The organism is Sphingomonas sp. Leaf5 (assembly GCF_001421155.1).
Taxonomy (GTDB): Bacteria; Pseudomonadota; Alphaproteobacteria; order Sphingomonadales; family Sphingomonadaceae; genus Sphingomonas.
Window position 1 is genome coordinate 1 of record NZ_LMJZ01000001.1, and the last position, 56,291, is coordinate 56,291.

The following is a 56,291-nucleotide window of genomic DNA, read 5'->3' on the forward strand; positions in this document are numbered from 1 at the left end:
CATGCCGCGGCGCTATCCGGACTATCCGGACGCCTATGCCTTCTACCGTCAGTTATCGCTCGAGGAACGGTGWTCGATTGCCCGGCTTCATGAAGCCGGGCAATCGAACACCGTTCCTCGAGCGATAACTGACGGTAGATGGACATGGCAGCACCTGTCTCAGGTGTTGCACTTCGTTTGTGAACTCAGAGGGGTCCCGCTTTCTTTCCACCGGCCGAGAAGAAGCGGGACCCCGGATCAGGTCCGGGGTGACGATTTTCGGACGGTCGGGTAGTTTTCCTTACCGCAACCGCTCGCCATGCCAGCGCACATGATCGGCCATGAACGTCGAGATGAAGTGGTAGCTGTGGTCGTATCCCGGCTGCATCCTGAGCGTGCAGTCGATACCGGCATCGGCACACGCCTTCGCCAGCAATTCCGGCCGCAGCTGTTCGGCGAGGAACGCGTCGGCATCCCCCTGATCGACCAGAATCGCCGGGACCCGCGCGCCATCCTCGATCATCGCGACCGCATCCGCCGCGCGCCATGCCGAGCGGTCGTTGCCGAGATAGCCGCCCAGCGCCTTCTCCCCCCACGGCACCTGCGACGGCGCGACGATCGGCGCGAAGGCGGAGACCGAGCGGAAGCGGTCGGGATTGCGAAGCGCGATGGTCAGCGCGCCATGCCCGCCCATCGAATGGCCGGTGATCGACTGGCGGCTGCCATCGAGGATCGGAAATTCGCTGACGAGCAGCGCGGGCAGTTCGTCCTCGACATAGGAGCGCATCCGATACCGCTTCGCCCACGGGTCTTGCGTCGCATCGACATAGAAGCCCGCGCCGAGCCCGAAATCCCACGCCCCCTCCGGATCGTCGGGCACCCCTTTGCCCCGCGGCGAGGTATCGGGCGCGATGAAGGCGATGCCCTGTTCGGCACAGGCCGCGCGAAACTCGCCCTTGTCGGTGACATTGGCATGGGTGCAGGTCAGCCCCGACAGATACCACAGCACCGGTACCCGCTGCCCGGGTTCCAGCGGCGGGACGAACACCGAAAAGGTCATCGTCGTGCCCGTCGCGGTCGATTCGTGAGAATAGACGCCCTGCGTGCCGCCATAAGCGCGGGCGGTCGAAACGGTCTTCATGGGGTCGCTCTCCACCGATGGTCGCGATAGGTTATAGGGGAGGGACGGTTTGGCGGGATAGTCGGTTCCCGTTGGCTGTGGGGAAGGGGCGACGATGACGCGACGCAACTGGATTGCCGGATTGATGGGTCTGTTCGCGACGGGTCGGACCGCGGCGCAGGTTTCGCCTGCGGTCGAGCGGGAACCGTCGATGGACCAAAAGATGCAGGCGGTACGAGCGAAGCTGCGCGCCGCCTTTCCCTACCCGGTCACCACCATTTCGGGCGCGCAGGCGCTGGCCGCATGGGAGCGCATCCGTGCCGGGGGCAAGGGATGGCCGGTGATCGTCGGCGACGACGAGGGACTGGATGCGATCTGCGACCAGTTCAGCATCGATACGCCGTCGATCTTGTCGCCGGGTGCGGCGGACCTGCCGGTCCAGCCCGTCGAACGGATCGTCGCGACCAGCCGGACGATCGCCATGCCGGGCGATCTGGCGAAATGGCAGGGCTATGACAGCAGCCTCGTACCCGCGAACGGTCCGTGGCCGGCGCGTACCGAACAGGTCGAAATGACCGCCGCCACCGACCTGTTGACGGGCCAGCCATATGGCAGGGTCCATATCGTGACCCTGCCGACCCGTACGTCGTGGGAAGTACCGGCCTATCTGCGATGGGGCGGCTGGAACGCCTGTCCGCCGGCCGACTATCAGTGCGCCATGCTGCGCCGCTGGCAGGAACGCTATGGTGCGGAACTGGTCGGGATCGACCGCGACACCATCGAGCTGCGCGTAAAGCGCCGGCCGAAGGATCGCGCGGAAGCACTGGCACTGGCGCACGAATGCTATGCCTATTGCCCGGACACCGTCGATCAGGGCGTCGACACGATCGAGGCGCTGGCGGCGACGTTGATGGCGAGCGACTGGTGGTTCTTCTGGTGGGATTGAACGCGCTGGACAGTGCGCCCGCGCGGGCCGACAGGGCGTCATGGCGCGGCTGATCCTGCTCAACAAACCCTATGGCGTGCTGTCGCAATTCACCGATCGCGGGACCGAGGGTGCGCGGGCGACGCTGTCGGACCATGTCGCGGTGCCCGGCGTCTATCCGGCCGGGCGGCTGGATCGTGAAAGCGAAGGGCTGCTGCTGCTGACCGACGATGGCGGTTTGCAGGCGCGCATCGCCGATCCCCGGTTCAAGCTGGCCAAGACCTATCTCGTACAGGTCGAGGGCGCGCACGACGACGCGGCGCTCGACCTGTTGCGGCGCGGGGTGACGCTCAACGACGGCCTGACCCGCCCGGCGGAGGTCGCCGCGATCGATCCGCCCGATGTGTGGGAGCGGGTGCCGCCGGTGCGCTTTCGCAAGTCGGTTCCCGATCACTGGCTGTCGATCACGATCCGCGAAGGCCGCAACCGGCAGGTGCGCCGGATGACGGCGGCGGTCGGCCTGCCGACGCTGCGGCTGGTCCGGTGGCGGGTCGGGGAATGGAGCGTCGAGGGGCTGGTGCCGGGGGCGTGGCGCGAGGTGGTGGTGTAGCGGTTGCGCTGGGCGGCACCGTCAGTTTTGACGCGCAACGTCTGCCATTCCCGTCGCCCCGGACTTGATCCGGGGCCCCGCTTCTACTTCTGTCCGCGAAGAAGCGGGACTCCGGATCAAGCCCGGGGTGACGGGTTGGAGGTGGTGCAGTATCGAATATCAAGCCGCGCTCTGGTCGATCCCCAATTCGCCCAGCTTGCGATACAGCGTCGACCGCCCGATCCCCAGCCGCCGGGCGACTTCGGTCATGCGGCCGCGATAATGACCGATGGCGAGGCGGATGACGTCGGCCTCGATCTCCTCCAGCATCCGCAGATGGCCGTCGGGACGGAACAGCGTGACCCCGCCCGCCGTGTCCTGACGCGGGACCAGCGACACCGGTTGCGGTGCGTCGCCCTGCGCGATCTGGGCGATCTGCGGGAAGTCGCCTCGGGTCAGCGCGTCGCCGTCACACAGCACCGCCGCCCGGAACAGCGCATTCTGCAACTGGCGGACATTGCCCGGCCAGCCATAGGTGTTGAGCAGCGCGATGGCGTCGTCGGTGATGCCCAGCTGCCGCAGCCCCGGCTGTTGCGCGATCCGCGCCAGCAGGTGGCGGGCCAGCGCCGGCACATCGCCGCGCCGGTCGCGAAGCGGCGGGATCGTCACCTGCACGACGTTCAGCCGGTAATACAGGTCCTCGCGGAACCGCCCGGCCTCGACCTCGGCCATCAGCGTCTTGTTGGTCGCGGCGATCACGCGGACATCGACCTCGCGCGTGGTGCGCGCGCCGACCGACTGGATCTCGCCCGATTGCAGCACGCGCAGCAGCTTCACCTGCGTCTCGAACGGCATCTCGCCGATCTCGTCGAGGAAGATGGTGCCGCCATCGGCCTCCTGGAACCGGCCGGCCTTGCGTTCGAACGCGCCGGTGAACGCGCCCTTTTCATGGCCGAACAGCTCGCTTTCGACCAGATTGGCGGCGATCGCGCCGCAATTGACGCGGACCATCGGTTTGCGGGCACGCGGGGAGGCGGCATGGATCGCCTCGGCGACGACTTCCTTGCCGACGCCGCTCTCACCCTCGATCAGCACCGGCACGCGGGCGCGTGCCGCCTTGGCGGCGATGGCCAGCGCCGCGCGGAATTGCGGGGCGGAACCGACGATCTCGTCGAATGCCAGCGAGGCCGACAGTTTCTCGGTAAGCGGACGCAGTTCGCCATGGTCGCCCGCCCCCGCCGCCGCTTCCAGCGCGGAAAGCAGACGCTCGGCGGCCAGCGGCTTGACCAGAAAGTCGGTCGCCCCCGCACGCATCGCCGCGACCGCGCCGGCGACCGATTCATTGGCGGTCAGCATCAGGATCGGCAGCAACGGCCGTGCCCCGCGCAGATCGGCGATCAGCGCCAGGGCATCGGCATCGGGCGTCCAATGGTCGAGCAGCACCGCATCGAGCGCCAGCCCGTCCGGCGTGTTCAGCATCATCAGCGCCGTTGCGGCATCGCTCGCGAACACTGTCCGCCAGCCGCGCCGACCCGCGATCGCCCCGACCAACCGGCGCTGCGCCGGTTCGTCGTCGATCACCATCAGCACTCGCTGTCCGTCTCGCGTCATCGCTGCTCCCAAGTCCCTGTCGTCCCGGATCGACATCCGTTTGCGCCAAGGGGCGTAAAGTTCGCCTTAAGACGGTCATGAAAACCGTCAGGGGCGGTGCGGGGCTTGTTCTTGGTCCAACCTGCGTTAGAGTTGTCTGAACGACGCAGTATGGAGAGGTTCATCGATGGCGACCAACGGCCGCACCCCCGCCCATGCCGGGACGTACAACAGCTTCATCCGCTGGTTCACTTGGGGCACGGTGATCTGCGCCATGCTGGCCGCGCTGGTCATCTGGCTGATCGCGGGCTGACGTGCAGGTCGCGCTCCTCGCCGAACAGGCCGCCGGCGAGCGCCGGGTCGCCGCGACCCCCGAAACCGTCAAGAAGCTGATCGCGCTGGGCGCGACGGTCGTCGTCGAACAGGGTGCCGGCACCGGCGCGTCGATCGACGATGCCGGCTATACCGCCGCCGGGGCGACCATCGCCGACCGGGCGGGCGCGCTTGCCGATGCCGACATCCTGTTGGGCGTGGCGCCGCCGTCGCCCGACAGCCTGGGTGGCGCGAAGCGTGGCGCATGGCTGGTGGCGGCCCTCCATCCGTTTGCCGATCGGGCGCGCATCGATGGCTATGCCGCGCTGGGGCTCGAGGCGCTGGCGATGGAATGGATGCCGCGCATCACCCGCGCCCAGTCGATGGACATATTGTCGTCGCAAGCGAATCTGGCGGGCTACAAGGCGGTGCTCGACGCCGCGTCCGAATATGGTCGCGCCTTTCCGATGATGATGACCGCCGCCGGCACGATCAGCGCGGCGCGTGTCTTCGTGATGGGCGTGGGCGTCGCGGGATTGCAGGCGATCGCCACCGCGCGGCGGCTGGGCGCGCAGGTCAGCGCCACCGACGTCCGCTCGGCGACCCGCGAACAGATCCAGTCGCTCGGTGCCAAGCCGATCTTCGTCGAAAAGGTGGCGGGGATCGAGGGTGAGGGCGCAGGCGGCTATGCCGGTGAAATGAGTGCCGAATATCAGGCGGCACAGGCCGAACTGGTGTCCGCCCATATCGCCAGGCAGGACATCGTCATCACCACCGCGCTGATCCCCGGCAAGCCCGCGCCGCGTCTCGTCAGCGATGCTCAGGTCGCCTCGATGCGGCCGGGCAGCGTCCTCGTCGATCTGGCGGTCGAACAGGGCGGCAATGTCGAGGGATCGGTCGCGGGCGAGGTCGTGCAGCGTCACGGTGTCAACATCGTCGGCCATCGCAACGTCCCCAGCCGTCTGGCGGCGGACGCATCGGCATTGTTTGCGCGTAACCTTTATAACTTTCTGGCGGCCTATTGGGACAAGGACGCCGGCCGTCCCGTCCTGCCGCCCGACGACGAAGTGACGCAGGCGATCCGCCTGACGCAAAACGGCCAGGTCGTGAACCCACGCCTGACCGCCTGACGAGGAAACGCATATGGGTTTGTTCAGCAGCCACGAAGTCGACCCGGCCGAAATCCGCGAGAAATACGGCCATGCGCTGATCGATGGCGAAGAGGTGCTGGCCGCGTTCCGCTCGCTGCGCGATACTGCGTTCCTGACCAATTTCCGGTTCGTGCTGGTCGACGTACAGGGCCTTACGGGCTCGAAAATCGCGTTCCGCAGCGTGCCGTATCGCTCGATCACCAGCTTCTCGGTCGAAAGCGCGGGCACGTTCGACCTCGACAGCGACCTGAAGCTGTGGGTGACCGGCGAGGCGATGCCCCTGTCGCTGAAGGTCAGCCGCAATGCCGACCCGGCCGCGATCCAGCGGTTGCTGGCGGAACTGGTACTGGCGAAGCGGTGAACGAAACGCTCGCCCCAAATCCTCCCCATGCGCAGCATGGGGAGGGGGACCGCGCGAAGCGTGGTGGAAGGGCAGCCCCTCTTATCCTCCCCGGCACGGGGAGGGGGGCCGGCGCAGCCGGTGGAGGGGGAGTTCCGCGCACACTACGCCCGGAAGTGACGATCGCCCGTCGCTTGCGCCGCGACCTCTCGCACCCCGCAGCGATGCTGTGGCAGAAGCTGCGTGGAGGAAACGCGGGTGCGAAGTTTCGCCGCCAGCATCCGGTCGGACCCTATGTTGTCGATTTCTATTGCCGGGAAGCGCGGCTGATCGTGGAAATCGACGGCGACGTACATAACCGTGCCGATCATCCAGATCGGGACGAAAACCGACTGCGGTTTCTGCGCGGACAGGGCTATCGCGTTGTGCGGATTGCTGCCCGGCGGGTCATGGCGGATGCCGACACGGTGGCCGATGCGATCGCAACGCTCGTGGCCACTCCCCTCCACCAGCCTGCGGCTGGTCCCCCTCGCCGTCCCGGGGAGGATTTCTACCGCACCCACCCAACGGAGTAGCCGATGGACTTCCTCTCGATCCTGTCGATCTTCGTCCTCGCCTGTTTCGTCGGCTATTATGTCGTGTGGTCGGTGACGCCGGCGCTGCATACGCCGTTGATGGCGGTGACCAACGCAATCTCGTCGGTCATCATCGTCGGCGCGCTGATCGCCGCTGCGGCGGCCGGTGTGCCGGGAGCCAAGTGGCTGGGGCTGCTGGGCGTCGTGCTGGCCAGCATCAATATCTTTGGCGGGTTCGCGGTGACCGAGCGGATGCTCGCCATGTACAAGAAGAAGGGGTGAGCGGAATGCACGAGGCCGCACCGGTCAATCCATGGGTCGCCTTCGCCTATCTGGTGGCCGGGGTGTGCTTCATCCTCGCGTTGCGCGGGCTGTCGTCGCCCGCCACCAGTCGGCGCGGCAATCGCCTTGGCATGGTCGGCATGGGGATCGCGGTGCTGACCACGATCTTCACCCATCTGCCGATGCAGGCGACGCTCGATGGTAGGAATGTTGCATTCGATCAAGCGCCGCTCGCCTTTTTCGATACCGTCACCTTCGTCGAAATCCTCGCCGCCATTGCCATCGGCGCGGCGATCGGCCTGACCACTGCCAAACGCATCGCGATGACCGCGATGCCGCAGCTGGTCGCTGCCTTCCACTCGCTGGTCGGCCTCGCCGCCGTACTGGTCGGGGTCGCCGCCTATCTCAATCCGGATGCGTTCGGCATTTCGTCGCTGGTCGTGCCGATGATCGGCCAGCCGTTCGCGGTCATTCATCCGGTCAGCAAAGTCGAGATGGGCCTTGGCGTCGCGATCGGCGCGATCACCTTTTCGGGATCGGTGATCGCGTTCCTGAAGCTGAACGGCAGCATGTCGGGCAAGCCGATCCTGCTGCCCGGTCGCCATGTCATCAATCTGAGCGTGCTGGTGGCGATCCTGCTGCTGGTCGCGCAGTTCGCGCATACGCAGGATGCATGGCCGTTCTGGGCGATCGTCATCCTGTCGTTCGCGATCGGATTCCTGCTGATCATCCCGATTGGCGGGGCGGACATGCCGGTCGTGGTGTCGATGCTCAACAGCTATTCGGGCTGGGCGGCGGCGGCGATGGGCTTCACCCTCGGCAACACCGCGATGATCGTCACCGGCGCGCTGGTCGGGTCGTCGGGGGCGATCCTGTCGTACATCATGTGCCGGGCGATGAACCGCAGCTTCATCAGCGTGATCGCCGGCGGCTTCGGCGCGACCGACAGCGGCGGTGCGGCCGGCGGTGGCGCGATCGACCGGCCGTGGAAACGCGGTTCGGCGGAAGACGCTGCCTTTCTGATGCAACAGGCCGAACAGGTCATCATCGTCCCCGGATACGGCATGGCGGTGGCGCAGGCACAGCATGCGCTGCGCGAAATGGGCGACAAGCTGAAGGAACATGGCGTCCGCGTGAAATATGCGATCCACCCGGTCGCCGGACGGATGCCGGGGCATATGAACGTCCTGCTTGCCGAAGCGAACGTGCCCTATGACGATGTGTTTGAGCTCGAGGACATCAACTCCGAATTCGCGCAGACCGACGTCGCCTTCGTCATCGGCGCCAACGACGTGACCAACCCGGCGGCGAAGACCGACAAGACCTCCCCGATCTACGGCATGCCGGTACTCGACGTCGAAAAGGCGAAAACCGTACTGTTCATTAAGCGGTCGATGGGCGGCGTCGGCTATGCCGGGGTCGATAACGAGGTCTTCTACCGCGACAACACCATGATGCTGCTCGCCGATGCCAAGAAGATGGTCGAGGAGATCGTCAAGGCGATGGACTGATCGTATTCGTTGCTCCATCGCAATGGTCGCGGCCGCGATGTGCGCCGCCGAAGCGAAGGGGCATAGAGTGACGGGGTTCGAAGGATTCGAGCAGCACGCGGCAGCGGCGCGGCGGGCGGTGATCGTCGCCGACGATCCGCTGGCAGTGGCCGATGCACAGGCGGCGGTGCGCCATGCCGGCGTTGCTGTCACCGCGACGATCTTTTTTGCAAACCTGACCACCGCCCTCGACGACATCACCCATGCCGACCTGTTGCTGGTCGATGCGACCGGGGTCCCGGTCGAGACGCTCGACGGTGCACTGTCGGTCCTTGCAGCACGGGCCGAACGCGACCGGGCACAGCTGGTGGTCAGTTTCGGTATCGAGGCGATCGATGTCGTGTCGCTGCACCTGCTGGGCGGTCCGGCGACGCTGTTGTGCGAGGCGCGACCCGAGGAGCGCGTCGCTGCGATCGTATTGGGCAGCGGGACGAAGGCGGGTTTCAACGCAGCCGAACGCGACGCCGAACGGCTGCAACGGTTGAACGCGGAAGTGGCGCGGATCGCCGAAGCGCTGGCAAAGCTCGCGCGTGACGGCGACACCGGGGAGGGCGTGCGCGACCGGACCGACGATTTCGTCGCGCCCGATACCGGTGCCGGACCGGTGCCGACCGTATCGGCGGCAACGGTACGCGGCGCGATCCGGGCGCGGCGGCTGCGCGAGCAATTCTTTGCGAGCGACCTGTTCGCCGATCCGGCATGGGACATGCTGCTCGACCTGTTCGCCGCACGGCTGGAGGGCGGCAATGTATCGGTATCGAGCCTGTGCATCGCTTCTGCGGTACCGCCGACCACGGCGCTGCGATGGATCACGACACTGACCGATGCCGGGCTGGTCGCGCGGCAGGAGGACCCGGCCGACAAGCGCCGCGCGTTCATCGTGCTGACCGCGCGCGGTGTCGCCGGGATGCAGGGCTATGCCGAAGCGGTGGCGCGCGCGGGGCTGGGCTGGGCCTGATCGGACCGCAGAAAGGCGACGAACTGGTCGGTCGAGCGGCGCAGGTCGCCGGCGCTTCCGGCCAGTTGTCCGACGCTGCCGCGAACCGCCGCCGATAGCGACGATGCGGCACCGGCGGCCTGCGACACGCTGTCGATCTGCTGCCGCGCATCGGCGGCCGCCGTCGCCACCCGGGTGGCACCGGCGTCGACATCACGCGACGTGACGCTCTGATCGCGGACGGCGGCGGCGATGCCGCTGGCGGCGGCGGCGACCTCCTCGATCGACTGGTGTACCGATCGCAGCTTGTCGCCGGTATCGGCGACGCCACCCCGGATGCCGCCGATCAGCGCGCTGATGCGGTCGCTGGCCCGCCGGGTATCGGCGGACAGCGCCTTGACCTCGCCGGCGACCACGGCAAAGCCGCGACCGGCCTCGCCGGCCCGCGCCGCCTCGATCGTGGCATTGAGCGCCAGCAGGTTCGTCTTCGCAGCGATCGCACGGATATCGGCGAGGAATCCTTCGATCTGGACGGCCTGTTCCTCCAGCATCGCCACGGTCTGGACGCTGCGGGCGGCATGGCCGCTGGCGGTGCCGGTCAGGGCGTTTTGTTGTTCGGCAGCGGCGGCGATCGTCCAGATCGACGTCGACAGGTCGCGGATCGACGCGGCGACCGCTACGATCTCGTCGGTGGCCCGATGCGCCCCGGCGGACGCCTCCACCGCTTCGGTCCGTGCCAGCCCGGTCACGTCCTCCAGCTTTTCCGCGGCGCCCTCCAACCGCAGGGTCGTGTCGCCGATGCTGTGGACGACCGTCGTCACCGATCGTTCGAATTGCTGCGCCAGATCGACGAGTTCGCGGTGCCGGTCGCTCGCGATGCGCGCCGCCTGTTCCTCGCGTCGGCGACGTTCCTCCGCGGCATCGCGTTCGGCGACCCGCGCGATCCGCATCGCTTCCTCCGTCCGGCGCATCGCGTCTTCGGTCCGACGCTGTCCTTCCGCCGCGGCATCGGCTAGTTCCTGCGCGCGCAGCATCGCACGATCCTGCGTCTCGAACAGGCGGCTCAGCTGGATCGTCAGCACCGCCAGCGTCGCGAACTGAAGCCCGACCGCGACGACGTGAAACGCGATGCGCCCGATATTGCCGTCGCCGGTGAACACATATTCGGGGGCCAGCCATTCCAGCAGGATGTGGTGCAGCGCCGCCAGCACCGTCGCCACCGCGATCGGCCGCCAATCGGCCAGGACGACCAGCGCCGCCATCCCGACGAAGAAATACATATGCGCATCCATCTGCCACGGGTGACCGTGCAGCAGGAACACGAGCATCGCCGGGATGGCCGCGGCCAGCGTGCCCATCAGCGCACGGGCTTGCGCATCATAGCGCCCCTGCAAGGCGGCGGCCGTCGGCAAGAGGTTCAGCAGCACGCCCGTCACGAACAGCGGCGTGGCTACGCCGCCCCCCAGAAGGACGTTGCCGATCAGCAGCAGGATCAGCGATATCCAGCCAAGCACCGCCCACACCCGGATTCCGTGGTACCGCAGCCGGTCGAGCGAACTCAGAGCATCGACCGGTTCGCGCAGGGCAAATGCCTTGAGCCGCGCCAGCAGCACAGGTTCGGCCGCTCTACTTGCCACGGCTACCGCTCCCGCACGTCAGTCCGGAGGCAGCGATGATCAGGATCGCGCGACCATGAAGCTGCATCGTTATGTCCGCCCGGTTGCCGGATACCACCATCGATCCGGGCACATTGCCGGCCCGCAGCAGCGCCGCGCCGCCCGCCAATGCGATCTTGGCCAGTTCGTTGCGGCTGGAACCGTCGAGCGACACCAGAACCATCGCGCCGCTGGCGGGCGGCCACAGGCCGAACATCGCGAATGCTGCTGCGACGGCGAAACCCTGTAGCGCCAGCAGCGACCGATTGCATTGATTCCACATGGCTTTGCGATATGCAGCAATCGTTAACGCAATGTTTTAATCCGGTTGCCGTACGTCGCTAAAAGGGCCGCGTCGGCCGCTCGGTACGGGATCGCACTAACGGCTGCCGGGTCGCCGAACCGGGGCTGTTCGCCGCCGCCTCGAATGGGCTGGTGGGCGCTGACGGGCTCGAACCGCCGACCCTCTCGGTGTAAACGAGATGCTCTACCAACTGAGCTAAGCGCCCCCGATCGGGGAGCGGCCGGAATACCGTGGTTTCGGCCAAGTGCAACAGGGATTTCGCCCCGCCATCGGATCAGCGCGTTGCAAAGGGCAGTTGTGGGCGGACGCGGTCGATCATCAGCCACGATCCGCGCGCGGTCAGATGCCCATAGTCGAACTGGATCGGATTGCCGTCGTCGGTCCACAGCGTGCAGCGGTCGTTCGGGCACAGCGCGCGGTAGGTCGAGACATAGGTCGCGCCGGTCGCGGGCACCCTTGCCGCGAGCATCGCGTCGAGCGTGCGCCGGCTGGCGATACGGTGCCGGTCGACGATCGACGGATCGCGCCGATACAGGGCGTCGGCAAGGATGCGGGGCAGGGCGCGATCATATTCGGCGATGGGACCGAACACGACGACATGGTCGGCATGGCGCCGGACCCGCGCAATCTGTCGTTGCAACGCCGGCCAGTCGTCGTCGCGCCACAGTGCCGACAGGATCACCGTATCGACGCGGTGGTTCGGCAGGAAATCGTCGGTGACGTAGCGCATCAGCGCGGTACACCGCGCCTCCCCGACGGGATCGGCGACCGGGCGACATCCCGATGCATTGGCTTGCAGGACGTTGATCCGGTCCAGCGCCGCCAGTCCGCGATAGAAATGCGCGGCATGGCTGTCGCCGAGCAACAGGACGTTGGGCTTGGTCGACGACAGGCGCAGGCATCGGTCGCGATCGAAGGTCGAAACATCGTCGTGCGTGGTCAGGAAGCACAGCCCGGCGCGCGAATTGGGTGCCGCGCGGTAGCGGACGAAATCCGCGACGTGTTCGATCCGCGCGGGCACCTGCCAATAGGCTCGCGCCGCAAACGGCACCGCGACCACGAACGCCAGCGTCGTCAACATCGTCGCGACCCCGATCCATACCGCCCGCCGGGGCGGTATCGCCGGATTGCGCCCACGGAACGGCTGTTCGATCCACCGCCACGAAACCGCCGCGATCAGTAACACCGACAGGATGAACGCCGCCGATCCCGCCATCGACTTGATCTCATGGACCTGCCCGCCCAGTACCCAGAGCGGCCAGTGCCAAAGGTAGAGCGAATAGGAAATCCGGCCGACGAACCGCGCGGGCGGCAAGCCGAGGCTGCGACCGACCAGCGTCCGCCCGGCCATGCCCGACCAGATCAGGCACGCGGCCCCGATACAAGCGGGGGCCGCCGCCAGGCCGGGGAACAGGCTGTCGCGGTCGAGCAGCAGGACGCTGCCGACGATCAGCGCGACCCCGACGACCGCACCGGCCTCCGCCACCCCCCGCTGCCTCGCCGCCGGCACCATGCCCAGCGCCAGCGCCGCGCCGATCATCACTTCCCATGCGCGATACTGGACCAGATAGAAGGCTGCCGATGCATCGTGATGCACCCGCCATGCCGACAGGATCAGCGACGCCAGCAGCACGGTCGCGATCAGCGGTTTCAGCGCCGGTCGGAACCGACGATGGAGCAGTGCCAGCAACGGCGGGAAGAACAGGTAGAACTGTTCCTCGACCGAAATCGACCAGGTGTGGAGCAGCGCGTTGAACCGCGATGCCGCATCGAAATAATCGGTGCCGAGATAGAAATAGACGTTCGAAACGAACAGGATCGACGCGGTGGCATTCTTCGCCTGCTGCGCCGTCTCGCCCGGAAACAGCAGCACGAACGACGCGAGCAGCACCGCGACATAGACCGCGATCAGCGCGGGAAAGACGCGCCGCACCCGCCGTTCGTAGAATTGCCAGAGCGAGAAGCGCCCGGCCTGCACCTCGCCATGCACGATGCCGGTGATCAGATAGCCCGAAATGACGAAGAAGATGTCGACGCCGACGAACCCGCCCGGTACGAACTTCGCAAAGCCGCAATGAAGCGCGACGACCAGCAACGCCGCGACCGCGCGTAGCCCGTCAATGTCGTCGCGATACCGGATCATGTCACGCGGCTACCACGCGTCCGGCTGCAACGCGAAACGATCCGACGGGATCGTCCCGCGTTGCGGTCCGGTCAGCGTTGTTCCTTCCACACGTCGAGGCCTGCCGCCTTCGGCTCGCCGATCACGGCCTGCCCGGCGAGGCTGTGGTCGACATCGTCGCTCAGCGTGTCGAGGTGCATCAACCGCTTCACGAACGGCGACAGCAGCAGCACGACGACGCCGATACCGATCGTCCACCAGCCGATGGTCGAATAGACCGCCAGCGTGCCTTCCTTAGTCATTTCGCCGTCATGGCCACCGGTCGCCTCGCCGATCTTGCCCGCGACGAAATTGCCGACCGCCGTCATGTAGAACCACGCACCCATGATGAGCGAGGCGAGGTGCTTGGGCGCCAGCCGGTTCATCGCCGACAGTCCGACCGGCGACAGGCAGAGCTCGCCGGTGGTCTGGAAGAAATAGAACAGGAAGACGAACGCGACCGGCGTCGCCACCGCCGGACCGACGCTGTTCGCGCCCCAGACGAAGACGAGGAAGGCGAGGCCGACCTGCATCAGCGCCAGCGCGAACTTCGCCGGTGCCGACGGCTCGCGCCCCCGCTTGGCAAGGAACGCCCAGATGCCGGCGAAGATCGCGCCGAGCAGGATGATGTAGATCGAGTTGATCGACTGGAACAACGCCGCCGGCACCCCGCCGCGATCGACGAAGCGATCGGTGTACAGGTTGAAGCTGCCGCCGGCCTGTTCGAACAGGCCCCAGAAGATCGGGTTCAGACCGATCAGGAAGATAATCGCGAACATCCGGTCACGAGGCGCATGTTCGATGGCGAACTTCTCGAGGGCAGCCGCCGCGAGCACCAGCGCAAAGCCCAGACCGGACGCCGCCTGCAAAGGCGTAGTGAAGCCGGTCGAGATGGAAACGATGCCAGCGATGGTCATCACTGAAAGGCCAAGCCCCATCAGCATGACATTCTGGCGCGGTGCCGCGGACAACCTGCCATAGGGCAAGACGAAGGTGGCGGTGAAAAACACATAGCCAAGCAGGCCAAGACCAGAGAGGATCAGCAGCGACTGAATTGCATCCTGATACTGGATCAGCCCCCACATTACGAGGGTCGCGAGCAGGCCGGTGCCGTAGAGCAGCCATTCGAACGGCATGCCGGCCACGCGCCGCTTGAGCGCCGCCGGGTCGGGTGCCTCGCCCTTGCCGCCGAGCAGCCCCTTGCCGACCACGAACACCAGCAGGCCGGCGACCATGCCGATGCCGGCAAGGCCGAAGCCGAACGCCCAGCCGATCGTCTGGCCCAGATACCCGACGAGGATCGAACCGGCCGCTCCGCCCAGGTTAATGCCGATATAGAAGACGGTGTAGGCGGAATCGCGGCGGATATCGGTCATGCGATAGAGTTGGCCCACCATCACCGAGATATTGGCCTTCAGGAATCCCGACCCGACGATGATGAGTGCCAATGCCAGCCAGAAGACGTTGATCGCGGGATCGGCCTGTTTGACCGCGGCGTCGGTGACGCCCTCCATCCCCTCGAACGCCATGAACAGATGGCCGAAGGCCAGCAGCACGCCGCCGAACAGCACCGCCTTGCGTTGACCCAGATAGCGGTCGGCGAGATAGCCGCCTAGGACCGGGGTGATGTAGACCAGCGCGGTATAGCCGCCATAGATCAGGTTCGCCTTGCCGTCGCTGAACAGCCAGTGCTGCGTCAGGTAGAAGATCAGGATCGCGCGCATCCCGTAATAGGAAAAACGCTCCCACATCTCTGCGAAGAACAGCATGTACAGGCCGCGCGGATGGCCGGCGAATTCGGGTTTGCGGCTCATTCCCACCGCCAACCCGCCCGCAAGGAACGCGGCGAGGATGACGGTCGCGATCGCCGCGATCCAGTCGGCCTCGTTCCATAGTGCAAAAGCCTTGAATTCAGGCACGCTTTTGTCCCTTGTCCTGGGGTATCTTGACCGGGCCGCGCTGCGGCCGTCTCTTGTCGTCAATTCGTAACGCAAGAAACGGTAATGCCAAGCGCATTGTGCGGGCGGGGGCGGGACCCTACGTGCCGGCCATGACCTTCAACGACCGATCCACGCTGCTCAGCCATTTGCAAACCCGTCGTTCGGGCAAGCCGCGCGACATGGTCGCGCCGGGTCCGAGCGATGCCGAGATCGACCAGATGATCGCCATCGCCGCGCGGACACCCGACCATGGCAAGCTGGCCCCGTGGCGGTTCGTGGTGATCCCGCAGGATCGCCGCGCGGCGTTCGCGGCGTTGCTGCGCAAGGCCTATGCCGCCGAGAATCCGACCGCGACCGAACCCCAACTCGAAGCATGCGACCGGTTCGCACAGGAGGGGCAAGCGCTGATCGTCGTCCTGTCGTCGCCGGTCGACAGTCATATTCCGCAGTGGGAACAGACGATGTCGACCGGGGCGGCGACGATGAACCTGCTGCATGCCGCGCACGCCATGGGCTATGTCGCCAGCTGGCTGACCGGCTGGGCGGCGTACAGCCCGCAGGTCCGCGATGCGTTCGGCTCCCCGCACGAAACTATTGCCGGCTTCGTCTATATCGGCTCGCCCGGCCGTCCGCTCGACGAACGGCCGCGTCCCGATCCGGCGCGCGTTCGTACGGTTTGGGCCGGCTGAACCGATGGACTTTCCCGGCCGTTGCTGTATTAAGTCAGCATGACAGCGATCGACCATGAGGACACGCCCGTCTACCTTCGTCTGCGGGCACTGATCGCGGCGGCGATCCTGCGTGGCGAGTATCGGGCGGGGGACCAGCTGCCCTCCGTCCGGGCGTTCGCCGCCGAACACGGCGCCAACCCGCTGACCGTGGCGAAGGCGTATCAGACGTTTCAGGACGACGACTATGTCGAGGTGCGGCGCGGCGTCGGCATGTTCGTGCTGCCCGGCGCGGTAGAGCGGTTGCGCATCGCCGAGCGCGAACGGTTTCTGACCGGACATTGGCCGCGCATCCGCGCGCATATCGCGTTGCTGGGGCTTGACGCGCACGGGCTGCTGGACGAACGCACCCCGGCGTGACCGGGATTGCGGCGGACCGGTTCGTCAGCCTGTCCGACCGTGGCACATTCTCCGGAACCTTTGGTGGCTTCCTCGATTTTTGCACCCCTCCGGCATGGAACCGCGTTGCGGTGGTGGCGTTCCCTTTTCAACAGGGAGAATGCCGTGGAACGATCCGTCTTATTCCATACTCGCGTACCGCTATACGCACTACATGGGCGCAACAGCTGCCCGACCTGCGGCGCTTCGCAATGGTTCGTCGGACGAATCATCGCCGAATGCGCCTGTTGCGGCGACACCCTGCCGATCAACGCCGCCGTTCGCCCGATCCAGACGCAGAATTACGGCAACATCGCCGCCTGACCTACTCCGCCTTCAACGCCATCGCCCGCGCATACAGGTCGCGCCGGTCTAACCCCAGCGCCTTGGCGACCTCCCCGGCGGCCTTCGACGCGGGTAGCCGGGTCAGCGCCTCGCGCAGCGCCGTATCGGCATCCGCCTCGGTCGCGGGCGGGGGGGCACCGGGCGGCGCGACGACGATCACGATCTCGCCCCTGGGCGGTGCGTCGGCATAGCGTGCGGCGAGCGTCGACAGCGTGCCGGTCACGCATTCCTCGAACTTCTTGGTGATCTCGCGCGCCACGCCCGCGTCGCGGTCGCCCAACCCGTCCGCCAGCGCCGCCAGCGTCGCCGACAGGCGCGGGCCGCTTTCGTACAGGACCAGCGTCGCGCGCACGCCCGCGATCTCGGCGATCGATTCGGCCCGGGCATGCGCCTTGGGCGGCAGGAAGCCGGCGAACAGGAACCGGTCGGTCGGCAGTCCGGCCAGCGTCAGCGCCGCCACCGCCGCACACGGGCCGGGGATCGTCACCACCGCATGGCCCGCCGCCCGCGCATCGCGCACCAGCTTGTATCCCGGGTCGGAGATCAGCGGCGTGCCCGCGTCGGACACCAGCGCCACCGCCTCCGACGCCATCCGCGCGATCAGGCCGGGGCGCATCCCTTCGGCATTATGGTCGTGATACGGGATCATCGGCCGTTTCACGCCGATATGGCGCAACAGCCCGGCGGTCACCCGGCTGTCCTCCACCGCGATAATGTCCGCGCGCGATAAAATATCGGCGGCGCGCGGACTTAGGTCTGCGAGATTGCCGATCGGGGTCGCGACGATGTACAGGCCGGGGGAAAGTTTTTCGGTCATCAGGGATAGGTCCATGGCAGACACGATAGCGCCCCGGCAATGGCGGCACCATTTCGCGCGCGCCACGGCGGTGTTGGCGGCGGTATTGCTGGCGGGGTGCAGCACACTGGTGCCCAAGGGGCCGGTCGAACAGGCCCCGCCCGTACCGACCCGTCCGCAGCCGACTCGCCCCGATCCGGTGACCGGCGGTATCCCGACCGATACCCAGCGCCACCGTGTCGCACTGCTGGTGCCGATGACCGGCCCCAATGGCGGTGTCGGGCGGTCGATCGCCAATGCGACGCAGCTCGCGCTGCTCGACACGCGCAGCGAACGGGTGCGAATCACCACCTATGACACTGCCACCGGTGCCGCCGCCGCCGCGCAGCGCGCGATCGCGGAGGGCAATCGCCTGATCCTCGGTCCGCTGCTGGCCGAGGATGTCCGCGCGGTCGCGCCGATCGCGCGCGGCGCGAAGGTGCCGGTCATCAGCTATTCGAACGACGTGTCGGTCGCGGGCAACGGGGCCTATCTGCTCGGCTATACCCCGGCGCAATCGATCGAGCGCGTGGTCGGTTTCGCCCGGACCAGCGGGATCAGCCGCTTTGCCGGGCTGGTGCCGGCGGGCGTCTATGGCCAGCGCGCCTCGACCAGCTTCCTGCGCGCGGTCGAACAGGCCGGCGGACAGGTCGTGTCGATCCAGACCTATGATCGCGGCAGCGGACAGGTCGCCGCCGCCGTCACCCGCCTGTCGCGCACCTCGCCCTATGAAGCGGTGCTGATCGCCGATCAGGCGGGCACGGCGGCGCTGGCGGTGCCCGCGATCCGCAAATCGCCCAGCCGCAGCGCGAAGGTGCTCGGCACCGAATTGTGGAATACCGAAACCGGGCTGGGGTCGATGCCGGCGCTGAACGGTGCATGGTATGCCAGCGTGTCGAACGCGCTCTATCGCCAGTTCGCGACCAAATATCGCGCCCGGTTCAGCGCCGCGCCCTATCGCCTGTCGAGTCTCGGCTATGATTCGGTGCTGCTGACGGTCCGCATCGCCCGCGATTGGCCCATCGGCCGCGACTTCCCCGAAAACCGCCTGCGCGGCGGCGACGGGTTCGCCGGCCTCGACGGTGCCTTCCGCTTCGGCCGCGACGGCATCGCCGAACGCGCGCTGGAGGTGCAGGAAGTGCGGACGGGCGGCGCGGTGACGGTCAGCCCCGCGCCGAAGACGTTTGGGGAGTAGGGGCATCTTGCCAAGCATGTTTTCTCGTATTACGTCAAAACATACAACTCCCCCGATCGGCCTCGGCCATCGGGCGCACGGCGGGCCAAAAGCCCGCCGTTGCTCTTTGTGAGCCGAACGCCTTGAACACCCATGTCTATATCGACGGGTTCAACCTCTATTACGGCCTGCTGAAAGGCACACCGTACAAATGGCTCGATCTCGAACGCTGGTGCGATGAACTGCTGCCGCGCAACCACGTCTCGAAAATCCTTTATTTTACGGCGCAGGCCGACGCTCGTCCGCACGATCCCGACCAGCCGACCCGCCAGTTTGCCTATCTTCAGGCGCTCCGCTCCCTCGCACGGGTCGAGGTTCATCTCGGTACGTTCATGAGTTCGGTGGTCAACCAGGTCGTCGTGGAAACCGATCCGGTGACGGGTCGCTATCTACGATCACGCGGGCGGCCGGTCATCAAGCTCGACCCGGCGGGACAGCCGGTGAAGACATGGACATACAAGAGCGAGGAAAAGGGTTCGGACGTCAACCTTGCCGCGCATCTGTTGCGCGATGCCTACCGGGGTCACTGCGACTGCGCGGTGATCGTGTCGAACGATTCCGATTTGTTGACCCCGATCCGCATGGCGAAGCAGGATTGCGGCACGGTCATCGGCCTCGTACCGCCGCGCCCGAAGGGTAGCGTCGAACTCAAGGCGTTGGCCGATTTCAAGATCGATCCGCGCCAGCATTTGCTGGCCGGCTCGCAGTTGAGCGATCCGGTAATCACGCCGACCGACACCATTTACAAACCGGCGAATTGGTAACCCTCAAACCACCCCGAACGGCACCACCATATTGTCGGCATAATGCCCGACCTGCGCCCGCCCCAGATACGGCACGCCCATCGCGCCGGCCCAGCGGGCGACGATCTGCTCCTCCGTTTCGCCGAAGCCGGTGTCGTCGGGATGGCGATCGGTCACCGCGCCCAGCCGGATGCCGGCGATCCCCTTCAGTTGCGTCGCCTCGCTCAGCTGCCATAACAGGCGATCGATCCGGTACAAATCCTCGCCCACTTCCTCGACGATCACGACATGGTCGGTCAGGTCGGGCAGCCACGGCGTACCGATCAGCGCGCACAGGATGACGAGGTTGAAGGCGACGGTCGGCCGTCCGTCCAGTTCGGGGGCCAGCATCGCCCGGTCGCCGTCGATCAGCCATGCCAGCGATCGCGCCGCGCTGTTCGTCCCGCCGGCCTTGCCGACCTGCGCCGCCATCGGTCCATGCACCGGCCGCCCGATCCGCCGGGCATAGAGCGCACCCAGCAAAAACCCCATGTCGGAAAAGCCGACATAGCTTTTTGCCGCCGCCGCGCGGTTCAACTGCGGCATTACCCTGTCGAGGATGCGGTTCGAACCATAGCCGCCGCGCGCGAACCAGATCGCATCGAACGCGGGATCGTTGGCGAATTCGAGGAAGGCGGCGGCGCGCTGTTCGTCGGTGCCGGCGAAATGGCCGGCGTCGAGGAAGCATTGCGGATGCACGACCAGATCGAGCGAAGGGTAGGTGAGCGCGGCATAGCCCTGTGTCCGGGCCATCTGTTCCTCGTCCACCCGTCGCGCCGGGGCCACTACACCGATCCGCATCCCGCAACCCCGCTTGCCACTGAAGGTCAAGGTCGATAGCCCCGCGCGATGCTGTACGGCAAATCCTTCTTCCTCGTCGGGATCGGCGGTTCGGGCATGTTGCCGCTCGCCATGATCCTTGCCGGGCGCGGCGCGACCGTGGCCGGATCGGACCGCTCGCTCGATCAGGCGAGCCTGCCCGCCAAGTTCGACGCGCTGCGCGCCGCGGGCATCGCGCTGTTCCCACAGGACGGTAGCGGTGTCGTGTCGGCCGATCAGATCGTCGTCGCGTCGGCCGCGATCGAGCCGAGCGTCGCCGATATCATCGCGGCGGACGCGGTCGGCGCGCAGCGAATGGGCCGCGCCGAACTGCTCGCCGACCTGTTCAATGCAGCACCGCTGTCGATCGGGGTCGCGGGGACCAGCGGCAAATCGACCGTCACCGGCATGATCGGCTATCTGCTCCACACGCTCAGCCGCGATCCGACGGTCATGAACGGCGCGGTGATGAAGGATTTCGCAGGCCCCGACCGCCCCTTCGCCAGTGCGCTGGTGGGCCAAGGCGATGCGTTCGTCAGCGAGGTCGACGAGAGCGACGGATCGATCGCCTTCTACCGTCCGCAGGTCGCGGTGCTGAACAATGTCAGCCTCGACCACAAGACGCTGGAGGAACTGCGCGCATTGTTCGGCGGGTTTGCCGACCGGGCGAGCCATGTCGTCGTCAATGTCGGCGATGGCGAGGCGGCGGCGCTGGCGGCGGCGGTGCCGGCGAGCAAGCGCACGACCTTTGCGGTCGAGGGCGATGCCGATCTGGTCGCGCGCGCGCTCTTACTCGAGCCCTTTGCCAGCGGGTTCGAACTGGTGGCGGACGGGGTAGTCCATGCCGTCCGCCTCGCGGTGCCGGGGCGGCACAATATCGCCAACGCGCTGGCCGCGATCGGCGCGGTCGTCGCCGCCGGGGTGCCGATCGCCGATGCGGTCGCGGCGATTGCCGGTTTCTCAGGGCTCAAGCGCCGGTTCGAGCTGGTCGGAACGGCGCGCGGGGTCGGCGTCATCGACGATTTCGGGCATAATCCCGACAAGATCGCCGCGACCATCGCCACGCTTCGCACCCAGCCGGGCCGGTTGCTCCTGTTGTTCCAGCCGCATGGCTATGGCCCGCTGAAAGTCATGCGCCGCGAACTGGTGACGATGTTCGCCGGCGCGCTGACCGACGGTGACCTGCTGGTGCTGCCCGACCCGGTCTATCGCGGCGGCACGGTCACGCGTGAGGTCACCAGCGCCGACATCGTCAGCGACCTGACCGTGCAGGGCGCGCCCGCCCGCCACATCCCCGATCGTGCCGCCGCGGCGGCGCATCTGGTGGCGCAGGCGCGCGAAGGCGACCGGATCGTGGTCATGGGCGCGCGCGACGACACGCTGTCCGAGCTGGCGGCGCAGATGCTGGCGATGCTCGGGTAACACTTCACCGTCACCCCGGATGTACTGAGGACCGCTGCGAAAGCCGCAAGCTTCGTCAAAAACGCGCCGTACCCCCGCGCAGTCGGGGGTCCAGAGCCAGGCAGAACAACGGCTTGTGCCCGGGACCCTGGGCCCCCGCCTGCGCGGGGGTACGGCAGGGTGCCAGAATCGGTACTTTCCCGGCGTTCTCGATTCAGTCCGGCGTGCCGAGGGAAACATGGTCCGGGACTGGCACATCGCGACCGCCCCCCTGCTTGACATTCCCCCCGCCCTCGGCGAGCGCTGTGAATATCATAAGCAAATAGTCGAATTAGTCCGACTAAGGGGAGCGCCGCGTTGGCTGACAAACAGGCGGGATCCGCCACCACCGGGCTGGCATTCGCCGCCGTCACCACCCTGTTTTTCGCGTGGGGCTTCATCACCTCGCTGATCGACCCGCTGGTCGCGGCGGTGAAGGGCATCTTCACGCTGACCGATTTCGAGGCGCAACTGGCGGCATCGGCCTTTTTCCTCGCTTATGGCCTGATCTCGATGCCCGCCGCGATCCTGCTCGGCCGGTTGAAGGCGGTTCCCTCGATCCTGTTCGCGCTGGTGACGATGGTCGTCGGCTGCCTGACGATGCTGGTCGCGGCGAACCTCGCCGTATTCCCGCTGGTCCTGCTCGGCCTGTTCATTCTGGCCGCCGGCATCACCGTGTTGCAGGTCGCGGCCAACCCGCTGGCCGCCGCGCTGGGCGACCCGAAGCTCAGCCATTTCCGCCTGACGCTCAGCCAGACGTTCAATTCGTTCGGCACGTTCCTCGGGCCGCTGCTCGGGGCCAGCCTGTTCCTCGACGGGGTCGAGGTGAAGGACGGCACGGTGTTGACGCAAGCGGTGCGCGCCGGCGCGCTGGCCGGGATCGACCGCGCCTATTTCTGGATCGCCGGACTGATCGCGGCGCTGGCGGTGTTCTTCTTCCTCAGCCGCAAGGTCGTGTCGGCCGCCGTGCCCGAAACCCCGGCCGATACGCCGTCGCCCGCCGCACTGCTGCGCGATGCGTTTTCGTCGCGCTGGGCGCTACTGGGGGCGAGCGCGATCTTCCTGTATGTCGGTGCCGAAGTCGCGATCGGGACGCAGATGGCGCTCTTCCTGAACGCCGACACTGTATGGGGCGCGTCAAACGCGCCGTTCGGCGTGCCGCTGCTGGGCTTTGCGATGGGCAGCGACGGGGTGCCCGGCGTGTCGTTGCAGGAAGCGGGCAAGGCCGTCGCCTTCTACTGGGGCGGCGCGATGGTCGGTCGCGCGATCGGATCGGTGCTGCTGTCGAAGGTGAAGGCGTGGAAGCTGATGGCGCTGTTCACCGCCATTGCCGTCGGCATGTGCTGCTATGTCGCGGCGGTCGGCGGGGTGACCGCCGGGTTCGTCGCGCTGTCGATGGGCCTGTTCAACTCGATCATGTTCCCGGTCATCTTCACCCTGACCCTCGAACGCTCGACCGCCAGCGAAGCAGCGACATCGGGGCTGTTGTGCACCGCGATCTTCGGCGGGGCGGTGATCCCGCCGGTCGTCGGTCTGGTGTCGGGCGCGGTCGGCCATGGTCCGGCGTTCCTCGTGCCCGCGCTGTGCTATGCCGCGCTGTGCGGCTTCGCCATCGCCGCCGGCCGCACCGCGACGCGCAATATCGCTTCGGCGAAGAGCCTGCACTGATCGGCGCAGCGGCGGCTTGGTATCGGGCCGTCGCTTCGACTAGGCTCGCTGGACAGAACCGAACGGGAGAGACCAGATGACCGTCGTCCAAGCTACGCTGATCCTGTCTGCGCTCGTGCTGCCGGCATCGTTGTCGGCACAGGCGCGCTACGAAGGGGCCGGCGCGACGCAGGAACTCGACTGCGACGGCGGCACCGCGACCATCGAGGGGGCCGGCAACACCATCCGCGTGACCGGGCGCTGCTCGGCGCTGGTGATCGAGGGGGCGAGCAACCGCGTGCAGGCCGATCTGGCACCCAAGGGCAGCATCCGCATATCCGGCGCGAGCAACACGGTAACCTACCGCACCGCCGATGGCAGCAAGGCGCGGATCAACGTCGCCGGGGCCGGCAACCGGGTGTCGGTCGCGAAGTAAGCGGCGCTATGAACCAGTTTCAAAACGCGCGTTCTTCGGGCCGGCACCGCACGGTAATGCGCCCTTCGACGCGTTTCCGAACGGACGCTTACGCCGCGACGCGGGCCTGCAACGCGTTCTGCGCCAGCGCGATCGATCCCAGCGGCCCTGCCTGATCGCCGAGCGCCGGTGCGACGACATAGTCGCGTTCCGGCAGCGGCAGATACCCGTTGATGCTGGCCCGCAGCGCCGGTTCGATCCGCGCCAGCAGGTGCGGCTGCTTGTTCATCACGCCGCCACCGATCGCGATCCGCCTCGGGCCGGTGGTGCACACCATCGCATGGCACATCGCCACGATCGACGCGGCGGCGCGGTCCCACACCGGATGGTCGGCCGACAGTGTCGACACATGGACATCGCCCAGTGCGGCCTTGATCCCCGTTCCCGACGCCAGCCCCTCGACGCAATCGTCATGAAACGGGCAGCCGCTGGGCAGGGTGTCGCCGGGCAGGCGTGGCGTGCGCAGATGGCCGATCTCGGCATGGCCGATGCCGCGCGTCGGCCGGCCATTGACCAGCAGCCCCACGCCGACGCCGGTGCCGATCGTCACATAGGCGAAGTCGTCCAGCCCCTGCGCACAGCCCCATCGCGTTTCGGCAAAGGCCGCGCCGTTGACGTCGGTATCGAACGCGCTGGGCACGTCGAACATCGCCGACAGCGTGCCGGCGACGTCGGTCATCGGCCAGTCGGGCTTGGTCGTGGCAAGGATATGGCCCCAGGTGGCCGAAGCGGGGTCGAGATCGACCGGGCCGAAGCTGGCAATGCCCAGGGCGGCGAAGCCGGTCGTGTCCCACCAACGCTGCAACACGGCGGCAATGGCGGGCAGGGTAACGTCGGGATGTTCGGTCGGGACCGTTTCCTGCGCCAATATCCGGTCTGGCCCGTATGCCAGCGTGCAGACGCATTTCGTGCCGCCCAGTTCGATCCCGGCGAAGGGCAACTCGCCCCGATCGCGCACCGCCAGTGAATCGATAACCATGTTCATCCCCGAAAACCCTGTCACAGGTAAACCCCGGCGTAACGTTGCAGGGATTCGGACGAAAGCGCAAATGAGAAAATCGGTTTGTTTAAGGTAATGGGGCAGGCCGTACCGTTACATCGTGGCACGCCGGATTTCGTATAAATTCCGCCGCCCGCTAACCGGGTGTCAAGGTCCGCCATGCCAAAACCGGGTCGAGAACGGAGTCGGCGATGCGGATCGATACGGTACAGGCGAAGATGGGCGGCACGGTCGATGCCGGTGCCGGCGGACGGTTCGAACTCGCCTTCGCGGCGCAGTTCAAGGGCAATGGCGCGCAACCGGCGTCGATCGTGCCCCCGCCCGATATCCGTAATCTGACGCCGCGCGAAATGGCCGAGTACGGCTTCCGCCTGTTCGGTGACGGCATGATCGACATTCACACGCTCCACCGGTTTCGGCGCGAACTGATCGCGACCGACGGTACGCCCGCCGCCGATACCAAGATGGATTTTGTCGACCAGGCCCGCCGGCGGCTGGCGAATCTCGATGCGGTGTTCGAACCGAAATCCTCGACATCCTACCGCTCGCTGCGTCGGCTGCTCGATTTCGCGAAGCCGTAAGGGCAGCGACTACCCGACCTCGTCCGCCTTCCACAGCGCCGTCGCGCTCGGCAACAGGAAATGGCTGAACGGCAGGATCGCCGCACCAACCGCCGGCGCATCCTCGGCCAGCATCGCCCGGCGTACCGGGGCCAGTGCGGGGACGTTCGTCGCATCGACCCGCAACCGTTCGTTCAGCCGCTCGGCCAGCGTTTCGACATGCTGCCCCGGCAGCCGCCCGCCGACGAAGATCGCCGCCGGATTGATCAGGCAGTTGATCGCGATCAGCGGCTCGACCAGCCGGTCGACCGACGCATCGATCCAGTCATCCACCACCGCCAGCAACGTGGCATCGTCGCCGCGCTCGCCCCGGATGTCGCCCAGCGTGAACCCCGCCCGCCGCAACGGATGCAACAGGCCCGACAGCGACACGGTATGCTGGATCTGCGTGCGCCCGCCCTTGCCGTCGCTGCCCATCAGAAAGCCGAGTTCGCCCGATCGCCCCTTGGCCCCGCGGAAATAGCTGCCGTCGATCACCAGCCCGCCGCCCAGCGCCGCCGAGATCAGGACATAGAAGAAGCTCGCCTGATGCTGGCCATGGCCCAGTTGCAATTCGCCCATCGCCGCCGCCGCCGCGTCGTTCTCGACGAATACCGGCAGGTCGATCGGCGCGGCGAACAGCGCGGCCATGTCGACGCTTTCCCATTCGGCATAGCTGGCCGGGCGGCCGGGCAGGTCGACGGTGCCGAGATCGTCGGGCCGCGCCACGCCGATGCCCACGATCCGATTGGCGTCGACCCCGGCTTCGGCGATCAGCCCCTCGACCGCCGATCGATAGAAACCGGCAACCTCGTCTGGCAGCGCGAAATCGACGTCGCGGGTGGCGCGCGCCAGCGTCTGTCCGGTAAAGTCGACCAGCACGATCGTCACATGATCGCGGTCGATGTTGATGCCGATCGCGTAGCAGGCGGCGGGATTGACCACCAGCTTGGTCGGCGGCTGCCCGCGCCCGCCACGTCGCTGCCCCGCTTCGAGGATCAATCCTTCGCCCAGCAGCCGGCGGGTGATGTTGGCGATCGCGGGCGGGGTCAGTCCGGTGATGTTGGCCAGGTCGATCCGCGTCAGCGACCCCGACACCCGGATCGCATGCAGCGTGACCCGCTGGTTATGATCGGCGGCACGTTCGAGGTTGGTCCCCGACAGTCGAATCGGCGTACGATCGATCACGTCCGGACGTCCCGGGCGGCTACGGGGAATGGCAAACTTCGTCTCCCGGTCACGGCATCGCCGTTCGTTGTTTTGTGACAGCGTGGACCAGTGGACAGACCAGTTCAATTGTAAACCGTATTGTCGAAACGCCGGTCCGACGATTGACAACGTTGTCGGAATTGGCGAACGGGGCGGCAAAGGGATGCGCGCGGCCAGATCGCGGGCAAAAGGAGAGCGACGCGATGAAACCGGTTCCTCAATTTTTGTTGTGCACGATGCTCGCCGGGTTCGGCGGGGTGTTGCCTGCCGCCGCGCAGACTGTGCCGGCACCGGCCCCCGCCGCGACCGTGCATCCCGACATCTGGCCGCGCGCCAACTGGCCGTACAAGGTCGATCCGGCGCTGGAGAAGCGCATCGCCGACCTGCTGAAGAAGATGACGCTCGAGGAAAAGGTCGGACAGGTCGTGCAGGGCGATATCGCCAGCCTGACGCCCGCCGACGTGAAGCGGTATCATCTCGGCTCGGTGCTGAACGGCGGCAACTCCGCGCCGAACAACGACGAATTCGCGCCTGCCTCCGAATGGCTGAAGCTCGCCGACCGTTTCTACGAAGCCTCAGTCGACAAGAGCGACGGCGGCGTCGGCATTCCCGTCATCTGGGGCACCGATGCGGTGCATGGCCACAGCAATATCGTCGGCGCGACGCTGTTCCCGCACAATGTCGGTCTGGGCGCGATGCACGACCCGGCGCTGATGCGGAAGATCGCGCAGGCGACGGCGGCCGAAATCCGTGCGACCGGCATCGAATGGACCTTCGCGCCGACGATCACCGTGCCGCAGGACCTGCGCTGGGGCCGCGCCTATGAAGGCTATTCGTCCGATCCGAAGCTGGTCGCCAGCTACGTCACCCAGTTCATCGAGGGGCTGCAGGGCGCACCCGGCTCGACCAATCAGCTGAAGGGGCCGTACGTCCTCGCCTCCACCAAGCATTTCCTCGCCGATGGCGGCACGTTCGGCGGGCAGGATCAGGGCGATGCCAAGATCCCCGAAACCACGCTGCGCGATATCCACGGCACGCCCTATGTCTCGGCGATCAACGCGGGCGTGCAGACGGTCATGGCCAGCTTCAGCAGCTGGAACGGCGAGAAGATCACCGGGCACAAGGGCTTGATGACCGATGTGCTCAAGAAGCGCATGGGCTTTGGCGGCTTCATCGTCAGCGACTGGAACGCGCACGGTCAGGTCGCGGGCTGCACCAATGCGTCGTGCCCGCGCGCGATCAACGCCGGGCTCGACATGTATATGGCCCCCGACAGCTGGAAGCCGATCTGGGAAAACCTCGTCAAGCAGGTCAAGTCGGGCGAAGTGCCGATGGCGCGCCTCGACGACGCGGTATCGAACATCCTGCGCGTGAAGCTGCGCGCCGGCCTGTTCGATGCGGGCAAGCCGTCGTCGCGGCCGTTGTCGGGCAAGTTCGAACTGCTCGGCAGTCCCGAACACCGCGCGGTCGCGCGCGAGGCGGTGGCGAAGTCGCTGGTTCTGCTCAAGAACAATGGTTCGCTGCTGCCGATCAAGGCGGGCGCGCGGGTGCTGGTCGCCGGTGACGGGGCGAACGACGTCGCGCGTCAGTCGGGCGGCTGGACGCTGACATGGCAGGGGACGGGGATCGATCCGAAATATTTCCCCGGCGCGACCTCGATCTGGCAGGGGATCGACATGGGCGTGAAGGCAGCCGGTGGCTCGGCGACGCTGTCGCCCGATGGCAGCTTCTCGGGCAAGAAGCCCGATGCGGCGATCGTCGTGTTCGGCGAAACGCCCTATGCCGAGTTCCAGGGCGATATCAAGACGCTCCAGCTGCGCCCCGAGCTGCGTGGCCCTATCGAGACGATGAAGAAGCTGAAGGCGCAGGGGATTCCCGTCGTCGCGCTGATGCTGACCGGCCGGCCGCTGTTCGTGAACGCCGCGATCAACGCCGCCGACGCCTTCGTCGTCGGCTGGCTGCCGGGATCGGAGGGCGCGGGCGTCGCCGACGTGCTGCTGCGCGGACAGGACGGCAAGGCGAAGCGCGATTTCTCGGGCACGCTGTCCTTCCCATGGCCCGCGACCGGCGATGCGACCGGGCCGACCCAGTTCCCGATCGGGTACGGCCTGACCGCCGCCAGCAAGACGGTGGTGCCGGCCTTCTCCGAAGACCCCAAGGTCGCCGAAGCCGATGCCGGTGACGTGTTCATGGACAAGGGGCTGCCCGCGACCGCATGGTCGCTGGAGGTCGGCGGTGCCGGCACCGGCGGCAACACCCGCATCACCACCGTGCCCGCGCAATCGGGCGCGGGCCGGGTCAAGGTCACCGCGACCGACCACGGCGTTCAGGAAGGCGCGCGCCGTTTCGACATCGACGGCAGCGGCCCGGCACAGATCGTGCTGAGCACCCAGTCGCCGGTCGACCTGACGCGGCAGACCAATGGCGACGTGATGCTGGTATCGACGATGCGCGTCGACGCCGCCCCGACCATGCCGGTCACGCTGTCGCTGCGCAGCGGTCCCGGCGGCGGACAGGTCGCACTCGGGCGGATGGAGCGGCTGCCGGTCGGCCAGTGGAAGACGCTGGGCGTCCCGCTCAAATGCTTCGGCGGCAATGTGAACATGGCGAAGGTCGATACGCCCTTCGCCCTGTCGACCGACGGCAAGCTGACGGTCAGCGTGGCACGCGTGGCGCTGGGCACGACGGCAGACGTGACGGTAAGCTGCCCCCGCTAAATCCTCCCCGCTCTGCGGGGAGGGGGACCGCCCGAAGGGTGGTGGAGGGGGTTCGCCGCGCAACGCAACGGTTGCGGATACGGACACCCCCCTCCACCAGCTTCGCTGGTCCCCCTCCCCGTGCCGGGGAGGAATTGCCTGCCGCAGCCGGTGCCCCTAGGAACCCAACGACAACACACAGGGGCATGGCGATGAAGGCAATCTGGGCACCTCTACTCCTCGCTATGGCAACCCCCGCCATCGCCCAGGAAGCAACGCCTCCCGCCGCCCCGATCCCTCCGCGCGTCTCGGTCTCGGGCGGCATCGTCGAGGGCAAGGCCGAAGCCGACCGCGTCCTCTTTCGCGGCATTCCCTTCGCCGCCCCGCCGCTGGGCGCGAACCGCTGGCGCGAACCGCAGCCGGTGGTCGAATGGACCGGCATCCGGACCACCACCGCGCCGTCGCCCGCCTGTCTCCAGAACGATTATGGCTGGAACCGCGCCGACCATGTCTTTGCGGCGGAGGATTGCCTGACGCTCGATGTCGGCACGCCGGGGCTTACGGCCAAGCGCCCGGTGATCGTGTGGATTCACGGTGGCAGCAACCGCGCCGGATCGGCGGGTGGCATGGCGCTGTCGGCGATCGGCAAGCGCGACGTGGTCGTCGTCGCGGTCCAGTACCGCCTCGGCATCTTCGGCTTCCTGCCGCACCGCGCGCTGGCGGCGGAAGCGAACGGGGCCAGCGGCAATTACGGGCTGATGGACCAGATCGCGGCGCTGCGCTGGGTCCGCGACAACATCGCCAAGTTCGGCGGCGATCCCGACAACGTCACCATCGCCGGTGAAAGCGCCGGATCGCAGGACGTGTCGCTGCTGCTCGCTTCGCCACTCGCCCGCGGCCTGTTCGCGAAGGCGGCGATGGAATCGGGCGCGCCGGGCTTCGGCCTGCCATGGCGGCCGCTCAAGGAAGCGTTCCGCATCGGCGATCAGCTCGACGTGCTGCTCGGCACGCGCGGGACGGCGGCACTGCGCAGCGCCTCGCCCGCCGCGCTGCTCGCCGCCGATCTGAAGCTGCACGATGCGAAACTGACCGCCGATGACTATCTGTACTTGCGCACCACCATCGACGGTGCGGTCCTGCCCGACACGCCCGACCGGCTGTTCGTCACCGCACCCAAACGGCCGGTGCTGCTCGGCAGCAACGTCCTCGAACTCGACCTGCCCGGCGACCGTCCGGCACGCGACGGTTTCGTCGACCTGTCGTTCGGCACCAATGCGGATGCGGCGCGCACCTTCTACCGGCTCGACGAACCCGATTCCGTCGCCCATCCGCGCATGGGCACCCGCGATCAGCAGATCGCGACCGACGCCACCTTCCGCTGTCCGGCCGGCAACCTTGCCAACCTGCTCGCCGGGCGCAGCTGGCCGGTGTGGCGCTATGAATTCGACATGGCCGGCGATGGCGGTCCCGGCCGCACGTCGCATGCCGCAGAGATCGGCTATATTTTTGCCGACAAGCGCGTCGGACCGGTGTCGATGCAGGATTATTGGCTGGCCTTCGCCGTCACCGGCGATCCCAATGGCGACGGCCGCCCGGCATGGCCGCGCACGACCAAAGGCAAGCCCGCCAATATCCTGTTCGACGCGCGCGGTGCCACGCCCCGCGACGGTGATATCCGCCCTGAAATCTGCCGTTTGCAAGGATCGCTATGACCCCCGATCGCCGACATTTCCTCGGCCTTGCCGCCGGCGCGGTACTCCTTCCCGCCGCTGCCGCCTGCGCGCAGGAGGACAGCTATGAGGTCAAGCGTCAGCGCCAGTTGGCGACCGACTGGCCATGGCTGGGTCGCTACGCCGCCGACAATGCCGCGCTCACCGCTTCGGGCAAGTCGACCGACATCGTCTTCATGGGCGATTCGATCACCGAAGGCTGGGCCGGCAAGCGCCCCGCTTTCTTCCGGGACGGCCGGGTCGGGCGCGGGATCAGCGGGCAGACGACGCCGCAAATGGTGCTGCGGATGATGGCCGACGTGATCGCGCTGAAACCGAAATTCGTTCACATCATGGCCGGTACCAACGACATCGCCGGCAATACCGGACCGATGACGCCGCAGCAGACGCAGGACAATCTGGCGATGATGGTCATGCTCGCGCGGGCAGCGAAGATCGGCGTGCTGCTGGCCAGCGTGCCGCCCGCCGACGGCTTTCCGTGGCGACCTGGCCTCGCCACCGTCGCGCCGATCCGCGCGCTGAACGCATGGGCGAAAGACTATGCGGGGCAGTCCGGCGCGACCTTCGTCGACTATACGCCTGCGCTGGCGACGCCGGGCGGCGCGATGAAACCCGGCTTCGCCGACGACGGCGTCCATCCGACCGCCGCCGGCTATGCCGCGATGGAAGACGTGCTGACCCCGATCCTGCGGGCGAAGCGCCTGCCGGTTTAAGGGGAGGATCGTCACCCCAGCGCAGGCTGGGGTCTCTCACCGCTCCTGTCCCGCGCTATCACCCGAAGACCCCGGCCTGCGCCGGGGTGACGACCCCAAAGCCCATTGCACGTAAAGCTGAACGAACCGGCCGACGCCGCGACAATCCGACACAATTCTAGTACATTCGCGACAAACGCCTGCGACACTCCGCCCCCATTTTCGTTGTCGACCAAGTGGTTCGATACAGGAGAAAGCGCATGAAGAAGTTCGCATTGATGCTCGCCGGCCTCGGCGTCGCCATGACCGCGCTGCCCGCTGCCGCCCAGCCGTGGCAGTCGATCAACCAGCGCCAGGCACAGATCGAGCGCCGGATCGATCAGGGTATCCGCAGCGGTTCGCTGAGCCGGCGCGAGGCGGTAAACGTGCGCGGCGAATTCCGCCAGATCGCGTCGCTCGAACAGCGTTATCGCCGCTCGAACGGCCTGTCGATGCAGGAGCGCCGCGACCTCGACCGCCGCTTCGACGCGCTGGCGTACAAGGTCCGTGTCGACAAGCACGATCGCAACGGCCGTCCGGGCCACCGCCGCTGACAACTCCCCTCCCTGACAAGAGTTTCGGGTCGGTCATGCCCCCGGCATGACCTAAACCGTGCGGGGCACTGTTTACCCGAAACTGGGCTGGGGGTGGGTAGGCCGATTGTAGCGTGCTTACCCTCCCTCGCGGGCCGATCCACCCCCGACCCCTTCTTGTCAGGGAGGGGCGGGACGTCATCCCCCCGCGACGAACGCCCCGATCAACCCCGCATCGTCACCCAGCCGCCCCGGCACGACGACCGGTATGGCCGCCGGGATCAGCAGGTTCGCCCGCACGCGCGCGTCCAGTGCTGCGATCAGCGCGGGGGCGTTGGCCAGCCCGCCGCCGACCGGCACGATCGTCGCCGAAACGGCGTGCAGCAGCATCGCCAGCGGCCCGCCGACCAGATCGCACCAATAGTCGAACGTCGCCACCGCCCGGCGCTTGCCCGCCGCCGCATCCCCGGCAATGGCAAAACTGTCCGCCGCGATCCCATGCAGGAAGCGATGCAACCGCTCCAGCCCGCGCGCGCTGCCGATCGTATCGAGGCACCCCTTCAACCCGCACCCACATGCGAACACCGGATTGGTTCCCGGCGCGATCGGGCTGTCGTGCACCACCTGTCCATGACCCCATTCGCCGCCGATCCCGCCGGCACCGCCGACGATCCGGCCGCGTTCGACCAGCCCGCCGCCGACCCCGGTGCCGAGGATGATGCCGAACACCCGCTCATGCCCCATCGCGACCCCCCGCGCCGCTTCGGCCAGCACGAACGCATCGGCATCGTTCACCACCCGCACCGGCACCGCCAGCACGCGCGCCAGTTCGTCGGCCAGTCGCCGCCCGTCGATACAGCGGATATTCGCGCTGGTGACGATGCCGGATACCGGATCGACCAGTCCGGCGGTCGCGATCGACACCCGCTCGCAAGCCACCACCGCCAGCACATCGGCAAACACCGCGACGAACGCCGCCCAATCGTCGACCGGCGTCGGCACTTTCCGGCGCCAACCGATCGCCCCCGCATCGTCGAACGCGGCGATGTCGACGAACGACCCGCCGACATCGGCGCAGAGTCGCATGGTTATTCGGCACCCAACCAGCTCTTGCGGAACGCCCGCTGCTTTGCCGTCAGCGCCTGCCCGGCGGTCTCGCCGCGCACGATTTCCAGCGTCGGATCTGCCACCGGCGTCAGCATCGCGGTGCGATCGACGCCCATCTGCCGATAGCGCAGCGCGACCGGCGACCCGGGTTTCATCGCCGCCACCGCCGCATTCCAGCCGGCGAGATCCCCGATCGCCTGCCCACCGACCGCGACGATGGTATCACCCCGGTCCAGCCCGGCGGCGAACAGCGGCGTATCTTGGGCGGGCGGCAGGGTCAGCGTCACGCCGTCGGCCGTCTCGCTCGCCGCACTCCGCCCGATCCATCCGCGCGTCGGCGCGGCGGGCCGTAGCACCAGCCCGGCCTGTGCCAGCAGCGGCGCGAAGTCGGGCAGGCCGCTGCCGTCGATCGATCGTGCGAAGAATGCTTCGGCAAAGCCCGGATCGCCGGTCGTCTCGGCCAGCGCGACGCGCAGATCGGCGGGCGTGTACGCCTTTTCGCCCTTTCCATGCCGCGCCCACAATGTCCGCATGAAATCGTCGAGGCTCTTGCCCGCGAAACGCTGCCGCAGTTCGAGGTCGAGCGCCATGCCGATGATCGCGCCATAGGGATAATAGGACACGAAGATATTAGGATCGACCGGATCGATCGATTTCGCCGCATCGACGAACGGCGCGCGCAGGCTCATCTCCTGCGGCGATGCGTTGATCCGTGCCGCGATCCGCGCCGGATTATTGATGATGCCGTTCAGCATCGGCCCCATCTCGCCCAGATACTCGTCGACCGTGGCCAGTCCCGCGCGCTGGATCGACAGCGGCCCGTAATAGCTGGTGAACCCCTCGGCCAGCCACAGCGACGGCGTCGGATTGGCACGGGTGAAGTCGAACGGTTCCAGTTCGGCGGGACGGATGCGCTCGACATTCCAGCTGTGGAAGAATTCATGCGCCAGCGTACCCAACTGGTCGTCCTTCGCCTCCGCCAGCGACTGCGCGTTCGTGATGATCGTCGAATTGCGGTGCTCCATCCCGTCGCCTACGATCGACGGGCGGTAATCGGCGATGAAGGTATAGCGGCCGAAATCATAGGGTGCCGGCGCGCCGAAGATAAGGATCTGTTCGCGCACCACCCGCTTCGCCTTTTCGGTGAAGCGGTCCATGTCGGCGGCGGTGCCATCGTGGTGGAGGGCGAGGCGATAGGTCTTGCCCCCCGCCTGCCATTCGCGGACCATATGGTCCGACAACTCGGTCGGGCTGTCCATGAAATATTGCAGGTTCGGTGCCCAATAGGTGTCCGCCGCGTCGCTCTCCGGCAACTGGGTCGCGACCTTCCATTTGGGGTCGGGGCGCTGGAAGCGCACGCGGATCGGCTGCGCGTCGTAACCGCTCGCCCACAGGAACGTCGCCGGCATGTTCAGATGTGCGTGCGAAGGATCGATCTGCGCATAGGTGCCGTCGCCATGATCGGCGAACAGCGTGTAGGTGACGACGACCGTCCCGTCATGGCCGGCGACGCTCCAGCCATAGGGATCGCTGCGCGTCAGTTTCAGCGGCCGCCCCGCGCCGTCGGTCGCGCTCACGTCATAGACGTTCTTGGCGAATTCATGGATCGCATAGCGCCCCGGCGACGACCGCGACATCTGGACGCGCAACGGTCCGGCGGGCACCCCGGTCCAGGTCGCGGTGATCCGCGCGCGGTGATGCTCGACCTGCGGGAACGAAACGTCGTAGCGCACCTTCGCCGCCGTGCCGGGATCGCGCTGGCCGGGGGCAGGGGCCGGATGCACCGGCGCGGTCTGTGCCAGCGCGGGCAGTGCGATCGTGGAAGCAAGCAGGACGGCGAACAGCGAACGGACCATGAAGGCTCCCCCGGGAAACGATGGGGTGTCTTCTAGGCCGGGTCGACATTCAGCGGCAAGGTCGGCGAAATGGCGCCCCTCCCTTTCAGGGAGGGGAGACGCCTCAAATCTCCTCGATCACCGCCCGATCGAACAACACATCCCCCGCGCGCACCCGGTCGCCCGTCACCACCCCCGCCGCCGTCACGAACGGCGCGGGCGTCAGCATCACGATCGTCGAGCCATGCTCGAACCAGCCCATTTCCTGCCCTTGCGCGACCGGCGTCGCCAGCGTCGCGACCGGTTCCGCCCGCTCGCGCAGCAGCTTGACGGTATCGAGGAACGTCAACCGGATCGCCGCGACCAGGATCGCCGCGACCGGCACCAGCAGCACCGGCGTATCGTCGCCCAGTCGCAGCCGCACCGTCGCGCGTTCGTTGCGGCAATACAGCCGGTCGACCCGCTTCAGTGCCGGCGGATTGACGTTGAAACAGTCGCCGGGGAAATAGCGCACCCGCTCGACGACCGCGTCCTGTGGGGCATGGAACCGGTGATACATGCCCGCCGTCAGCCGCAGCGTTACGAAACTTCCGCCGATATAGGCCGTGCCCTCGCCGCCGGCCAGCTCGGCAATCGAATAGCGCCGCCCCTTGGCCTGGATGATGCTGTCGCCGTCGATCCGGCCGCTGGCGACGATGATCCCGTCCGACGGTGCCGACAATTGATGCGCCTGCGCCCGGAACGTCCGCGCACCGGGCCGCAGCCGCCGGATGAACGCGGCGTGCAGCGACGGCCATTTCGCCTCCGCCGCATCGGACAGGTCGACATCGCAGAACGTCCGCCACACCGCGATCAAGCCCCGCGCGACCAACGGCTGTTCGACCTTGCTCAACCACCCCATCGCCCGCGTGGCGCTCCGCCGCGGCAGCCAGTTGGTCAGCGCGTAATTGACCGATTCGATGTCGGTCAGTTTCGCGATGGTGCGCGACAGGGCGGATGGGGCGGATGGGGCGGGCGTGGGCGGGGCGGGGCGGATATCGTCCATGGCCGTCATCAATATTTCCCGATCGCGTCATATTCGCGTCAGTCATGACGCCACTCGCCCTTGCATTCGCCGCCGGTGCTGCCGGCCTGATCGCCACCAAGGGCCGCGCCCGCCTCGCGCTCAGCCGCGCCAAACACGGCTCGCTGACCGGCCATGTCCGCTGGGGACAGCGAATCGCCCGCCAGATCGCTTTTTACGACTATGACGACGCCCGCTTCTTCGCCGCCGACGATGCCCCGGCCGAAATCGCCGCCCGCCGCCGCGCCGGCTTCGACCGCCTGTCCGCGCTCTACGAAACCCGATTCGCGAAGACGGTCGTCGCGACGAAGGAATTGCGCGAAGGGCTGTCCGACCTGCAATTCACCGGCCGCTACCGCGTGCCGTTCCAGTTCAGCCGGCTGGTCCGCGACCGCCTCGCCACCGGTGCCTTCTACCGATCGTCGTCGGGCGTCACCGCCACCGACCTCGACGGCAATGTCTTCTACGACCTTGCCGGCTCCTACGGCGTCAACCTGTTCGGGCATGATTTCTACAAGGACTGTATTGCGGAAGGGACCGCGCGCGTCGCCGATCTGGGGCCGGTGCTCGGCACCTATCACCCGGTCATCGCCGCCAATGTCGCCCGGCTGCGCACGATCAGCGGCATGGACGAGGTGTCGTTCCACATGTCGGGCACCGAAGCCGTCATGCAGGCGGTACGCCTCGCGCGCTATCACACCGGCCGCCGCCGCTTGGTGCGCTTCGCCGGGGCCTATCATGGCTGGTGGGGCGATGTGCAGCCGGGCATCGGCAACCCGACCCCGGCCGACAACACGCTGACCCTGTCCGAACTGTCCGACCGGACGCTGCACGTGCTGGCGACGCGCAAGGATATCGCGTGCGTGCTGGTCAACCCGCTACAGGCGATGCACCCGAACAAGGGCGCGCCGTCCGACGGGACGCTGATCGACAGCAGCCGCTCCGCCCATCTCGACCGCGCCGCCTATCGCGACTGGCTCGGAAAGCTGCGCGACGTGTGCACGAAGGCCGGCATCGTCCTGATCTTCGACGAAGTCTTCATGGGCTTCCGCTTGGCCAAGGGCGGCATGGCCGAAGCGTTCGGCGTGCAGCCCGACATGGTGACGTACGGCAAGACACTGGGCGGCGGCCTGCCGGTCGGCGTCGTCTGCGGCCGTGCCGATCTGATGAAGCGTTTCCGTCCCGAACAGCCGGCCGACATCTGCTTCGCCCGCGGCACCTTCAACGCGCACCCCTATGTCATGGGGGCGATGGACGTGTTCCTCGAACGCCTCGATTCACCCGAGGTGCAGGCGATGTACGCCGACGTCGACGCCCGCTGGGACGCGCGCATCGACCAGTTCAACGCCGCGATGGCGGCCGCCGACTTGCCGGTCCGCGCCACGGGCATGCAGACGGTATGGACGATCGGCTACACCGTGCCGTCGCGCTATAACTGGATGCTGCAATATTACTGCCGTGCCGAGGGGCTGGCGCTCAGCTGGGTCGGCACCGGCCGCCTGATCTTCAGCCTGAATTACGACGACGCGGCGTTTGCCGAGGTCGTCGCAAGGTTCGTGAAGGCGGCGCAGGCTTGTGCCGCCGACGGCTGGTGGTGGAGCGCGCCGGGCACCACCAACAAGATGTTGCGACGGCAGGTGCTGAAGGAAACCCTGTCGCGGCGGCTCGGCCGGGGATAGTCGTTCGCTATTCGCGGCGCTCCGCCATCGCCGCCTGCAACGCGTCGATGATCGCGCGGTTGGCGACCGGTCCCGACAGGTCCTGCGCCAGCGTGGTAAAGCCCTCGCGGCGCAGCGCCTGTCGGATATGATTCACCGAAATATAGTCGCCGGTAGCGGCCAGTTCGATTGCCCGCGTCAATGCCGGCGTTTCGCGAGCCACGCGCTGTCGCCCGTCTGCTCAGCCGTTCCGCACCCACGGCGTTCGCACGACGGCACCGGTGATGACTTTCTTGCCGAACGCCTTGCGCATCTTGTCGGCGCCCTCGCCGTTGCGCAGGACGACATGCGTGCCCCCCGAATGCAGCGTTTCGATGGCGCTGATCGATGCGTCGTGCTTGCGGCACAGCGCCACCACATCGGCCTGGGCGATGCTGACATTCATCGCGCGCGATGTCGTAGTCGGAGTCGGAACGCCCCGGCGCCAATCGTCCTGCATGCAGATCCATTCATATTTCGAGCATGCGGACCAGCCGGGCCACGCGGGAAGAAGTAGCCAGCCGGCGCCGGTAGCAGGGCCGTTCGGTCGATACCGGGTGGGCCAGATCGTATATGGGGTGCCGGTGGCAGCAAACCAGAGCGGGCTTGGGGCTTTGTGCTGTGCTACGGCTTTCGGGCCGCCGAATGCCAAGGGAAGCCGGCGAAGCGTGCACGCAGTTCGAGGATGCCGAAAAAGGTCGGATCGACGAGCAAATCCCCGTCGGACTCACAACAGCCTGCTGACGTCCATCCGCTGATGCAGAATGCGGATGACCGCGATCCCATACACCGTTGCTTGAAAATAGATCACATGTTGCTCGACCGAACGTCGCCGGTAACCGGCGCGGACATGATCGCAACGTTGCGCCCGTTCGGGCGCTTCGGCCAGATCGGCGCAGGCAGCCGCGATGCGTTCGGCATAGCGCATTGCCTGCACCAGTCCCCACCGTTCCACCGTATAGTCGAAAACGTCTTCCAGATCACGCTGTGCGGCGGGCGCAAAGCGATAGTCAGCCATATTGCGCGGCTTTGCGTTCCTTGAAGGCAGCGAAATCGAACCGTTCCGGCGCTCCGCTTGCCTCGCCCTCGATCAGTGCCTGCCGTACCTGTTCAATCACCTGCCCGCGTTCCTGTTCGCGGCGAATCAGATCGCGGATCGCCTCGCTGTCATTTGTGTAATGGCCGGCGGTGATCTGCGCTACGATCCAGGCATTCTGCTGTTCGGTCAAGGTGATGGTCTTGCGGACGGTAGCCATTCCAACCTCCATGGCAGTCCTATTATTGGTGCACTTTAGCGTATCGCAGGGATGGGGAGATAGCCCTTTCCTACACCGCAATGCTCCGTCACGCTCGCCTCCGCTCTTTCTCTTCGTCGATCGCGCTTACGCAAAACGATGCGACCGGTTCGCAAATGTGCAAACCGGCCGCGAGTGTGACTTTTGTGACCTTTGGCGGAAAAGCGGCGCGTTTTCAGGCCCTACCACGGGCAAAGCCAGCGTCGAGGTCGATCGTGCTCTCGGCACGATCTGCGGACTGCGGGGCAGTCCGCACCTCGACGCTCGTCGGACGGCGCTTTTCGCACCGCCGGCCGGGCGCGCCTTGTTCGGCCCGGGGACAGCTCCGCTATCCCCTTGCCCGGCGCTTAATGCCGCGCCGCCTCCTGCAAATCCGTGTCGATCCGTGCGCCCTTAAACAACTGCACCGGCGCCTTGCGATACAGGATGAAGTCGTTGAACGGATCGGTCACGATCTTCGTCGCCCACACCAGCCCGGTCATCACGTCGCGCTGCACGAACAACTGCACCACCCGGAACAGCAACCCGCCGACCGCGAACGCCAGCCACAACAGTGCCAGATGCCGCAGGAACCCGACGAACCCGACATGCGGTTCGAAGATGCCGAAGAAGGTCGGATCGATCAGCAGCGGGATCGGCGTCGCCGCCCACAGCCCCATAAACACGACCTTGCGAAACAGGTTGTACCCGACCTTGATCTCTTCCTTATGTTCGTGCGTCGCCTGATTCTGATGGTCGTAGGTCTTGGGTTCGAAGAAGAAATGCCCCGATTGCCGCGCGGTCATCGCCACCAGCCAGCCGAGCAGGCTGGCGACCGCGGGGTCGATCCATACCACGACATAGGCGATCAGGAACGTCGTCGCGCTGACGAAGTGCAGCGCCTGATTGATGATGCTGTGATGGTAATAGCGATGATCGTCCCACCGCTGTTCCTTCAGCGCTTCCTTGAATCCGGACATCGAATAAACCTTTGATGAAAAGGGAGTTTCAGGCGGTCGCGGCGTGCGCGGGCGTCGGGTGGTTGTCCTGCACGCCCGCTGCGCGCCGGAAGCAGACCAGCGAGAAATGGCCCAGCGGGGGGAGCGGGCGGCGCTCGATCAGTTCCGCCTGCGGGTTACGCGCCGCCCAGTCGCCATAGATCGACCACGGGAAATCGGTGCGCCAGCCCAGCCGGCTGGTGATCGGCATCAGCACGCGCTCGATCTTCGCGCGCATCCCCGCTTCCGCGCCAAGCCGGGTCGCGATCACGATCATGCCGCCGGGCCGCACCACGCGCAGGAACTCGCTGAGCGCACGGTCGGGATGCGGCACCGCCGACACGACATATTGCGCGACGACCACATCGAACGAGGCATCGGCGAAATCGAGCGCCTCGGCATCGCCGATCGCGATGCGCTCGACATGGTTCAACTTTAGCCGGCGAACCCGGTCGCGCGCCTTGTCGAGCATCTGGTCGGCGATATCGATGCCGGTGATCCGGCTGTCGTGGCGGTAATGCGGCAGCGAGATGCCGGTGCCGACGCCGACCTCCAGAATGCGGCCGCCGACCGTTTCGGCGGCATCGATCGCGGCACGACGCCCGCGCTTGAACACCGGACCGAAGACCAGATCGTAGATCGGAGCCCAGCGATCATAGGCGGTCGCCACGCCGAGGCGGTTCAGTTCCTGAGCCAATCCGAGAGTTTCCTTGTCCAGCGCCGCACCGGGCTTGTCTGGCCCGATAAGATGACGTGCGTCGATGACACGCCAATGTCGCGGACGTGTCAGCAAGGTTTCAGTTTGATGGAAGTCGCCGTCACACGCGCGAAATACTATTGTCGCGTGGGCTGGCTACAGCGACGTCATCGCAGGGGCGCAAGTCCCGTCCACTGGCGTGGAGAAGTACGATGACGACGGCATTTGTATCCCGGACCAATCGACAGAATTCATCGGCCGCGACCGTGAAGTCCCTCGCGCGCAAGATTCCCGACTGGATCAACGACCCGCAAAGCTATCGTGCCGAGGGTCCGAAACAGTCCTACCGCACCGTCTTCATCTCCGACGTCCATCTCGGCACGCCGGGATGCAGCGCGACCCAACTGGTCGACTTTCTCCATTCGTTCGAATGCGAGACGCTGTATCTGGTCGGCGACATCGTCGATGGCTGGCAAATCCGGCGCGGCTGGTATTGGCCCTCGAGCCATAACGACGTCATCCGATCGATCCTGAAGTTCGCGCGGCGCGGCACCCGCGTCATCTACATCCCCGGCAACCATGACGAGGCGTTTCGCGACTATACCGGTCTCGAATTCGGCGGCGTCGAAATGGTCGAGGAGGATATCCACGAAACCGCCGATGGCCGCCGCCTGCTGGTGCTGCACGGCGACAAGTTCGATGGCGTGGTGCTCTATGCCAAGTGGCTCGCCTTTCTCGGCGACCATGCCTACACCGCGCTGCTGAAGGCTAACAGCGTCTGGAACTTCGCGCGGCGCAAGCTCGGCCTGCCTTATTGGTCGCTGTCGGCTTATGCCAAGCACCGGGTCAAGAACGCGGTCAATTTCATCGGCCGGTTCGAGGAGACCGTCGCCCATGCCGCCGCCGAACATGGCGTCGACGGCGTGGTGTGCGGCCATATCCACACTGCCGAAATCCGCCAGATCGGCGACATCATGTATTATAACGACGGCGACTGGGTGGAGAGCTGCACCGCGCTGGTCGAGGATCATCAAGGGGCGCTGTCACTGATCGACTGGCGTGCCGAGACCTGGGAACGCGAACTGGCGAGGTCGAACGGCAAGGCGGTCGATGCCGGCCGGGTGGTCGCCACCGCGTGAGGATCGCCATCGTCAGCGATGCGTGGAGCCCGCAGGTCAATGGCGTCGTCCGCACGCTGCAAACGACGATCTCTCGCCTGCAACACCGCGGCCATGTGGTCGAAACCTTCACCCCCGACGGTTTCGCCACCCGGCCATGTCCCGGCTATCCCGAAATCCGGCTGGCGTTCGGCTGCGGTTCCGAACTCGGCCGTCGGATGGCCGCCTTCCACCCCGACGCGATCCATATCGCCACCGAAGGACCGCTCGGCTGGGCGGCACGGCGCTGGTGCCGGGGGCGGGGGGCACGCTTCACCACCTCGTTCCACACCAATTTCGCCGACTATCTGGCGATGCGGACGCACCTGCCCGCCGGCTTGTTCTGGCCGTTCCTGCGCCGCTTCCATGCGGCGGCCAGCGGGGTGATGACCGCGACCGCGCGCGTCGCCGGCGCGCTCCACGACCATGGCATCGCCCATACCCGGCGCTGGTCGCGCGGCGTCGACCTGTCGCTGTTCAAGCCCGATGGCGCACAGCTCGACGTGGCGACGCTGCCGCGCCCGATCCTGCTCCATGTCGGGCGCATCGCCGTCGAAAAGAATATCGAGGCGTTCCTCGCGCTCAATACGCCGGGCACCAAGCTGCTGGTGGGGGACGGCCCGGCGCGCGCCGATCTGGAGCGGCGCTATCCGTTGGCGCAATTCGTCGGGGTGAAGCAGGGCGCGGCGCTCGCCGCTGCCTATCGCGCCGCCGATGTGCTGGTCTTTCCTAGCCGCACCGACACGTTCGGCCTCGTCATGATCGAGGCGCTGGCCTGCGGCACCCCGGTCGCCGCCTATCCGGTGCCGGGGCCGCTCGACGTGATCGGGCTGGACGGGACGGGCGGCGGCGGCGAACGTATCGGCGCGCTCGACGCCGATCTGGCGGCGGCGGTCGAACAGGCACTGACCGCCGACCGCGACGCCTGCGTCCGTGTCGGCACCGGCTATTGCTGGTCGCATTGCACCGATCAGTTCGTCGGTAATCTGGTCGATGCCGGACTGACGACGGATGACACGCCGGTGGCGGCGTAAGACCGATCAACATTCAGTAAGGTTTCGACTTCTCCCCTCCCTGACAAGGGAGGGGTCGGGGGTGGGTTGGCCCGCGGGGGAGTGACTCGCCAGCCACAGACCGACCCACCCCCAGCCCCTCCCTTGTCAGGGAGGGGAGCAGTTCGCTGGCCTGACAGCTGAATGTCCATCGGTCCTAGGGGAGAGACCTCCGCACCGGGGCCGGTAGCACCTGTCTATCGGGCGAAATCCCGACGTCACCCCTGATCGCAGGGGTGACGGGCGGCCGGTTCAGCCCCGCGCGCCGGCGATCATCTTTGCCGCGATATGCCGCACGGCCCCGTCATTCTTGTCGCCACCCGGACTCGGGTCGCCCAGCTTGTCGAGGCTGGCCTCCAGCGAATCGAGCAGGCCGGGATGCTGTTCCTCGACATAGCGCATCGTCCAGAACAGCAGATGCTCGACCGCGATCTCGCGGTGGCGGGTTTCGGTGATCGCGTCGGGCATGGGAATTCCTTTCGCGGCGTCCAATGCCCGGACGCGGGCGGGCGTTCCCTACGATACGCCCGATCCGACGTCGCGCGGCGCGTGCTGCGGACAACGCCGCCCGCCGCCACGCGTTCAGAACACCGCCTGCACCAACTGCGCAAAGGCATCGGCACGGTGGCTGATCGAATGCTTGTGGTCGGGATCGATCTCGCCATAGCTCTGGTCCATGCCGTCCTGAACGAACATCGGGTCATAGCCGAAGCCATGTTCCCCACGCGGCGGCCAGACCAGCTTGCCGTCGACGCGCCCTTCGAACCATTCGACATGACCATCGGGCCATGCGAGTGCCAGCGCGCAGACGAAGTGCGCCGCGCGGCTGTGATCCGGGCCGGTCGCCTGCATCCGGTCCTCGACCAGCCGCATCGCCGCGGTGAAGTCCTTCGACGCCCCGGCCCAGCGCGCCGAAAAGATGCCCGGCTCGCCGTTCAGCGCCTCGACGCACAGCCCGCTGTCATCGGCCAGCGCCGGCAGGCCCGACAGGTCGGCGGCCTGCAATGCCTTCAGCTCGGCATTGGCGACGAAGGTCGTGCCGGTCTCTTCCGGCTCGGGCAGGTCGAGTTCGCCCGCCGAGATCGGGGTGACGCCATACGGCCCGAGCAGCGCCGCGATCTCGCGGATCTTGCCGGGATTGTGGCTGGCGATCACCAGCTTGCCCGGCTGCAGCTTGCGGATCGCCTGTGGCTCCTTGCCCTCGCCGCTCATCGGCCGGTCGCCCGCAGCTGTTCGGCAAAGATCCGGCCGCAGCCGATGCGGGCGAGGCGCAGCAGACGCAACAGCGCCTCCTCGTCATAGCATGCGCCCTCGGCGGTGGCCTGTACCTCTGCGATATTGTTGTCGCTGGTCAGCACGAAATTGGCGTCGGCATCGGCGGCCGAATCCTCGATATAGTCGAGGTCGAGCACCGGCGTACCCTGATGGATGCCGCAGCTGACCGCTGCGACCTGCCGGCTGATCGGATCGACCTCCAGCTTGCCCTCCCGCATCAATCCGTCGACCGCGAGGCGGAGTGCCACCCACGCGCCGGAGATCGACGCGGTGCGGGTGCCGCCATCGGCCTGAATGACATCGCAATCGAGCGTGATCTGCCGCTCGCCCAGCGCCTTCAGATCGACCACGGCCCGAAGGGAACGACCGATCAGCCGCTGGATCTCCTGCGTCCGGCCCGACTGCTTGCCCTTGGCCGCCTCACGGCTGCTGCGGGTATGGGTGGCGCGGGGCAGCATGCCATATTCGGCCGTCACCCAGCCTTCGCCCTTGCCGCGCAGCCATGGCGGCAGGCGTTCCTCGAGCGAGGCGGTCACCAGCACCTTGGTATCGCCAAAGCCGATCAGGCACGATCCTTCGGCATGGCGGGTGAAGTTCGTCTGGATCGTGATGCTGCGCATTTCGTCGGGGGCGCGGCCGGATGGGCGCATGGGAATCTCCTGAAATTTTCCGAAGTCCTAGCCGTCCGTTCATCGCCGCGCCAGTCGCCGCGCGGTACGCCGCTGTGACGGGTCCGAAACGACGGGCCCGTAATAGGGAGCGGCTTCATGAAGATCATTGCCTTGGGATTGCTGCCGATACTCGGCGGCTGCGTGATGGCGGTCGGCAATACGACCACCGAAGGCGCGCCGGTCGCGATCGAGCGCGAGACGATCACCTATGAGACATCGCCCTGCTTCGGCACCTGCCCGGTCTATTCGGTGACGATCCAGCCCGACGGTTCGGGGGTGTTCGAGGGGCGGCGCTTCACCGCGGTCACCGGCACACGCGTGTTCCGCGCGACGCCGGCGCAGTATCGCGCGTTCGCCGCGAAGATACGCCCCTATCGTCCGGCGCAGGGCGACCGGCTGCTGCAACCGGGCCAGCCGGGATGCGAGAATGCGCCAACCGACATGCCCTCGGTCGATATCCGCTGGAACGAGATCAGCGGCGCGTCGCAGCGGCTGTCCTATTATTTCGGCTGCGGCGCGGCGGATGACGGCCGGACCGGCGCGGCGTTGCGGGGGGCGGTGAAGGAATTGCCGATCGGGCAGTTCATCGCCGCCAACTAACTCCTCCCCGGCACGGGGAGGGGGACCAGCGAAGCTGGTGGAGGGGGAGCGCGGCACACGGCCCGGTCGCGTCGTAAGGCCAACCCCCTCCACCACCGCTTCGCGGCGGTCCCCCTCCCGACGGAGTGGGGAGGATTGGCTTTTCCGCGAGCCGCTCCCGCCCTACATTCCCGCCATGCCCCAACCGATCCATGAATTGACCGACCGCGCCCGCGACGTGTTTCGGATCGTGGTCGACAGCTATCTGTCGACGGGTGCGCCGGTCGGGTCGCGCACCATCGCGCAACTCTCCGGCCTCAACCTCTCGCCCGCATCGATCCGGGGGGTGATGCAGGATCTGGAGGAAGCCGGCCTGCTCGCCGCGCCGCATGTCAGCGCCGGGCGGATGCCGACCGAAACGGGCCTGCGTCTGTTCGTCGACGGCATGATGCATGCGATGGAGCCCTCCGCACAGGAACGCGCGACGATTGAGGCGCAGGCTGATACCGCTGGCCCGGTCGAGGAGGCATTGGCCGGCACCGCCGCTGCCTTGTCCGGCCTGTCCGCCAGTGCCGGCGTGGTGTTGGTCCCCAAGCGCGAACCGGTGCTCAAACAGGTGTCGTTCGTGCCGTTGTCGGGCACCCGCGCGCTGGCGGTGCTGGTCGGGGCCGACGGATCGGTCGAGAACCGCGTCCTCGATGTCGCGACCGGAACCAGCGTCACCGCTTTGGTCGAGGCAGGCAATTACCTGACGGCGCGGCTGTCCGGCCTGACCTTGAGCGAGGCCCGCGCCCGCATCCTGCGCGAGATCGGGCAGGAACGCGCCGAACTCGATGCGACTGCCCGCGTGCTGGTCGAGGCCGGTTTGGCGATGTGGAGCGAGGATGGGGGACAGCGTCCGGTGCTGATCGTGCGCGGACAGGCCCGGCTGATCGATCCCGCTGCCGCCCACGACCTCGACCGCGTGCGCCAATTGCTCGACGAACTGGAGGGCAAGGAAGAGATCGCCCGCCTGCTCGAATCGGCACAGGACGGCGATGCCGCGCGCATCTTCATCGGATCGGAAAACAAATTGTTCGCATTGACCGGATCGTCGGTCATCGCCAAGCCGGTCCGCGCGCTGGACGGGCGCGTGGTCGGCGTCGTCGGCGTGATCGGGCCTGTCCGGTTGAACTATGCCCGCGTCGTGCCCATGGTGGATTTCACCGCCGCGACCCTGACGCGGCTGCTCGGCTGACAGGACAAGAAGAGACCGGAATGAACGACACTCCCGCCAACGACGATACGAACGACCTGCGCGAAGCCACCGCCGAGGCCGCGCCCGAAGTCGCCGAAGCGGATCGCCTCGCCGACCTCGAAGCGAAGCTGGCCGATTCGCAGGCCGAAACCCTGTATGCCCGGGCCGATCTGCAGAATGTGCGCCGCCGCGCCGAAAAGGAAGTGGCCGACGCCCGCGCCTATGCCGCGACCGCGTTCTCGCGCGACATCCTGTCGGTGGCCGACAATCTGTCGCGCGCGCTGTCGGCGATCCCCGACGACCTGCGCGGCGACGACCGGCTGAAGGGCCTGATCGTCGGCCTCGAAGCGACCGGGCGCGAGTTGGAAAGCATCTTCGGCCGCCATGGCATCACCAAGATGGTGGCGATTGGCGAGACGCTCGACCCCAACAAGCATCAGGCGATGTTCGAGGTGCCGTCGAACGACGTCGCACCGGGTACCGTCGTGCAGGAAATCCAGACCGGTTACATGATCCGCGACCGGTTGCTGCGGCCGGCGCTGGTCGGCGTGGCCAAGACGCCGGAGGGCGGGGCCTGAGCGACACGGTTCGGCCCGACCTGGCCACGCCGCCCCGGTTCGAACGGATCGTCCATCCAGAGGCGATCGTCGAGCCGGCGGTGCTGGCGGCGTCGCTCGCGGCACTCTGCACCGGCGGTCAGGACGGCACGGCCCTGCGCCGTGCCGCGACCGCCGTGCTGCGCGACGCGATGGTGCGCGGTCGGGGGGAGATCGAACGGCGGCTGAATGCCAACCCCAGCCACGGGCTGGAGACGTCCGCCGCCTATGCCTATCTGACCGACGCGATCCTCGTCGCGCTCGCCGGCTTCATCGTCGAACACGTCCACCCGAACCATAATCCGACCACGGCCGAACGGATGACGCTGATCGCGGTCGGTGGCTATGGGCGGGGGGAAATGGCCCCCCATTCGGACGTCGATATCGGCGTGCTGACGCCGTGGAAGCAGACGCCCTGGTCCGAACAGGTCATCGAATCGATCCTCTACGCGCTATGGGATCTCGGGCTGAAGGTCGGTCATTCGTCGCGTTCGCTCGACGAGATGGTCCGGCAGGCGAAGGGCGACGTCACCATCCGCACCGCGCTGGTCGAGGCGCGCTATGTATGGGGCGACACCGCGCTGTATGGCGAAGCGGCGCAGCGCTTCAAGAACGAGGTGCAGGACGGGACCGCGCGGACCTTCATCGCCGAAAAACTGGCCGAGCGCGATGCCCGGCACAAGCGGATGGGCGACACCCGCTATGTCGTCGAACCCAATGTGAAGGAAGGAAAGGGGGGGCTGCGCGACCTGCACGCCCTCTTCTGGATCGGCAAATACGCCTATAACGTCCGCCGTGCGGCCGATCTGGTGCGGGTCGGGCTGCTCAGCGCGCCTGAATTGCGCAAGTTCAACCGGGCCGAGGATTTCCTGTGGGCGGTGCGCTGTCACCTCCACCTCATCACCGGCCGTGCCGAAGAACGGCTGACCTTCGATGTGCAGACCGAGATCGCGACGCGGATGCGCTACAGCGACCGGGTCGGCAAATCGCGCGTCGAACGCTTCATGCAATATTATTTTCTGCAGGCGAAGCGGGTCGGCGACCTGACCGGCATGTTCCTCAGCCATCTCGACGAAACCTATGCCGCGCGGGGCAGCCGGTTCGGTCTCCCGCGGCTGCGACGGCGGCCGCGGCGGTTGAACGGCTTCGTACTCGACCGCGGCCGCCTCGCGCTGCCCAAGGACGATTTCTTCGCGCAGGACCCGGTGCGGTTGATCGAAATCTTCGCGCTCGCCGATCTGCACGGGCTGGAAATCCATCCGCTGGCGATGCGCGCGGCGTCGCGCGACGCGCGTATGGCGGCGCATGTTCGTTCGCATCCCCGCGCCAACCAGCTGTTTCTCGACGTGCTGACGTCCCCGCGCGATCCCGAGCTGGTGCTGCGCTGGATGAACGAGTGCGGCGTGTTCGGCCGCTTCATTCCCGATTTCGGCCGCATCGTCGCGCAGATGCAGTTCGACATGTACCATCATTATACCGTCGACGAGCACACGATCCGCATGATCGGCCTGTTGTCGCAGGTCGAACGCGGCATCTGTCGCGAGGAGCATCCGCTGTCGACCGCCCTGTTCGGCGGCATCGTCCAGCGGCGCGCGCTGTTCGTCGCGGTCCTGTGCCACGACATTGCCAAGGGCCGGGGCGGCGATCATTCGATCCTGGGGGCCGAAGTCGCCGAACGGCTGTGCCCCCGGCTGGGCCTGACCCCGGCTGAGACCGAGACGGTCGCATGGCTGGTCCGCTATCACCTGTTGATGTCGGCAACGGCGTTCAAGCGTGACCTTAGTGACTTTAAGACGATCCTCGACTTCACCAGCGTCGTGCAATCGCCGCAGCGGCTGCGCATGTTGCTGGTGCTGACCGTCGTCGATATCCGCGCGGTCGGTCCCGGCACGTGGAACGGGTGGAAACGGCAGTTGCTGACCACCTTGTTCGAAACCGCCGAGGAAGTGCTGCGTCTTGGCCACAAGCAGCGCGGACGCGACGAACGCATCGCCGAAAAGCAGGAACGGCTGCGGGAGACGCTGGGTTGGGACAAGGATACGCTGGCAGCCTATGTCCGCCATCTGCCCCCCGCCTATTGGATCGCCGAGCCCGACGACGTGATCGCTGCCAATGCGCGGATGGTCGATCAGTCGGGCGACGTGCGCCTGACGATCGAAACCAGCGTCGACGAGGATCGCGGCGCGACCGTCGTCACGGTCCATGCCGCCGATCATCCGGGGCTGTTCTATCGCATCGCCGGGGCGATCCACGCGGCGGGCGGCAACATCATCGACGCGCGCATTCATACGACGCGTACCGGCATGGCGCTCGACAATTTCCTCGTCCAGAATCCGCTGGGCGGTCCGTTTGACGAAGCGGGGCAGTTGCAGCGGCTGAAGACGGCGATCGCCGACGCACTGGCCAATCGCATGAAGCTGACCGACCGCCTCGCTGCCAAGCCGCTCTCGCGTGTCCGTGCGGAAGCCTTCCCGATCGAGCCGAACGTCCTGATCGACAATGCCGCATCGAATCGCTTCACCGTGATCGAGGTCAACGCCCGCGACCGGCCCGCGCTGCTCCACCATCTGGCGCAGGCGCTGTTCCAGTCGAAGGTGACGCTGCACTCCGCCCATGTCGCCACCTATGGCGAACGCGCGGTCGACACCTTTTACGTCACCGACCTGACCGGCGACCGCATCACCGGCCAGTTGCGGCTGAAGTCGCTCGAACGACGGATGCTCGACGCGGCGGCGGGCAAGGATTTCAGCGCCTTCGCATAATCCCTTGCGAATCGGTGGGGATTGCAGCAGGATCAGGCCATGGACCTGATCCTGCTGGCCGTACTGGTCATCGCCGTTCTGCTGATCGCCCTCGTCGCGATCGCATCGCACCGCCGCAAGCTCCGCCATGCCGGAGTGGATGACGGGGGAAACGTCATCTTCGGATGGTTCGACGGTAGCGACTCGTCGGGTGACTGTGGCAGCGACGGAGGTGGCTGCGACGGTGGCGGTGGCGGTGGCGATTGAGCTGCTTGGACCAAAGCCTGAAGACTGTCGGGCTCGTCGACTGAACCGCAAATTCGCCTGCGCGCCGGGACTGGATTGAACCCGACACCGCGACACTACGGTTCTAATCAGATTGGGCATGAGCCATTTCGTCATGTCCCGTCGGCATCAGGGGCTGTCCTGCGATGAGGATGAACCGGACAGATCGCACTTGTTATGAAAAAGCCGCCATGTCCACGCAAGGACATGGCGGCTTTTCAGCGTCGCAAGTCGGACGAACCGGTGCTTATTTCGGCGACAACACCATCAGCATCTGCCGGCCTTCCATGCGCGGATAGGCTTCGACCTTGGCGATTTCCTGAGTCGCCTCGGCGACGCGCTGCAACACCGCCATGCCAAGCTGGCCGTGGCTCAATTCGCGCCCGCGGAACCGCATCGTGACCTTCACCTTGTCGCCCTCGGTGATGAACTGCTCGACCTTCTTCATCTTCGTATCATAGTCATGATCGTCGATGTTGGGACGCATTTTGATCTCCTTGATCTCCTGCGTCTTCTGGGTCTTGCGCGCGAGGTTCGCCTTTTTCTGCGCCTCGTACTTGAACTTGCCCACGTCGAGGAACTTCGCGACGGGCGGGTCGGCGTTCGGCGACACCTCGACCAGATCGAGTCCGACCTCCTGCGCCTGCGCCATCGCTTCGCGCGTGAACATCACACCCAGATTCTCGCCCTCATGGTCGATTACGCGGACCTTCGGCGACTGGATGAACTCGTTGAATCGGGGGCCGTTCATCGGCGGCGGCGCATTCGGGCGACGCATCATGGGCGGACGGATAGGTGCTGCTCCTTCAGTGTTCGAAACTTCTATATAGTCAATTCTGCACGATTACGAAAGGTTCCGCGCAAGATCGGGTGCCAGCGATTCTGCCGACAGCATTGCGACCAGTTCGTCGAGCGCGATGACCGACTGTCCCTGACTGCCCAGACGGCGCAACGCGACGGTGCGTTCCTCCGCCTCGCGCTTGCCGACCACGACCAGCGCCGGGACTTTGGCGAGCGAGTGTTCGCGCACCTTGTAGTTGATCTTCTCGTTGCGCAGGTCGGTTTCGACGCGGATGCCGGCGGCCTTCAGCGCGGCGGCGACCTCGTTGGCATAATCGTCGGCATCGGACACGATCGTCGCGACCACCGCCTGCACCGGCGACAGCCACATCGGCATGCGGCCCGCATGATGCTCGATCAGGATGCCGAGAAAGCGTTCGAACGTGCCGAGGATCGCGCGGTGCAGCATCACCGGGCGGTGGCGATTGCCGTCCTCGCCGACATAGGTCGCGTCGAGTCGCTCGGGCAGCACCCGGTCCGACTGGATCGTGCCGACCTGCCATGTCCGCCCGATCGCGTCGGTCAGATGGAATTCGAGCTTGGGCGCATAGAAGGCCCCTTCGCCCGGCAGTTCCTCGAACTTCGCCTTGATGTCTTCGGACAGGTTCGACGACAGCACCGCCTCGCGCAGCTCCGCCTCGGCCGTGTCCCACATTTCGTCGCTGCCAAAGCGCTTGTCGGGGCGCAGCGCCAGCTTCACCGCATAGTCGGTGAAGCCCAGATCGCGATAGACCGAGTCGAGCAGTTCGCAGAAGTCGCGAACCTCCTGCACCAGCTGATCCTCGCGGCAGAAGATATGCGCGTCGTCCTGCGTGAACTGGCGGACGCGCATGATGCCGTGCAGCGCGCCATGCGGTTCGTTGCGGTGGCAGCAGCCGAATTCGGCCATGCGGATCGGCAGGTCGCGGTACGACTTGATCCCCTGACGAAAGATCAGGACGTGTGCCGGGCAATTCATCGGCTTCAACGCCATCAGGTCGGCATCGGCGCTGACGATCGCGCCCTCATCCTCGGTGTTCGGGATTTCGTCGGGCACCACGAACATATTCTCGCGATACTTGCCCCAATGGCCCGACTGTTCCCACTGCCGCGCGTCCATTAGCTGCGGCGTCTTCACTTCCTGATAATCGGTCGCGTCGAGCCGGCGGCGCATATACGCCTCCAGTTGGCGCCACATCATATACCCCTTGGGGTGCCAGAAGACCGAACCCTGCGCTTCGGACTGGAGGTGGAACAGGTCCATTTCCGCGCCCAGCTTGCGATGGTCGCGCTTGGCGGCCTCTTCCAGCCGGGTCAGATGCGCGTCGAGCTGCTTCTTCGACAGCCAGCCGGTGCCGTAGATGCGGCTGAGCATCGCGTTCTTCTGGTCGCCGCGCCAATAGGCACCCGACACGCGGGTCAGTTTGAACGCTTGCGGATCGAGCTTCGCCGTCGATTCGAGGTGCGGCCCGCGGCACATGTCGAGCCACTGGCCCTGCCGATAGATGGTCAGTTCCTCGCCCTCGGGCAGTTCGGCGGCCCATTCGGCCTTGAAGGTCTCGCCCTGCTGCGTCCAGCGGTCGATCAGCTGCTGGCGGGTCACGACCTCGCGCTCGAACTTCTCGCCCTTCGCGATGATCTTGCGCATCTCCGCCTCGATAAACGGCAGGTCCTCGTCGGTGAAAGGCCCACGGCCCGGCGCGGGCGCGAAGTCGTAATAGAAGCCGTCGTCGGTCGCCGGACCGAAGGTGATCTGCGTGCCCGGGTAGAGCGTCTGCACCGCTTCGGCGAGGACGTGCGCGAAGTCGTGGCGATGCAGTTCGAGCGCATCGGCCTCGTCTTTCGTCGTCACCAGCGCCAGCGACGCATCGCCGTCGAACGGCCGGTTCAGGTCGCGCACCTGCCCGTCGACCCGCGCGGCGATCGCCGCCTTGCGCAGACCCGGCGAGATCGCGGCGGCGATGTCGGCCGGCGTAGTGCCCGGCGTCACCTCACGGACGGCACCGTCGGGGAGGGTGATGCGGAACATTGCGGACATGCGAAGCGACCTGACTACGAAGGGAGGTAAACGCCTGCCGACTAGCCGCTGGGGGCGGGGAGGGCAAGGATCGCACGCCGCCACTCGTCCACACCGTCCTTCCGGCCTGCGCCGGAAGGACGATGGCGGCCTTACTCCACCGCCGCGCCAGCGTCGGTATAGGTGATCCGGATGCGGACCCAGCTGCCGATCAGCGGCCGGCCGCCGACGCGCGGCGGCAGGATGCGGAACTGCCACGCCGCCTGTCGCACCGCGCCGGCGAGGCCCGATCCCCGCGCCGACTGGCCGATTTCGCGGCAATCGGTGACCTGATTGTTGGGAATGGTCCGGCACGCGACCTCGCCCCAGCCTGGTTGCGCGCGGCGGGGCAGATAGGTTGCCAGCTCGGTATGGGTCGGGCGGCGATACCAGTCAGCGGCGTAAAGGCGTTCGCCGCCACCGCTGCCGCCGCCGCTATCGGCCTCCGCATTGCCGTCGCCACTGTCACCGGACGCACTGCCGGTGCCGACCCCCTCGGCGCTGCGGGTGCCGGGGGTGATGGCGGCCCGTGCGAATTCGCGGCCGGTCATCGGAATGACTTTCGACCAGACGTCGGACGAGCGGTCTGCGGGGACCGGCGGGGGCGGCGGAACCTCCGGTGGTGGCGTTACCGTCGCGGTGGGCGGGGCGGTCGCGGCGCTGCCGGCGGCGGCCTTGCGCTGGACCTGTTTGGCCGGGGCGGCGGCGGGCGCGACCCGGTCGGCGGGCAGCATGTCCACGACCAGCGGCGATTTTTCGCCCGGCGGCGGCGACATCATCGTGGGGGCGATACGCAGCAACAGCCACAGGATCAGCACATGGATCGCGACGACCAGCACCAGCGTCGTCAAACGCCGCGACAGCGGCGGCGGGCTTTGCGCAGAGAACCGTTGTTGAATCACCTGCGTCGCCACGCCGAAGCCCCTAGCGCAGCCGAAGCGCAAGGGCGACGGGAAAGAACGGGTATTGCCTCCCAACCGACAAATGGAGCGCGCGGTGCGAGAGACTGTCGCGCGTCGCTGGCGACATCGGTCACCGAGGGTGGCGGCCCGCTCGAGGGGCGGATGGGACGGCAATCCCCCGAACGAGCAGCGCGCCAGGCGTCGTCGCGGCCGGTGTAGTTCGGTTGCCGATGGCCGTTGGCCTCCAACCCGACCGGCATCTTGAATCACCAAATCAAGCCCGTGTGGGTCCCCCTCGATTCAGCTCGGTCGAGTTCGACCCTAGGTGTTTAGTCCCGGTGTTTGGTCGATCGGGTTGACGATGAACCGGTCCGACTCTGTCGTCCAGACCTTCGATGTATTTGTAAGGGTAAGCCGCTGAGCGTCATGAGCCGGCGGGCAGAATTGTATGTAGAAATGAAGTCGGCGAGGTGCGTTCTTAGCGGGTGGTGGCTCTCGTAGTGGAAGCGTTTGACGGTCGCCGCCTTGATGGTCCGGTTCATCCGCTCGACCTGCCCGTTGGTCCACGGATGGTTGGGTTTGGTGAGCCGGCGCTCGATGTCGTTTGCCTCACAGATCATGTCGAAGCGCATCTGGCGCGGACGGCATGCGTGATCGTGGCACACCCATGACGAACTCGTCCGATGCGGCTTCCTTCCATTGCAACGAAAGGATCGCATCATCAAACCATGGGATCAAACACCTGTTTGCCACGGGAATGCCCAATTATTTCCACGGCAGTAGAAAAGACGTCAAATCATCAAAAAGTTCTCAAAATAGCAATACGTAAAAGACATATCATAATATCATCATAGTTTTGATCGTTTTCCTCGGAATGACCACAATTGGTCATCAACCTGTCACGTCGCCAACATAGCTGCCGCCATCGGAGATGTCGGGAGGGCATCCCGTCAACGTACATCCCCGGGGGAAATTCATGACTGCTTCGTCGAAGCGGGCGCTATCGTTGCGCCTGTTGTGCGGTACTGCCGCCACCATCTTGCTGCACTCGCCCGCGGTTGCCGCACCGATCGAGACGCCGGTGCCGGCGACCGAGGTACCGGCAATCGACGATCCGCAGAGCGGACCCGACGTGGTCGTCACCGGACGCCGGGCTGCCGTCGAAAAGGCGCAGGACGAACAACTACGCAGCCAGTCGCTCGCGACCGTGGTGTCAGGCGAGGAACTGCGCGCACAGCCGCAGCAGAACCTGGCCGACCTGCTGACCCGCCTGCCCGGCGTCAGTTCGTCGGTCGACCAGTCACGCAACGCGGCGGGCACCGGCGAGGCGCAGTATCTGTCGATCCGCGGGCTCGATACCGCCTACAACGCCTATATGCTCGACGGCGTGCGTCTGGCGCAAACCGACGCGCGGACCCGTGCGATCTCGATGAACCTGCTGTCGCCGTTCGCACTGGCGGCGGTGCGCGTCGACAAGGCACCGACCGCGCGCTACGACGGGGACGCGATCGCCGGCATCATCGACCTGCGCACCGCCTCCGCCTTCACGCTGCCCGACAATCATGTCCAGATCCGCGCGCAGGGGATCATCGCGGGTCGCGCGGTGGCGCGTGACCAGAATCCGTGGGGTGGCACCGTGCAGGCCGAAACCGCGCAGCG

Annotated in this window: 56 protein-coding genes, 1 tRNA gene and 1 pseudogene (1 of these 58 running past the window's edge); 31 read left to right on the forward strand and 27 right to left on the reverse strand. The window is 66.6% G+C overall.

Annotated features, from left to right (window positions below; all coding sequences use genetic code 11):
• Positions 1-280: 280 nt before the first annotated feature.
• On the reverse strand, positions 281-1,120 hold the full coding sequence (gene fghA, locus ASE50_RS00005) for an S-formylglutathione hydrolase (RefSeq protein ID WP_056394035.1): 840 nt from the start codon (positions 1,118-1,120) through the stop codon (positions 281-283).
• A 94-nt stretch (positions 1,121-1,214) separates the two neighbouring features.
• Here fghA and ASE50_RS00010 point away from each other — a divergent pair, with 94 nt between their 5' ends.
• Both ASE50_RS00010 and ASE50_RS00015 read left to right on the forward strand, forming a co-directional pair.
• Complete coding sequence (locus ASE50_RS00010; protein WP_056394038.1) at positions 1,215-2,045, forward strand: DUF4253 domain-containing protein; 831 nt, start codon at positions 1,215-1,217, stop codon at positions 2,043-2,045.
• Positions 2,046-2,085: 40 nt separating this feature from the next.
• Positions 2,086-2,634, forward strand: a complete 549-nt coding sequence (locus ASE50_RS00015; protein WP_056394041.1) for a pseudouridine synthase — start codon at positions 2,086-2,088, stop codon at positions 2,632-2,634.
• 159 nt (positions 2,635-2,793) lie between these two features.
• On the opposite strand, the gene ASE50_RS00020 is transcribed toward ASE50_RS00015, so the two are convergent.
• Positions 2,794-4,224 carry a sigma-54-dependent transcriptional regulator gene (locus ASE50_RS00020; protein ID WP_056394044.1) on the reverse strand — a complete coding sequence of 477 codons (1,431 nt, stop codon included), beginning with the start codon at positions 4,222-4,224 and terminating at the stop codon, positions 2,794-2,796.
• A gap of 166 nt (positions 4,225-4,390) precedes the next feature.
• Here ASE50_RS00020 and ASE50_RS18025 point away from each other — a divergent pair, with 166 nt between their 5' ends.
• The 7 genes from ASE50_RS18025 to ASE50_RS00050 all read left to right on the forward strand — a co-directional run bounded on the left by ASE50_RS18025 (position 4,391) and on the right by ASE50_RS00050 (position 9,371).
• Positions 4,391-4,516, forward strand: coding sequence for an aa3-type cytochrome c oxidase subunit IV (locus tag ASE50_RS18025; RefSeq protein ID WP_082438684.1), 126 nt, complete (start codon positions 4,391-4,393; stop codon positions 4,514-4,516).
• A 1-nt stretch (position 4,517) separates the two neighbouring features.
• Positions 4,518-5,645: a Re/Si-specific NAD(P)(+) transhydrogenase subunit alpha gene (locus tag ASE50_RS00025; RefSeq protein WP_056394048.1), complete on the forward strand. Its 1,128-nt coding sequence runs from the start codon at positions 4,518-4,520 to the stop codon at positions 5,643-5,645.
• Between the two features lie 13 nt (positions 5,646-5,658).
• On the forward strand, positions 5,659-6,027 hold the full coding sequence (locus ASE50_RS00030) for a PH domain-containing protein (protein WP_056394053.1): 369 nt from the start codon (positions 5,659-5,661) through the stop codon (positions 6,025-6,027).
• A gap of 173 nt (positions 6,028-6,200) precedes the next feature.
• Positions 6,201-6,581 (forward strand): endonuclease domain-containing protein, encoded by a 381-nt coding sequence (locus tag ASE50_RS18030; protein WP_235512053.1) that lies wholly within the window; start codon positions 6,201-6,203, stop codon positions 6,579-6,581.
• A 3-nt stretch (positions 6,582-6,584) separates the two neighbouring features.
• Positions 6,585-6,863: an NAD(P) transhydrogenase subunit alpha gene (locus ASE50_RS00040; RefSeq protein ID WP_055757824.1), complete on the forward strand. Its 279-nt coding sequence runs from the start codon at positions 6,585-6,587 to the stop codon at positions 6,861-6,863.
• 5 nt (positions 6,864-6,868) lie between these two features.
• Complete coding sequence (locus ASE50_RS00045; RefSeq protein WP_056394060.1) at positions 6,869-8,374, forward strand: NAD(P)(+) transhydrogenase (Re/Si-specific) subunit beta; 1,506 nt, start codon at positions 6,869-6,871, stop codon at positions 8,372-8,374.
• A gap of 67 nt (positions 8,375-8,441) precedes the next feature.
• A complete protein-coding gene (locus ASE50_RS00050; RefSeq protein WP_162236140.1) occupies positions 8,442-9,371 on the forward strand; it encodes a winged helix DNA-binding protein in 930 nt (309 codons plus the stop codon).
• On the opposite strand, the gene ASE50_RS00055 is transcribed toward ASE50_RS00050, so the two are convergent.
• From ASE50_RS00055 to ASE50_RS00075, 5 genes are all read right to left on the reverse strand, one after another.
• Complete coding sequence (locus ASE50_RS00055; protein WP_235512054.1) at positions 9,329-10,987, reverse strand: methyl-accepting chemotaxis protein; 1,659 nt, start codon at positions 10,985-10,987, stop codon at positions 9,329-9,331. The genes ASE50_RS00050 and ASE50_RS00055 overlap by 43 nt on opposite strands.
• A complete protein-coding gene (locus ASE50_RS00060) occupies positions 10,977-11,288 on the reverse strand; it encodes a hypothetical protein (protein WP_056394067.1) in 312 nt (103 codons plus the stop codon). Before ASE50_RS00060 ends, ASE50_RS00055 begins: the two co-directional genes overlap by 11 nt.
• A gap of 150 nt (positions 11,289-11,438) precedes the next feature.
• Positions 11,439-11,514 (reverse strand) — tRNA-Val (locus ASE50_RS00065).
• A gap of 69 nt (positions 11,515-11,583) precedes the next feature.
• Complete coding sequence (locus ASE50_RS00070; protein WP_056394069.1) at positions 11,584-13,452, reverse strand: acyltransferase family protein; 1,869 nt, start codon at positions 13,450-13,452, stop codon at positions 11,584-11,586.
• A gap of 71 nt (positions 13,453-13,523) precedes the next feature.
• Positions 13,524-15,284 carry a peptide MFS transporter gene (locus tag ASE50_RS00075; RefSeq protein WP_082438745.1) on the reverse strand — a complete coding sequence of 587 codons (1,761 nt, stop codon included), beginning with the start codon at positions 15,282-15,284 and terminating at the stop codon, positions 13,524-13,526.
• A 236-nt stretch (positions 15,285-15,520) separates the two neighbouring features.
• On the opposite strand from ASE50_RS00075, the gene ASE50_RS00080 reads away from it, so the two are divergent.
• The 3 genes from ASE50_RS00080 to ASE50_RS18410 all read left to right on the forward strand — a co-directional run bounded on the left by ASE50_RS00080 (position 15,521) and on the right by ASE50_RS18410 (position 16,840).
• Entirely contained in the window at positions 15,521-16,099 is a 579-nt protein-coding gene (locus tag ASE50_RS00080) for a nitroreductase (RefSeq protein WP_056394075.1), read from the forward strand.
• A gap of 39 nt (positions 16,100-16,138) precedes the next feature.
• Positions 16,139-16,498, forward strand: a complete 360-nt coding sequence (locus ASE50_RS00085; RefSeq protein ID WP_056394080.1) for a GntR family transcriptional regulator — start codon at positions 16,139-16,141, stop codon at positions 16,496-16,498.
• A gap of 144 nt (positions 16,499-16,642) precedes the next feature.
• A complete protein-coding gene (locus tag ASE50_RS18410) occupies positions 16,643-16,840 on the forward strand; it encodes a hypothetical protein (RefSeq protein WP_156347232.1) in 198 nt (65 codons plus the stop codon).
• 1 nt (position 16,841) lies between these two features.
• Here the strand turns inward: ASE50_RS18410 and rsmI are convergent, their stop codons facing one another.
• Positions 16,842-17,678 carry a 16S rRNA (cytidine(1402)-2'-O)-methyltransferase gene (rsmI, locus tag ASE50_RS00090; RefSeq protein WP_056395520.1) on the reverse strand — a complete coding sequence of 279 codons (837 nt, stop codon included), beginning with the start codon at positions 17,676-17,678 and terminating at the stop codon, positions 16,842-16,844.
• A gap of 13 nt (positions 17,679-17,691) precedes the next feature.
• On the opposite strand from rsmI, the gene ASE50_RS00095 reads away from it, so the two are divergent.
• Positions 17,692-18,891 (forward strand): penicillin-binding protein activator, encoded by a 1,200-nt coding sequence (locus tag ASE50_RS00095; protein WP_056394083.1) that lies wholly within the window; start codon positions 17,692-17,694, stop codon positions 18,889-18,891.
• Between the two features lie 122 nt (positions 18,892-19,013).
• Positions 19,014-19,694, forward strand: a complete 681-nt coding sequence (locus ASE50_RS00100) for an NYN domain-containing protein (RefSeq protein ID WP_056394086.1) — start codon at positions 19,014-19,016, stop codon at positions 19,692-19,694.
• 3 nt (positions 19,695-19,697) lie between these two features.
• Here the strand turns inward: ASE50_RS00100 and ASE50_RS00105 are convergent, their stop codons facing one another.
• The gene (locus tag ASE50_RS00105) at positions 19,698-20,513 is read right to left on the reverse strand and encodes an LD-carboxypeptidase (protein WP_056394088.1); all 816 of its coding nucleotides are present in this window, start codon (positions 20,511-20,513) and stop codon (positions 19,698-19,700) included.
• 48 nt (positions 20,514-20,561) lie between these two features.
• Between ASE50_RS00105 and ASE50_RS00110 the strand changes: the two genes are divergently transcribed.
• The 3 genes from ASE50_RS00110 to ASE50_RS00120 all read left to right on the forward strand — a co-directional run bounded on the left by ASE50_RS00110 (position 20,562) and on the right by ASE50_RS00120 (position 24,054).
• Positions 20,562-21,953 (forward strand): glutamate ligase domain-containing protein, encoded by a 1,392-nt coding sequence (locus tag ASE50_RS00110; protein WP_056394091.1) that lies wholly within the window; start codon positions 20,562-20,564, stop codon positions 21,951-21,953.
• A 336-nt stretch (positions 21,954-22,289) separates the two neighbouring features.
• Positions 22,290-23,639, forward strand: a complete 1,350-nt coding sequence (locus ASE50_RS00115) for an MFS transporter (RefSeq protein WP_056002419.1) — start codon at positions 22,290-22,292, stop codon at positions 23,637-23,639.
• A 76-nt stretch (positions 23,640-23,715) separates the two neighbouring features.
• Complete coding sequence (locus tag ASE50_RS00120; protein WP_056394097.1) at positions 23,716-24,054, forward strand: DUF3060 domain-containing protein; 339 nt, start codon at positions 23,716-23,718, stop codon at positions 24,052-24,054.
• Positions 24,055-24,142: 88 nt separating this feature from the next.
• Here the strand turns inward: ASE50_RS00120 and ASE50_RS00125 are convergent, their stop codons facing one another.
• Positions 24,143-25,078 (reverse strand): ROK family protein, encoded by a 936-nt coding sequence (locus ASE50_RS00125; RefSeq protein WP_235512055.1) that lies wholly within the window; start codon positions 25,076-25,078, stop codon positions 24,143-24,145.
• Between the two features lie 206 nt (positions 25,079-25,284).
• Between ASE50_RS00125 and ASE50_RS00130 the strand changes: the two genes are divergently transcribed.
• Entirely contained in the window at positions 25,285-25,674 is a 390-nt protein-coding gene (locus tag ASE50_RS00130; RefSeq protein ID WP_056394100.1) for a hypothetical protein, read from the forward strand.
• A gap of 9 nt (positions 25,675-25,683) precedes the next feature.
• Here the strand turns inward: ASE50_RS00130 and ASE50_RS00135 are convergent, their stop codons facing one another.
• Complete coding sequence (locus tag ASE50_RS00135; RefSeq protein WP_056394103.1) at positions 25,684-26,880, reverse strand: ROK family transcriptional regulator; 1,197 nt, start codon at positions 26,878-26,880, stop codon at positions 25,684-25,686.
• Between the two features lie 224 nt (positions 26,881-27,104).
• Here ASE50_RS00135 and ASE50_RS00140 point away from each other — a divergent pair, with 224 nt between their 5' ends.
• From ASE50_RS00140 to ASE50_RS00155, 4 genes are all read left to right on the forward strand, one after another.
• Positions 27,105-29,618 carry a glycoside hydrolase family 3 protein gene (locus ASE50_RS00140; protein ID WP_082438685.1) on the forward strand — a complete coding sequence of 838 codons (2,514 nt, stop codon included), beginning with the start codon at positions 27,105-27,107 and terminating at the stop codon, positions 29,616-29,618.
• A gap of 191 nt (positions 29,619-29,809) precedes the next feature.
• Positions 29,810-31,309 (forward strand): carboxylesterase/lipase family protein, encoded by a 1,500-nt coding sequence (locus tag ASE50_RS00145; protein ID WP_162236141.1) that lies wholly within the window; start codon positions 29,810-29,812, stop codon positions 31,307-31,309.
• The gene (locus ASE50_RS00150; protein WP_056394113.1) at positions 31,306-32,040 is read left to right on the forward strand and encodes a GDSL-type esterase/lipase family protein; all 735 of its coding nucleotides are present in this window, start codon (positions 31,306-31,308) and stop codon (positions 32,038-32,040) included. Before ASE50_RS00145 ends, ASE50_RS00150 begins: the two co-directional genes overlap by 4 nt.
• Positions 32,041-32,279: 239 nt before the next feature.
• Complete coding sequence (locus tag ASE50_RS00155; protein WP_056394116.1) at positions 32,280-32,612, forward strand: hypothetical protein; 333 nt, start codon at positions 32,280-32,282, stop codon at positions 32,610-32,612.
• A 177-nt stretch (positions 32,613-32,789) separates the two neighbouring features.
• On the opposite strand, the gene ASE50_RS00160 is transcribed toward ASE50_RS00155, so the two are convergent.
• The 3 genes from ASE50_RS00160 to asd all read right to left on the reverse strand — a co-directional run bounded on the left by ASE50_RS00160 (position 32,790) and on the right by asd (position 36,587).
• Entirely contained in the window at positions 32,790-33,677 is an 888-nt protein-coding gene (locus ASE50_RS00160) for an ROK family protein (RefSeq protein WP_056394119.1), read from the reverse strand.
• Positions 33,678-33,679: 2 nt separating this feature from the next.
• Positions 33,680-35,554: a M61 family metallopeptidase gene (locus ASE50_RS00165; RefSeq protein WP_056394122.1), complete on the reverse strand. Its 1,875-nt coding sequence runs from the start codon at positions 35,552-35,554 to the stop codon at positions 33,680-33,682.
• A gap of 103 nt (positions 35,555-35,657) precedes the next feature.
• Entirely contained in the window at positions 35,658-36,587 is a 930-nt protein-coding gene (asd, locus tag ASE50_RS00170) for an archaetidylserine decarboxylase (protein WP_235512056.1), read from the reverse strand.
• A 35-nt stretch (positions 36,588-36,622) separates the two neighbouring features.
• On the opposite strand from asd, the gene ASE50_RS00175 reads away from it, so the two are divergent.
• The gene (locus ASE50_RS00175) at positions 36,623-38,275 is read left to right on the forward strand and encodes an aminotransferase class III-fold pyridoxal phosphate-dependent enzyme (RefSeq protein WP_056394125.1); all 1,653 of its coding nucleotides are present in this window, start codon (positions 36,623-36,625) and stop codon (positions 38,273-38,275) included.
• Between the two features lie 7 nt (positions 38,276-38,282).
• Here ASE50_RS00175 and ASE50_RS00180 read toward each other — a convergent pair whose 3' ends face one another.
• The 6 genes from ASE50_RS00180 to ASE50_RS00205 all read right to left on the reverse strand — a co-directional run bounded on the left by ASE50_RS00180 (position 38,283) and on the right by ASE50_RS00205 (position 41,262).
• Positions 38,283-38,477: a hypothetical protein gene (locus ASE50_RS00180; RefSeq protein ID WP_056394130.1), complete on the reverse strand. Its 195-nt coding sequence runs from the start codon at positions 38,475-38,477 to the stop codon at positions 38,283-38,285.
• A gap of 18 nt (positions 38,478-38,495) precedes the next feature.
• Positions 38,496-38,699 carry a hypothetical protein gene (locus tag ASE50_RS00185; RefSeq protein WP_235512057.1) on the reverse strand — a complete coding sequence of 68 codons (204 nt, stop codon included), beginning with the start codon at positions 38,697-38,699 and terminating at the stop codon, positions 38,496-38,498.
• A gap of 321 nt (positions 38,700-39,020) precedes the next feature.
• Positions 39,021-39,311, reverse strand: a complete 291-nt coding sequence (locus tag ASE50_RS00190; protein ID WP_056394136.1) for a type II toxin-antitoxin system RelE/ParE family toxin — start codon at positions 39,309-39,311, stop codon at positions 39,021-39,023.
• A complete protein-coding gene (locus ASE50_RS00195) occupies positions 39,304-39,549 on the reverse strand; it encodes a type II toxin-antitoxin system ParD family antitoxin (protein WP_056394140.1) in 246 nt (81 codons plus the stop codon). The genes ASE50_RS00190 and ASE50_RS00195 overlap by 8 nt, the downstream gene beginning before the upstream one ends.
• A gap of 386 nt (positions 39,550-39,935) precedes the next feature.
• Entirely contained in the window at positions 39,936-40,547 is a 612-nt protein-coding gene (locus ASE50_RS00200; protein WP_056394143.1) for a hypothetical protein, read from the reverse strand.
• 28 nt (positions 40,548-40,575) lie between these two features.
• Positions 40,576-41,262: a class I SAM-dependent methyltransferase gene (locus ASE50_RS00205; RefSeq protein WP_082438746.1), complete on the reverse strand. Its 687-nt coding sequence runs from the start codon at positions 41,260-41,262 to the stop codon at positions 40,576-40,578.
• A 266-nt stretch (positions 41,263-41,528) separates the two neighbouring features.
• Between ASE50_RS00205 and ASE50_RS00210 the strand changes: the two genes are divergently transcribed.
• Both ASE50_RS00210 and ASE50_RS00215 read left to right on the forward strand, forming a co-directional pair.
• Complete coding sequence (locus ASE50_RS00210; protein WP_056395534.1) at positions 41,529-42,401, forward strand: UDP-2,3-diacylglucosamine diphosphatase; 873 nt, start codon at positions 41,529-41,531, stop codon at positions 42,399-42,401.
• Positions 42,398-43,453 carry a glycosyltransferase family 4 protein gene (locus ASE50_RS00215; protein WP_056394146.1) on the forward strand — a complete coding sequence of 352 codons (1,056 nt, stop codon included), beginning with the start codon at positions 42,398-42,400 and terminating at the stop codon, positions 43,451-43,453. Before ASE50_RS00210 ends, ASE50_RS00215 begins: the two co-directional genes overlap by 4 nt.
• A gap of 270 nt (positions 43,454-43,723) precedes the next feature.
• On the opposite strand, the gene ASE50_RS00220 is transcribed toward ASE50_RS00215, so the two are convergent.
• From ASE50_RS00220 to rph, 3 genes are all read right to left on the reverse strand, one after another.
• Positions 43,724-43,939, reverse strand: coding sequence for a hypothetical protein (locus ASE50_RS00220; RefSeq protein WP_056002471.1), 216 nt, complete (start codon positions 43,937-43,939; stop codon positions 43,724-43,726).
• Positions 43,940-44,053: 114 nt separating this feature from the next.
• Positions 44,054-44,683 (reverse strand): RdgB/HAM1 family non-canonical purine NTP pyrophosphatase, encoded by a 630-nt coding sequence (gene rdgB, locus ASE50_RS00225; protein ID WP_056394149.1) that lies wholly within the window; start codon positions 44,681-44,683, stop codon positions 44,054-44,056.
• Positions 44,680-45,396 carry a ribonuclease PH gene (gene rph / locus ASE50_RS00230; protein ID WP_056002477.1) on the reverse strand — a complete coding sequence of 239 codons (717 nt, stop codon included), beginning with the start codon at positions 45,394-45,396 and terminating at the stop codon, positions 44,680-44,682. Before rph ends, rdgB begins: the two co-directional genes overlap by 4 nt.
• A gap of 117 nt (positions 45,397-45,513) precedes the next feature.
• Between rph and ASE50_RS00235 the strand changes: the two genes are divergently transcribed.
• The 5 genes from ASE50_RS00235 (at position 45,514) to ASE50_RS00255 (ending at position 50,837) form a co-directional block, all read left to right on the forward strand.
• Positions 45,514-46,017 (forward strand): DUF6438 domain-containing protein, encoded by a 504-nt coding sequence (locus ASE50_RS00235; protein ID WP_056394152.1) that lies wholly within the window; start codon positions 45,514-45,516, stop codon positions 46,015-46,017.
• A 175-nt stretch (positions 46,018-46,192) separates the two neighbouring features.
• Positions 46,193-47,233: a heat-inducible transcriptional repressor HrcA gene (gene hrcA / locus ASE50_RS00240; protein WP_056394154.1), complete on the forward strand. Its 1,041-nt coding sequence runs from the start codon at positions 46,193-46,195 to the stop codon at positions 47,231-47,233.
• A gap of 20 nt (positions 47,234-47,253) precedes the next feature.
• Entirely contained in the window at positions 47,254-47,811 is a 558-nt protein-coding gene (locus ASE50_RS00245; protein WP_056394156.1) for a nucleotide exchange factor GrpE, read from the forward strand.
• An 80-nt stretch (positions 47,812-47,891) separates the two neighbouring features.
• Positions 47,892-50,591 carry a [protein-PII] uridylyltransferase gene (locus ASE50_RS00250; RefSeq protein ID WP_235512058.1) on the forward strand — a complete coding sequence of 900 codons (2,700 nt, stop codon included), beginning with the start codon at positions 47,892-47,894 and terminating at the stop codon, positions 50,589-50,591.
• A gap of 39 nt (positions 50,592-50,630) precedes the next feature.
• Complete coding sequence (locus ASE50_RS00255) at positions 50,631-50,837, forward strand: hypothetical protein (RefSeq protein ID WP_056394162.1); 207 nt, start codon at positions 50,631-50,633, stop codon at positions 50,835-50,837.
• Between the two features lie 265 nt (positions 50,838-51,102).
• On the opposite strand, the gene infC is transcribed toward ASE50_RS00255, so the two are convergent.
• From infC to ASE50_RS18035, 4 genes and pseudogenes are all read right to left on the reverse strand, one after another.
• Entirely contained in the window at positions 51,103-51,636 is a 534-nt protein-coding gene (infC, locus tag ASE50_RS00260) for a translation initiation factor IF-3 (RefSeq protein WP_055758887.1), read from the reverse strand.
• Between the two features lie 63 nt (positions 51,637-51,699).
• Entirely contained in the window at positions 51,700-53,712 is a 2,013-nt protein-coding gene (gene thrS, locus ASE50_RS00265; RefSeq protein WP_056394164.1) for a threonine--tRNA ligase, read from the reverse strand.
• 131 nt (positions 53,713-53,843) lie between these two features.
• Complete coding sequence (locus ASE50_RS00270; RefSeq protein ID WP_056394167.1) at positions 53,844-54,644, reverse strand: hypothetical protein; 801 nt, start codon at positions 54,642-54,644, stop codon at positions 53,844-53,846.
• A gap of 309 nt (positions 54,645-54,953) precedes the next feature.
• Positions 54,954-55,258 (reverse strand): annotated as a pseudogene (locus ASE50_RS18035) (integrase core domain-containing protein); the annotation flags it as partial.
• 350 nt (positions 55,259-55,608) lie between these two features.
• On the opposite strand from ASE50_RS18035, the gene ASE50_RS00275 reads away from it, so the two are divergent.
• Positions 55,609-56,291: the start of a TonB-dependent receptor gene (locus tag ASE50_RS00275; RefSeq protein ID WP_056394170.1), read on the forward strand. Its footprint extends 2,128 nt past the window's final position; the window shows 683 of its 2,811 coding nt (coding positions 1-683); the start codon lies at positions 55,609-55,611; the stop codon falls past the right edge of the window.

Bases quoted from the DNA above. Each gene is read 5' to 3' on its own strand.
- ASE50_RS00105 (WP_056394088.1), bottom strand. From the start codon at position 20,513: ATGCGGATCGGTGTAGTGGCCCCGGCGCGACGGGTGGACGAGGAACAG.
- ASE50_RS00070 (WP_056394069.1), bottom strand. From the start codon at position 13,452: ATGATCCGGTATCGCGACGACATTGACGGGCTACGCGCGGTCGCGGCG.
- ASE50_RS00200 (WP_056394143.1), bottom strand. From the start codon at position 40,547: ATGTCCGGATTCAAGGAAGCGCTGAAGGAACAGCGGTGGGACGATCAT.
- ASE50_RS00185 (WP_235512057.1), bottom strand. From the start codon at position 38,699: ATGAATGTCAGCATCGCCCAGGCCGATGTGGTGGCGCTGTGCCGCAAG.
- ASE50_RS00040 (WP_055757824.1), top strand. From the start codon at position 6,585: ATGGACTTCCTCTCGATCCTGTCGATCTTCGTCCTCGCCTGTTTCGTC.
- ASE50_RS00145 (WP_162236141.1), top strand. From the start codon at position 29,810: ATGAAGGCAATCTGGGCACCTCTACTCCTCGCTATGGCAACCCCCGCC.
- ASE50_RS00045 (WP_056394060.1), top strand. From the start codon at position 6,869: ATGCACGAGGCCGCACCGGTCAATCCATGGGTCGCCTTCGCCTATCTG.
- ASE50_RS00120 (WP_056394097.1), top strand. From the start codon at position 23,716: ATGACCGTCGTCCAAGCTACGCTGATCCTGTCTGCGCTCGTGCTGCCG.
- rsmI (WP_056395520.1), bottom strand. From the start codon at position 17,678: ATGACCGAAAAACTTTCCCCCGGCCTGTACATCGTCGCGACCCCGATC.
- ASE50_RS18025 (WP_082438684.1), top strand. From the start codon at position 4,391: ATGGCGACCAACGGCCGCACCCCCGCCCATGCCGGGACGTACAACAGC.
- rph (WP_056002477.1), bottom strand. From the start codon at position 45,396: ATGCGCCCATCCGGCCGCGCCCCCGACGAAATGCGCAGCATCACGATC.
- ASE50_RS00125 (WP_235512055.1), bottom strand. From the start codon at position 25,078: ATGAACATGGTTATCGATTCACTGGCGGTGCGCGATCGGGGCGAGTTG.
- ASE50_RS00015 (WP_056394041.1), top strand. From the start codon at position 2,086: ATGGCGCGGCTGATCCTGCTCAACAAACCCTATGGCGTGCTGTCGCAA.
- ASE50_RS00195 (WP_056394140.1), bottom strand. From the start codon at position 39,549: ATGGCTACCGTCCGCAAGACCATCACCTTGACCGAACAGCAGAATGCC.
- ASE50_RS00060 (WP_056394067.1), bottom strand. From the start codon at position 11,288: ATGTGGAATCAATGCAATCGGTCGCTGCTGGCGCTACAGGGTTTCGCC.
- hrcA (WP_056394154.1), top strand. From the start codon at position 46,193: ATGCCCCAACCGATCCATGAATTGACCGACCGCGCCCGCGACGTGTTT.
- ASE50_RS00150 (WP_056394113.1), top strand. From the start codon at position 31,306: ATGACCCCCGATCGCCGACATTTCCTCGGCCTTGCCGCCGGCGCGGTA.
- thrS (WP_056394164.1), bottom strand. From the start codon at position 53,712: ATGTCCGCAATGTTCCGCATCACCCTCCCCGACGGTGCCGTCCGTGAG.
- ASE50_RS00175 (WP_056394125.1), top strand. From the start codon at position 36,623: ATGACGCCACTCGCCCTTGCATTCGCCGCCGGTGCTGCCGGCCTGATC.
- ASE50_RS00130 (WP_056394100.1), top strand. From the start codon at position 25,285: ATGCGGATCGATACGGTACAGGCGAAGATGGGCGGCACGGTCGATGCC.
- ASE50_RS00030 (WP_056394053.1), top strand. From the start codon at position 5,659: ATGGGTTTGTTCAGCAGCCACGAAGTCGACCCGGCCGAAATCCGCGAG.
- ASE50_RS00245 (WP_056394156.1), top strand. From the start codon at position 47,254: ATGAACGACACTCCCGCCAACGACGATACGAACGACCTGCGCGAAGCC.
- ASE50_RS00235 (WP_056394152.1), top strand. From the start codon at position 45,514: ATGAAGATCATTGCCTTGGGATTGCTGCCGATACTCGGCGGCTGCGTG.
- ASE50_RS00190 (WP_056394136.1), bottom strand. From the start codon at position 39,311: ATGGCTGACTATCGCTTTGCGCCCGCCGCACAGCGTGATCTGGAAGAC.
- ASE50_RS00110 (WP_056394091.1), top strand. From the start codon at position 20,562: ATGCTGTACGGCAAATCCTTCTTCCTCGTCGGGATCGGCGGTTCGGGC.
- asd (WP_235512056.1), bottom strand. From the start codon at position 36,587: ATGACGGCCATGGACGATATCCGCCCCGCCCCGCCCACGCCCGCCCCA.
- rdgB (WP_056394149.1), bottom strand. From the start codon at position 44,683: ATGAGCGGCGAGGGCAAGGAGCCACAGGCGATCCGCAAGCTGCAGCCG.
- ASE50_RS00010 (WP_056394038.1), top strand. From the start codon at position 1,215: ATGACGCGACGCAACTGGATTGCCGGATTGATGGGTCTGTTCGCGACG.
- ASE50_RS00160 (WP_056394119.1), bottom strand. From the start codon at position 33,677: ATGCGACTCTGCGCCGATGTCGGCGGGTCGTTCGTCGACATCGCCGCG.
- infC (WP_055758887.1), bottom strand. From the start codon at position 51,636: ATGATGCGTCGCCCGAATGCGCCGCCGCCGATGAACGGCCCCCGATTC.
- ASE50_RS00020 (WP_056394044.1), bottom strand. From the start codon at position 4,224: ATGACGCGAGACGGACAGCGAGTGCTGATGGTGATCGACGACGAACCG.
- ASE50_RS00255 (WP_056394162.1), top strand. From the start codon at position 50,631: ATGGACCTGATCCTGCTGGCCGTACTGGTCATCGCCGTTCTGCTGATC.
- fghA (WP_056394035.1), bottom strand. From the start codon at position 1,120: ATGAAGACCGTTTCGACCGCCCGCGCTTATGGCGGCACGCAGGGCGTC.
- ASE50_RS00140 (WP_082438685.1), top strand. From the start codon at position 27,105: ATGAAACCGGTTCCTCAATTTTTGTTGTGCACGATGCTCGCCGGGTTC.
- ASE50_RS00085 (WP_056394080.1), top strand. From the start codon at position 16,139: ATGACAGCGATCGACCATGAGGACACGCCCGTCTACCTTCGTCTGCGG.
- ASE50_RS00080 (WP_056394075.1), top strand. From the start codon at position 15,521: ATGACCTTCAACGACCGATCCACGCTGCTCAGCCATTTGCAAACCCGT.
- ASE50_RS00155 (WP_056394116.1), top strand. From the start codon at position 32,280: ATGAAGAAGTTCGCATTGATGCTCGCCGGCCTCGGCGTCGCCATGACC.
- ASE50_RS00165 (WP_056394122.1), bottom strand. From the start codon at position 35,554: ATGGTCCGTTCGCTGTTCGCCGTCCTGCTTGCTTCCACGATCGCACTG.
- ASE50_RS00220 (WP_056002471.1), bottom strand. From the start codon at position 43,939: ATGCCCGACGCGATCACCGAAACCCGCCACCGCGAGATCGCGGTCGAG.
- ASE50_RS00075 (WP_082438745.1), bottom strand. From the start codon at position 15,284: ATGAGCCGCAAACCCGAATTCGCCGGCCATCCGCGCGGCCTGTACATG.
- ASE50_RS00095 (WP_056394083.1), top strand. From the start codon at position 17,692: ATGGCAGACACGATAGCGCCCCGGCAATGGCGGCACCATTTCGCGCGC.